Here is a 55,335-nt window from a genome sequence, read left to right as displayed (position 1 = left end):
CAGGTCGGCGTCGAGGTTGGTGGAGAGCTTCTTGAGGTCGGAGTCCAGGGAGTTGATGAACTCGCCGACCCGGGTCTGGAGGGTCGACTGCGTCTCCCGGACGCGGTTGCCGGCCTCCTTGGCACGGGCGGCGGCCCGCTCCTGGACGACCTTGGGGTCGGTGTTGCGCACCGCGTCGATACGGGCCGGGGCCTCGGCGCGCAGCTGCTCCACCAGGGCGGGCACCTTCTTGGCCTGCTGCAGGGCCAGGTCCGCGGTGCCCGCGGCGAAGTAGAGCGGCGTCGGGTCGCTGAGGGTCTTGCGCAGGTCGTCGGTGATGGCCATGGTGGTGGACCTCCCGGTCACTTTCGGCTGAGGGTTGTGGTGTTCCGCGATCGGCCGGCCGCGCGGCCCCTGAGGGCGCGGGTTCAGCCGGCCTCCTTCCGCGGATCGGCGTCACTGCCGCGGGACGTGCGGGTGCCGGTGGCGTCACTGGTGTCCTCGGCGCCGCCGCCCCGGGCACGCGGGGCGCCGGGCACGTCCGGAACGTCCCCGCCGGGCGGGCGGACACCGTCCGCGCCGCGGACCTCGTCGTCCGTCCGCCCGTCCGCCGGGCCGTCCGCCTTGGTGATCCCGAACCCGTTCTCCTTGCGGAAGGACTCGTAGATCTGGAGCAGCACCTGCTTCTGCCGCTCGTTCAGCGAGGGATCGGCGAGGATGACGGCGCGCGTCTCCACCTCGTCCCGTTCGCGCTCGGCGTCGAGGATGCCGGCCCGCACGTACAGCGTCTCGGCGGAGATGCGCAGCGCCTTGGCGACCTGCTGGAGCACCTCCGCGCTCGGCTTGCGCAGCCCGCGCTCGATCTGGCTCAGATACGGATTGGACACCCCGGCGGCGTCGGCGAGCTGCCGCAGCGACAGCTGCGCGTTGCGCCGCTGCTCGCGCAGGTACTCACCGAGATTGCCGACGTTGAGCGATGCCATGCCTCTACCTTGCACCACCCTCGCTAACAATTGCAAGCACCCCGCTTGCAAGAGTGCGCCACGCCACCCGGCGGTCAGGGCACCGAGCGGTCCACGTCCTGCCTCCGCGAGTGCGGACGGCCCCTCTTCGCCCCCGACGGCACGGCCGCACTCACCGCCGACCCGGACGGGACGGCCCGGTATCGGTCGAGCCACCGGACGCAGCCGAGCGGAACGCGTGGTTGACCTTCACCTTGGGGGAGCCCACAGCATCGGTGAGGCCGGGCGACGTGCCCGGAGGAGGAGCGAGGCATGGGGTTGCTGACCATCGGAGCGTTCGCCAAGGCATCCCGGCTGTCGCCGAAGGCGCTGCGGCTCTACGACGAACTCGGCCTGCTGACCCCCGCTCGCGTCGACCCGGTGACCGGCTACCGCCTCTACGCACCGGAGCAACTGGACCAGGCCCGACTGGTCGCCTGGCTCAGACGCCTGGGAATGCCTCTGGCCCGCATCCAGAAGGTCTGCGCGCTGGAGGCGGGTCCCGCGTCCCAGGAGATCCGCTCGTTCTGGGCCCAGGTCGAAGCCGACACCGCCGCCAGGCGGGACCTGGCCGCCTTCCTCATCGACCACCTGTCCCGGAAGGACCCTGCCATGTCCCCGACCGCCAAGCCCCTCGGAATCCGTTGCGCTGCCCTGTCCGACACGGGCCTCGTCCGCGAGAGCAACCAGGACACCGCCTACGCCGGGTCCCGCCTGCTCGCCGTCGCCGACGGCTACGGCCGCCGGGGAGCCCCCGCGAGCGCGGCCGCCGTCGACGCACTCAAGCACCTCGAAGCCGGCAGCATCCCGGCAGGCGATCTCCTCAACGTCCTCGAAGACGCCGTCGAACAGGCCGAACACGCGGTGCACGGCGTCGCCGGAGCCGGCTCTTCACCCGAAGAGGCCGGCACGACACTCACCGCGATGCTCTGGACCGGATCGCAACTGGCCCTCGTCCACGTGGGCGACTCCCGCCTCTACCTCCTGCGCGACGGGGAGCTGTTCCAGATCACCCACGACCACACCATGGTGCAGTCGATGGTCGACGAAGGGCGCCTCAGTCCGGAAGAGGCCGCCTCCCACCCCCAGCGGTCACTGCTGATACGAGCCCTGGGCCAGGGAGCCGGCGCCACCCCCGACATGCGCCTCCACGACGCCCGGCGGGGAGACCGGTACCTGCTCTGCTCCGACGGTCTGTCGACAGTCGTGCCGACCGAGGAGATCCACCGAGTGCTCTCCCGGACGACGGAGCCCGAACAGGCGGTCCGCGAACTCGTCACCCTCGCCAACGACTCCGGCGGCCCCGACAACGTCAGCTGCGTGGTCGCCGAGGTCATGGAGCTCCAGCGGTAGGAGCGAGCGGCATGCACCGACGAGTACCGGCTCGCGGGAGCACGACGCCGGCGGACCGTCACATCCCCGGCCGACCGGCCTTCCGGTCCCGTCATGGTCTCCCTAGGCCAAAGCGCGGGCAAGACAGGGGTTCGCCGTCGGGCGGATGGGCAGGCCCAGGGAGCCCGTGGCCACCGCGAGGGTCATCGCGTACGAGTCGACGACGCGGCGGACGTTGGGGGCGTCCAGGCTCGCCCCGGTCACCAGACGGTCCAGGTCCACGTATGCGGACCGGACGGTCTCCAGCCCCCGGTACACCCGCCAGTCCTCCCGCCAGCCTGCCGTGTACTCGGCGGGCAGGAGACGCTCCCAGCGCCGGAACATCCGCTCGCGGATCTCGGGGCGGGTGGGGGTGAGGTGCATGTGCCGGACGAGGTCGTACAACGGGTCCCCGACCAGGGCCATCTCCCAGTCGATGATGGTCAGGGCCTGGAAGTCCCTGGGGCGCACGAGGTTCCACGGGTTCAGGTCGCCGTGCAGCAGGGCCGGTCGGCGGTCGCTCACCCGGTGGCGGGACAGGATCTGCCGGAGCCGGGGCGCGTCGGGCAGCCCGAGGAGGCGGGCCAGCTGCTGGGACTCCTTCGGCAGGCCGGCCACCAGGATCACGAGTTGATCGCACAGCCAGGCGAAGAAGGCCCCTTCGCCTGCGGCGGGATCGAGTTCCGTGTAGTCCACACCGGTCAGCGCGCACAGCTGATCGACGAGCCCGTCCGCCTCGTGCGGCAGGAGCCCGTGCACGGGATGGCTGGGCGGGCGGTCAGTGTCCTCGGGGCCGACATAGGTGTGGATGGCGAAGGGCTGCCCCCCGTGGCTGTGTCCCAGCGCGAGGGCCCTGGGGGCCGCCACCGCCACCCCGGACTGTTCGATGGCCCGCAGCACGGCGTGCTCGCTGAGGAAGCACGGCTCGCGACGGCAACTGTTGGCCACCTTCCGCCGCACCACGACCGGGTGGCCGAACCCGGGCACGCGGACCACCGAATTGAGGTGGGCCGTGCCCTTGAACACCCTGCTGGCCGACGCCATGCCTTCGGCGAGCAGGGCGTCACCCACGGCGGTCGCGGGAAAATCGTCGCGCGTCGGGAGACGCGCGTCCCAGTCCCACGAGATCCTCTCGGCTGCGCTGCCGGAGCCGCTGCCCCGGAACACCGTGCGGGGGGCGCGCCACCGGTAGAGGATCCGCTCCACCTCCGCCGCGTCCGGGATGTTTCGCAGCCCGAGCGGTTGTGCGGCCGCTTCCAGTGCCCGGTGCACGGAGGCGGTCGCATCGTCCAGGCTCTTCGGGTCGGGCGCGTTCGCCAGGGCCTCGGCGGCACGCATCACGTCCGGGTAGACGGACTGTGCCCGCTCGAAGGCCACGTAGTGGCGCAGATCCTTGTCCAGGCCGTTCACCGCTGCGGGGCGGATCCGCTGCATCGCCTCCGCCCATGCGCCGATCACCTCGTCCCACTGGTGGGCGGGGTACTGCATCCGCACAAGGTGCGTGGCGAGGTCGTGCAGCGGGTCGCCGTAGGTCGCCAGTTCCCAGTCGACGCAGATCAGGGGCGGCACGCCTCCGTACGACATGATCAGGTTGTCGCGGTGCAGGTCCGCGTGGAGCAGGCTGTACGGCCGTCTCGCCATCGCGGGGACGCGCTCGGCCAGCCGGATCATGGCGTCCTCCGGGATGCCCAGCTGCGCGAACAGTCCTCCGAAAGCGGGCCAATTGGGCTGACGGATCTGCCGGTCCGCAAGCCTGGCCAGCGTCTGCAGGAACCCTTGGCTGTCCGAGTGGTTGCCGGGCCAGCCGGCCGGCAGGGGAGGCAGCGCCCCCCTGCGCACCTGGGCCATCCGGGCCAGCAGCCCGGCCAGCGCCCTGATCAGGAGCGTGTCGAGGGGTTTGCCGTTGGCGCAGACGCTGGAGAGCGGTACGCCTTCCACATGGCTGTGGATGGTGAAGTCGTCCCCGTCCAGGAGGCACTGGGGTGCGTGCGGCAGGACGCCATTGGCGGCGTCCAGGATCCGGGCCTCGTCGTCCCACGTCCTGATCACCACGGGCAGCACCTCGGCGCGACGGATCCGCACGGTCACCTTGGTGCCCGCCGGCTTGCCCAGCAGGTTCGCCACACGGTCCGTCAGGGGCAGCACATAGTTCTCGTTGTGGTGCCCGCTGCTCGCCTCACCGCGTTCGACGGCGAGCCGTACGAACGTCCGGACGTCGCGCGCGGCAAGCTCCCCGAGGGAGGGACGGGGGGGAGGAGGTGCGCCCACGGCCGCTCCCTGACTCACGCAAGCACGAACGAAGGTATGGCAAAAGGTACGACATCAGGACATACTGCGCACTGTCGGAGCGCGGCTGGGGTGAGTGGAAGGGTGGTGCACCCTCAGCTGGGCGTCCGGCGGGTCAGGCCAGTGCGGTGGGACGGAGCGGTTGCTCACGCGGTGCCGGAGATGCTACCGGAGACCTCCGGTGCTTTTGAGCCACTCAGGACACACGGCCTCGGCCGCTACTCGGACAGCAGCGTCCGGGGTCACTTCTTCCTGCTCGAAGGCCTCACTGATGAGCGGTCCCAGCGTCACGCCCCGGCGCGATCGGGTGGCCTTGGCCGCCGGGGACTGTATGCGCTGGTTCTTGAGGACACGGGAGCCGCTGCCCCGCCGCGACTGGATCCAGCCCTCGTCACGGCCGTCCGTATCGTCGGCGCAGCCCCGTCAACCTCCTCATCGGGCCGGGAGAGGTGGACGTCGAGGGCTCAGGCGCGGCCCCGTGGCTCCCGCAGGGTGCGCAAGGTGCGCAGGAGGGGTTCCAGGGAGTCCACGATGGTTTCGGCGCCGGATTCGCGGAGGAGTTTGGCCTTGCGGGGGTTGCGGGCGTAGCCGAGGAAGGGGACGCCGGCGCGGAGGGAGGCCTCGTGGTCCGAGGGGGTGTCGCCGATCATCAGGGCGTCGCGCGGGGCCACGCCGGTCGCGGTGAGGGCCCGGTTCAGGCAGTGCGGGTCCGGCTTGAGGTGGTGCAGGTCCTGGGTACGGCCGTAGATGTGGGGGGCGAAGCAGGAGAACACGCCGCGGCTGTCCAGATACCTGCGGACCACCACCGGCGAGTTGTTCGTGGCGATGGCCAGACGGGAGCCGAGCGCCGTCCAGGTGCGGATCAGCGGGTCGGCGTACGGTGTGGGCCAGGCGGAGGCGGCGGCCCGCAACTCCTCCTGGGTGAGGCGCTCCTCCAGTTCGGCCACGAGATCGCTGCCGGGGTGCCGGCGGTCGACGGCGCGCAGGACGACGTGCGGGTCCAGCGACTCCCGTTCGGTCCCGGTCAGCAGCCCGTGCAGTCCACGCCCCTCCAGCCAGTCGACCAGGTCGGTCGCCACCCGGTCCGCCGAGTGCCCGGCGAAGAGGCGGCAGATCGGGCCGTCGAAGTCCCAGAGCACGACACGTGCGCGCGTGATCAGGTCCCGCAGGTTCTCGGTCTCCGCTGTCACCGGTTCGGTCTGTGTCGTATCAGAAGTCACTAGGAGAGTGTCAGGTCCGTGGTGATGGTTTCCCAGAGGGCGTCGAACCACTTCTGGGATTCCTCCACAAACGCCGCGTCCCGCCGGCCGGCATCCCGCTCGAAGGAGAACAGCAGGGACTCCGTGCCCATGACGTCGTACATGTCCAGCGTTCCGCCGTCGGACGGCTCCTCGCGGCGGGTGATCATGTAGTACGCGATGAGCGCCTCCTCGCCGTTGAGCAGGTACAGCTTCACCGGCGGGGTGAAGGGCAGGGCGCGGAACCTCACGCGGACGTCGACCCCGTGGGTGGCGCGCAGGGCGTTGAGGTTGTGCCGCAGGACGTGCCCCTGGGCGTTGCGCTGGGCCAGCCAGCGCTGGTGGACCGGGTCGTCGTCGCTGCCGCGGTCCACGGAGATAGGGAAGGCCAGGTTGATGTCCCGGGACGGCAGCAGGATGCGGACGTCGATCGACTCGGGCCGTATGCGGCCCTCGTGGATCAGGCGGACCGGCTCGCCGAGCGCCAGCATCAGCGTCTCGGCGGTCAGGCATGCCGCGTCGATCCGGACCTGCCGGGCCGCGAAGGCCGCCGCGAGCCGGGGGGCGAGCCCCACCATCGTGGGCTGGGGCTCCGCGCGGGCCGGGGTCGGGGCCGCGACCCTCGGCGGGCTGCCCTTGCTCACGTTGCTGAGCAGGCCGCCCTCCTGGAGTGACCGCAGGGCCTGACGGACGGCGCCGCGCTCCACGCCGAACTCCTGGGCGAGTTCGGCCTGGGTGGGCAACCGGTCGCCCGGCCTGAGCTCGCCCGCGCGAATCCGTTCCCGCAGGTTGTCGGCGATCTCCTGAGGGGAACTCCTTCTGCTTCCGTTCACGGCCACGCTCTCCTGAGTCACGACCAAACGCTACAACTTTGATCCATCTAAGGGGAGTTGTTTGGAACTTGTTTATGAGTAGGTGCCAAGTGGGCACAACTTAAGCAGAGTTGGTTGCCAACTTGATTGAGTTGGCGGAAGTTTTGCCTCCCGATTTCCGCACTCCGCACCCAGCTCCGCGCTCTCCGCTCTCCCGCCCGCACCGCCCAGGCAGCCCGAAGGGGGAATCGCCGTGCCTGCTCTCGCTCTTGTCTCCGCCGTCCTCGTCCTCGGCTTCGAACAACTCGTCCAGTGGAAGTTCGGGGCGATGGGCATCATCGGCCTGCTGCTGCTCACCATCGGCGTCAAGGCCAAGAACCCGACCATCGGCTCCATCGGGGCCGTGGTGCTGGCGATGCTGGTCGCCGGCCCCATCCTGTGAGGCACGCCGCCCGCGAGGTGCGCCGCCTACGAGGTGCGCCTCCTGGGTGGCGCGGCCGCCTCAGCTCGTGAGCAGCAGCTCCGAACTGATCGTCTCCCACAGTGCGTCGAACCACAGGTGCGACTGCTCGACGAACGTCGTGTCGCGCGACCCGGCCCCCTGCTCGAAGGCGAACAGCATCGACTGCGTGCCCTCGGCGTCGTACAGCTCCAGGTGCTCCTGGTCGATCTCCTCCGCGCGCCGCCGCAGCGTGTAGTACGCGAAGAGCGCCTCCGCCCCGTTGAGCAGGTACAGCTTGACGGGCGGGGTGAAGGGCAGGGCGCGGAAGGTGACCCGCACGTCGATGCCGTGGGTGGAGCGCAGGGCCAGCAGGTTGTGCCGGAGCACCTGCCCCTGCGCGTTGCGCTGGGCCAGCCAGCGCCCGCGCAGCCGGCCCGCGGCCGAGGCGGCGTCCACCGGCGCCGGGAAGGCCAGCTCGATGTCACGGCTGGGCAGCAGGACCCGGACGTCGACCTTGGCCGGTTTCAGTCGCCCGGCGTGGATCTGGCGCAACGGTTCGCCGATGGCGAGCGTGAGCGAGATCGCGGTCAGGCACAGGGCGTCTATCTCCACGTGCGGGGCCGCGAAGGCGGCGGCGATGTGGCGCGCGAGGGCGGCCGAGGTGGGCTGGGGCAGGCCGGCCGGGCCGGTCAGGGCCAGGGCCGGGTCGGGCACGACGGTCGCCGGGCTCCCTTTGGAGACGTTCGTCAGCAGGTGCTCGGCCTGCAGGATGCGCAGGGCCTGCCGTACGGCCCCGCGTTCCACGCCGAACTCGTGGGACAGCTCGGCCTGCGTGGGCATGCGCTGCCCCGGCCGCAGCACGCCGGTCCTGATCCGGTGCCGCAGTTCGTCGGCCACCTCACGGTGTGACGGTTGTGGCCGTTGTGGCCTCTTCCGCCCACTGGCGGAGGCGTGTTCCGGGTCCACGGCCAAACAGTACAACTTCCCGCCATCTTCAGGCAGTTCGCGGAAAGGTGGTTATGAGTCGCTTCCAAGCGGAGATAAGAGGAGTGAAGTTGGTAGCCAACTTCTACGACATGGTCAAACTTCCCGAGTGTTGGCCACCAGGGTGACAGTCGGGGAACGTCGGATCGGGCTCCCTTCCGGAGGGGAGCCGGGAGCTCGGCCCACGCGCACCGCCACAAATGAACAGCCGTCGCAGCCACAACCGAACATCGGCACAGCCACAACAGAACATCGTGCACAGCCACAACCGCATACGGGCACAGCCACAACCGAACAGCCAGGCTACGGATGCCTCAGCCCCTGTCGGCGACGGGAAGGAGGGCTCAGAAGACGTCCGGGCACCAAGGGCGCCTGGACGTACGCAGCAGGGCGTCGGCCACTCGGCCGGCGCCCGCTCGGTCTTCCCGGACCCTGCCGAGCGCCGCCAGCCGCACCGCCGACTCGTCGCCGAGCCACAGCGCCGACAGCTCCCCCACGCCCAGCGTCAGGTCCGGGTTCTGCCTCGTCGGCGTGCAGGACGCCCCGCCGGCCGAGGCCTCCAGCCGCAGCCGCCCGCCGGTCAGCCCGTCCGGGTCGACGACCTCGAGCACCAGCGTCCCCTCCCCGTCGTACGTCCGCGCCTCCAGCGCCCGTACGACGTCCAGGATCCGCACCCACAGCCAGTCCGCCTGCGTGGTGATCCTGGCCGCCCGCGGGTCCGGCAGGAAGAGGGGGAGCAGGTCGTCGGGGGACCGCCAGCCGCTCTTGACCGTGGTGATCCAGTCGATCGAGCACAGATAGCGCCACAGGGCGCGCTCCGCGGCCGGGCTCACGGCGATCAGGCCCCTCACCGTGGCGGTGTTCAGGGGCTGCTTGGCGTCGGCCCAGGTGTCGTCGCACACGTAGGTGACCAGTCCCTCGACCGTGCCGTCCGCGGAGCGGTACACGGCGTAGAAGGGCTCGGTCCACGGAAGGCGGTCCTGGCGCAGCGCGCCGGTGCTGAGCTGCCACCAGCGCTCGTCGCGATCGATCACGCCGGGCCGGCTGCCGCGCAGCCGCTCGTGCAGTTCGGGACCCAGCTTGCGCACCTCCTCGCCCGTCACGAGGTCGATGCGGCCGCCGTCCGGCGGGCCGGACAGGCGGGGGTCGAGACCGGCGCGGGGCACGTCGACGGTCCACTCGGTCGCCCAGGTGGCGGGGCCGAAGCCGTAGCGGCCGTAGATCGGGTACTCGGCGGCGATCAGGGTGGCGACGACGTCACCGCGCTCCTTCGCGGCCGCCAGGTCCTGGGCCATCATGCGGGTCAGCAGACCGCGGCGGCGGTGGGTGGCGGTGACGGTGACGTTGGTGATGGCGTCCGCGGGGACCGGGGCGCCGCCGACGGCCGTGAGCTCCTGCGCGAAGGAGCGGAACGTGGCGACGCACCGCCGGTCGTCGAAGGCGCCGAGGGTGCGGGAGGGAACGATGTACGTACTGCGCTCGGCGACCTCGCGGTCGGAGACCTCGGGCGCACGCAGAAAGCCGGTGTGCACCGCCCGGATCCAGTCGGGTATCTCATCCTCGCGGATCGGACGGATGTCGATGTCGGGGCGGCCAGTCATGGGTCGACGGTAGGGGGCGGCGGTGGGAGGTGTCGCGGGATTTTCCCGCGCGCCACGCACCACGCGCCACACACCGGCACACCACGCGCCACACACCGGCACACCACGCGCCACACACCGGCACACCACGCGCCACACACCGGCACACCGCGCGCCACACCCCGGCACACCGCGCGCCACAGACCGACCGGCACCGACCGGGGGCGGGCGGTCCGCGGGACCGCCGCGGCCGCCACGTCCCCGGCGTCGCCCGACCAGGTCGTCACATGAGCAGATCGTCCACCTGGGCCTCCCCCTCCCGGTACCGGCGGGCGATCTCGGCGCTGCAGTCGTCGGCCGTGCGCTGGAGGCGCTGCCGGCGCCGGGACACCTGCTGCTCGTAGCGCACCAGCCGCCCCATCGCCGCGTTCAGCTCCAGGTCGGTGCGGGCGCCGAGGTCCGACAGCTCGACCTCGCCGAGCATCTCCGCGGCCAGCCGCCGGTACTCCTCGCTGTGCGGGGGGCCGAGCGTCACATGCCGCGCGGAGGAACGCTGCCGGGCGGGCGCGTCCCGCAGGATCTCCGCGAGCCGCTCCACGACCGACCCCGGCCCGGACCCGGCCCCGGACGACCGCCCGGGCGCCCCGCTCTCCCCGGTCGTCCCGCCCACCCCCGGGGCCTGCCCGGCCCCGCACGCGCCGGCCGTCCCGGCGGGCGCGGGCTGCGCGGGTCCGCGCCGGACCAGTTCCGCGCGCAGGATGTCGATGCGGCCCTGCAGCAGCCGCCGTACGTAGCTCAGGTCGGCCTCGTCGCGCTGGGCCTGGCGGCGCAGGGTGCGCAACTCCGGCAGACTGGGCACGGTCAGGTCGCGCTCCGGCAGGTCCGTCGGCAGCCAGGGGCTGTCCGTGCGCTGCACGGGCGGCCGGTGGGTCTCCCCACCGGCCGCCCGGACCAGCGAGACCGCCACGGGCGGCTGCCCGGTACTCGATGTGCTCATGCGCCCCTACCGTCCCCTCGACCGGCGCGTACGGGAGCATCGTGCCACCCCGAGTGGCCAGTATGTGACCGAGTGCCCCCGATCGGCCCCAGATGGGGGGTTACGGAGCAGAAAGAAGCACGATATGGCCGGACCGGTCCGGCCGCGGGCCATGACCGACCGCCCGGCATGATGGTCCCCATGCGTGCAGTGGTGCAGAGGGTGGACGGCGCGAGCGTCGTCGTGGACGGCGAGACGGTGGGGGCCATCGAGGGCGAGGGGCTGTGCGTCCTCGTCGGGGTCACCCACGAGGACACGAAGGAGAAGGCGGCGCAGCTCGCCCGCAAGCTCTGGTCGATCCGCATGCTGCACGACGAGAGGTCGTGCAGCGACACGAACGCCCCGCTCCTGGTGATCAGCCAGTTCACCCTCTACGGCGACGCCCGCAAGGGCCGCCGCCCCACCTGGAACGCGGCCGCCCCCGGCGAGGTCGCCGAGCCGCTCGTCGACGAGGTGGTCGCCCAGCTGCGGTCCCTGGGCGCGACGGTGGCGACGGGCCGGTTCGGGGCGCGGATGCGGGTGGCGCTGACGAACGACGGCCCGTTCACCGTCCTGCTGGAGATGTGAGCGGGCCCCGAGGCTTTCGGGGCCCGGGCCGCTACGGCTCGACGACGACTTCCTGCGCCGCCGCGGTGTCCCCCGCCAGCAGCGGCGCGTCCACCGGGACGTTCCGCTTGACCAGGGCGAGCGCGATCGGGCCCAGCTCGTGGTGGCGCACGGAGGTGGTGACGAAGCCGATCTTGCGGCCGTCCGGGCCGTCGGCGGCGAGGCGGACGTCGGTACCGTGCGCCGGCAGGTGCACCTCGCTGCCGTCGAGGTGCAGGAAGACCAGGCGGCGCGGCGGCTTGCCGAGGTTCTGCACCCGGGCCACGGTCTCCTGGCCGCGGTAGCAGCCCTTCTGCAGGTGCACGGCCGTGCCGATCCAGCCCAGCTCGTGCGGGATGGTGCGGTGGTCGGTCTCGAAGCCGAGGCGCGGGCGGTGCTGCTCCACGCGCAGGGCCTCGAAGGCGAGCAGCCCGACGGGCGGGCCGGCCTTCTCCGCGTACGACTCCAGGTCCGCGCGGGGCAGGAAGAGGTCACGCCCGTACGCCGTCTCGCGGACGACGACGCCCTCGGGGACCTCGGCGATCGAGCCGGCGGGCAGGTGCACCACCGCGAAGTCGGCGGTCCGGTCGGCCACCTCGACCCGGTAGAAGAACTTCATCGACTCCAGGTACGCGACCAGCGCGTCCTGGGTGCCGGGCTCCACATGGGCCCAGACCGTCTCGCCGTCGTCCACCAGGTACAGGGCGTGCTCGATGTGGCCGTGCGCGGAAAGGATCAGCGCCTCGGTGGCCTCACCCACGGGCAGGTCGCTGACGTGCTGGGTGAGCAGCAGGTGCAGCCAGCTCAGCCGGTCGGCGCCGCTGACGGTGACGACTCCGCGGTGGGAGAGGTCGACGAATCCGGTGCCGTCGGCAAGGGCTCGCTGTTCGCGGAACAGGTCGCCGTAGTGGGCGGCGACCCCTTCGTCGACGCCCTCGGCGGCGACGGCGCCGGGCAGGGACAGCAGGGGGCTCTTCATGGACACAAGCCTAAGACTTGGCAGTTGAACTCTTGAGCGAGCAGTCCCGGCAGCGACCGAAGATCGCGAAGTGCTTCATGTCGGTCTCGAAGCCGAACTCCCCGCGCAGCTTGGCGGTGAACTCGGCGGCCACGTCCAGGTCGGCCTCGATGACGTTGGTGCAGTCGCGGCAGACCAGGTGGAGGTGGTGGTGCCGGTCCGCCAGGTGGTAGGTCGGCGCGCCGTGCCCGAGGTGGGCGTGGCTGACCAGACCGAGCTCCTCCAGGAGCTCCAGGGTGCGGTACACGGTGGAGATGTTGACCCCCGACGCCGTCTTCCTCACCTCGCCGAGGATGTCGTCGGGGGTCGCGTGCTCCAGGGTGTCCACGGCTTCGAGCACGAGTTGCCGCTGCGGGGTCAGCCGGTAGCCGCGCTGCCGCAGGTCCGTCTTCCAGTCGGTGCTCACCACACTGAAAGTCTAGGACGACCCGGACCGGGGGCTTACTTGAAGAAGGCGATCCCGTCGTCCGGAAGGTCGTCCGGGAGGGCCTTGGCCCAGCGCTCGACCTCCTCGGGGGTGACGACCTTCTTCAGGTGGGCGGACATGTAGGGGCGCAGCTCCACCTCGGGGGTCTGCTTCTCGCCGACCCACATCAGGTCGCTCTTGACGTAGCCGTACAGCCGCTTGCCGCCGCTGTAGGGGCGGGCGGCGGCGGTGCGCGCCATGGTGTCGGTGGCGAGGTCGATCTGCGGCTTCTTGTCGGCCATCTCGCCGTACCAGATCTCGATCACGCCGTCGTCGCGGGTCATCGTGACCTCGACCCTGCGGTCGCTGTCGATCCGCCAGAAGCCGGACTCGGACTCCAGCGGACGGACCTTGTTGCCGTCCTTGTCCAGCACCCAGGTGTGCGAGTGGTACTCGAGGAAGTCCCGCCCGTCGTGGGTGAACGTGACCTCCTGACCGAAGTTGCACTTCTCGGCGCCGGGGAAGTCGTGCACGCCCGCACCGGCCCAGTTGCCGAGCAGGAAGGCGAGGGGGACCAGGTCCTTGTGGAGGTCGGACGGGATCTCGATCATGAGCAGCTCTTCGTCGTGGCCGTCTGGGAGGTCGGGGTCAGCGCTGGCCCTGGTACAGCTTCTTCACGGTCAGCCCGGCGAAGGCGAGGACGCCGACGCAGACCAGGACCAGCAGGATTTCGTAGAAGAGTTCCACGGGGGTGTGCTCCTTGCGGTGAGCGTGGTGCGGTACTTACGGGGCCGGGCCCCAGCTTACGCGGCCGGGGCCCGGGCCTCTCGACGAGGTGCTCCCGCGGGAGCTCAGCCGAGCAGCTCGCTCTGCAGGGTCACCGTCTGCTGGAACGGCACGGCCGGTGCGCCGCCCTTCCGGGACTGGGTGATCACCGCGACGGTGTCGCCGGCGGAGAGGTAGGCCTGGCGCACCTGCTCGGTGCCGTACGGCCTCGGCTCGACGTACACGGTGCGCGCGATGCCGTCGACCGCCGCCGCGTCGGGGAACGCGTCGTCGTGGACGGCTGTCTGCGCACCGACGCAGGTGCCGGCGGCGAGGCCGAGCGCGGCCGCCGCGGCGACCAGAACCGCGGTACCGCGGCTCCGGCCGCGCGGGACCCGGGCGCCCCCCGCTGCCCCCGCGGCTTCTCCGTCTCCCTCCCCTGCTGCTGCTTCCGCTTTTTCTGCCTCTTCGGGCACTTCCACAACGTCCCCAGCAATATGAAGCGCACATGCCATACGTGCGCTCCACGGGAGACCCCTGGCCGAAGCCCGTGGTTGTAGAGGCGGTGATTACGATTCAGCCATGGCGAAGAAGCTCGTGATCAAGGTGACGGCCGGGGCGGACGCCCCCGAGCGCTGCTCGCAGGCGTTCACGGTGGCGGCGGTGGCGGTGGCCAGCGGGGTCGACGTCTCGCTGTGGCTGACCGGCGAATCGTCGTGGTTCGCGCTGCCGGGCCGGGCCGCGGAGTTCGAGCTGCCGCACGCGGCCCCGCTGCCCGACCTGATCGAGTCGATCCTGGCGGCCGGGCGCATCACCCTGTGCACGCAGTGCGCGGCCCGCCGCGAGATCACGGAGAAGGACGTCCTGGAGGGCGTGCGGATCGCCGGCGCGCAGGTCTTCGTGCAGGAGGCTCTGGGGGACGGGACGCAGGCGCTCGTCTACTGAGAGACCGGCGGGCGCCCCGGAGTACCCGGCGCGGCTAGTGGCGCTTCTTGCCGTCGAGCTCGTCCCACCACTCGTCCGACTGGGGGTCGCCCGACGGGTCGTCCCACCAGCGGTCCTCGGGGCCGCGCCGGTTGGCGATCACCGCGGCCACGGGCGGGATCACCATGGCCACCACGCACATGGCGACCGCGGCCGGGACCGACCACAGGCGCACCACGCCCCACGCCAGGACGAACAGCGTGATGCAGATGCCCATCATGGCGAAGTACACGTGACGCCGTCGTGCGTACATGGGTCCAGCGTAGGTCGCCCCGGCGGGGCGGGGCACGCCGGAGGGCCGCACCCCAGGCGTCCAACCCGGGGGGTGCGGCCCTCCGTCGTACCGGTCGTCCGGAGTCCGGATCAGACCGCGATCGCGACCTCCGCGAGGCCGCCCTTCTGGGCGACGACCGTGCGGTCGGCGCTGCCGCCGGGGACGAGGGCCCGCAGGGTCCAGGTGCCCTCGGCCGCGTAGAACCGGAACTGGCCGGTGGCGGAGGTGGGCACCTCCGCGGTGAACTCGCCGGTCGAGTCCAGCAGCCGGACGTAGCCCGTCACCGGCTCTCCGTCGCGGGTCACGTGGCCCTGGATCGTCGTCTCACCGGGCTTGATCGTCGAGGCGTCGGGGCCACCGGCCTTCGCTCCACACATGTGCTTCTCCAGAGGTCAGATAGGTCGAGAGGTCTTACTTGCCGGCGCCGAGCTCGATCGGCACGCCCACCAGGGAGCCGTACTCGGTCCAGGAGCCGTCGTAGTTCTTGACGTTCGGGACCTCGAGCAGCTCGTGCAGCACGAACCAGGTCAGCGCGGAGCGCTCACCGATGCGGCAGTAGGCGATGGTGTCCTTGGCCAGGTCCACGTCCTCGCCGGCGTAGAGCTCCTTGAGCTCCTCGTCCGACTTGAAGGTGCCGTCGTCGTTGGCGTTCTTCGACCACGGGATGTTCCGGGCGGTCGGGACGTGGCCCGGGCGCTGCGACTGCTCCTGCGGCAGGTGCGCCGGGGCGAGCAGCTTGCCGGAGAACTCGTCGGGGGAGCGGACGTCGACCAGGTTCTGGTTGCCGATGGCCGCCACGACGTCGTCGCGGTAGGCGCGGATGGACGCGTCCTGCGGCTTGGCCTTGTACGAGGTCCTGGCGCGCTCGGGCACGTCGGTGCCGTCGACCAGCTCGCGGGCGTCCAGTTCCCACTTCTTGCGGCCGCCGTCGAGGAGCTTGACGTTCTCGTGGCCGTAGAGCTTGAAGTACCAGTAGGCGTACGAGGCGAACCAGTTGTTGTTGCCGCCGTAGAGGATCACCGTGTGGTCGTTGGCGATGCCCTTCTCCGACAGGAGCTTCTCGAAGCCCTCCTGGTCGACGAAGTCACGGCGGACGGGGTCCTGGAGGTCGTCGGTCCAGTCGATCCGGATGGCGTTCTTGATGTGGTTCTTGTCGTACGCGGACGTGTCCTCGTCCACCTCGACGATGGCGATGCTCGGGTCGTCCAGGTGGTCCTGGACCCAGTCGGCGTCGACCAGGACGTCGCTGCGGCTCATGCTCAATCTCCTCCGGGGCAGTTACGGCGGGGCGTGCGAGTGCGAAGGGCGCGGGTACGCGGCTGGGCGCCTGTGTACGCGGCGCGCGGAGGGCCCCGGTTCGGACGGCGGGGCCGGGGATACGGGAGGCGGAGCTCCCGCTCAGAAGGGGCGACAGAGCATGGCGGCGACGCGGCACAGGTCTACTGCCCGCCGCTTCGTGAGATCCGCCTGTCCCCGCGACCGGAGGACGCTTGTCTGACACTGCATGGGCTCGATCGTAGGGAGGTACGGGCGGACATGTCACCGGCGTGTCGCATGGTGAGATGCGATCGTCCGTGATGTGAAACGCGAGCGGCGCCCGAGCCGTCGCCGCGCGGCCGCCGGGCCTCCGGGCCGTCCGCGCATCTACGGTGCGGACGGGCCCGTCTCACCTGCCGGACGTCCGTCCCGGCACCGTCCACCGCAAAGGGTCCTACCCGGCGAGCTTGACGTGCGCGCCCTTCACCGTGATCTCGACGCCGTCCCGCGCAGCCCGCACCGAGTCCAGCCGGATGCCGCCGGGCAGCTGGTCGATCGCCTGCTGGAAGTCGGTGATCGCGCGGATCCGGCCCTCGGCGAGCCGCACGCCGCCGAACGCGGGCAGGGCGTCGGCCTTCACCCCCACCTCGTTGCCGCGGACCGTGACGGAGCTGAGCACCGAGACCGGCTTGGGCAGCCGGGTGCCGAGCACGGTGGCCTCCACCGCGACCTTGATCTTGCCGTTGCCGCCGTCGGACAGGCCGACCACGCGGGCGGTGATGCCGGGGGCGACCCGGGTGGGCTGGAACTTGGCGGTCCTCAGCAGTTCGTCGTAGCCGATGGTCGCGGTGCCGGTGGCAGTGGCGGCCGTGGCGGAGCTGTAGTCGCCGGAGAAGGTGACGCCCCTCATGTCGGCCTCGAGGTCGTCGATACGGATCGTCTGCCCGCCCTTGCCGGTGGCGGCCTCGTAGTCCTTGATACCGACCTGGACGTCGTCCAGCTCGCCGTTCGCCACCTGGGTGAGGAAGGGGAAGCCCTTGATGGACACGTCCGGGGTGCGGTCCAGGTTCTCGGTGGCCTTCAGCTTGTCGGCCGCCTTCCCCTCGGCGAAGTGCACCGCGAGCCGGTCGGCCGCCACGAACAGCCCGCCCAGGATGACGACGACGACCAGAAGTATTCGCAGCGCGCGCATGTTCCCCCAACCCGGACGGTCCTCGACGACCGGATGGCCGTCACGCGCGAGCGTAAACCCCGGGACGGGACCGGCCGGGAATCTGTCGATCATTTGTGACAGGCGGCCGGCCCGCACCACCGGCCGGAACGGCCGCCCCCGGCCGCTACCCGAGCGCCCGCCCCAGCACCCACACCGCCGGGGCCGCGGCCGCCAGGGGCAGGGCCACGCCGGCCGTGAAGTGCACGAAGCGCGAGGGGTAGTCGTAGCTCGCGGCCCGGTGGCCGGCCAGCGCGCACACCGCGGCGCCCGCGCCGAGCAGCGCGCCCCTGGCGCCCAGGCCGGTCATCCCCCCGACCGCGATGCCCGCTCCCGCCGCCGCCAGCAGCGAGACGACCACGGAGACCGGCGTCGGCAGCGGCAGCGCGCGGGCCAGGACGGCGACGGCGACCGCCGCCCCGCCGACCGCGACCGCGTCGGCCCCGGCGGCGAGGTAGCCCGTCGCGATGATCGCCAGCGCCGCCGCGGCGACGGTCGCCATCAGGCCGTGCATCCGCTCGTCCGGGTCGGCGTGGGAGCGCAGTTGCAGGGCGAGGGCGAGCAGGACCCACACGCCGAGCGTGCCCAGGATCGCGGCGGGGGCGTGCGCCCGGCCCGCAACCAGCAGCGCCGCGTCCGCGGCGAGCGCGCCCGCGAAGCCCAGGGCGATGCCCTGCCGCGCGGGCCACATGCCGTTCAGCCGGAACCAGCCCGCGGCCGTCACGGCCTGGAGCGCGACCAGCGGGACGAGCAGGGCGTAGGAGCCGAGCCCCGCCGCCCCGGCCAGCAGCAGGCCGAGGAGCGCGGTGAGCGCGGCCGGCTGCATCCCGGGTTCGATGATCGGCGAGCGGCCCTCGGCGCGGGCCCGCTGCGCGTCGGTGACGCGGGTGTTGCCGGCGAGGGTGGCGGGGCCGTACGTGGGCTGCGCCTCCGGGGACTCCCCTGGCGCCGCGCCGCGCGCGGCGGCGGACCGGGCCGGGGCGGTGGGCGCCGCCGTGGGGCCCGCGCCGCCCGGGGCGCCGTGGGCCGCCGCCGGCTCCTGGTGCCGCACCGGCGGCAGGTGGGCCGTCTCCGCCGCGGGGGCCGGCTGCTGTGTGGCGTGCGTCTGGGTGTCCCAGGTCTGCCCCTGCCACTGCTGCGTGTGCTGCTGGGCGGCCCTCGGGTCGTCGTACCCCTGCTGCTGCCCGGGCCACGCCTGCGGCTGCGGCTGCGGCTGCTGACCGCCGTACGACTGCTGGTACTGCTCCTGCGGACCGCCGTCCGGCTGCTGGTACTGCCCCTGCGGCTGCGCCCCGCCGTACGCCTGCTGGTGCTGCTGGTGCTGCTGGTGCTGCTGGGCGTACGGGTCGTATCCCTCGTACCCCTCGTGGGAAGCCCCGGGGGACCCCTCATACGGCCGATCGGTCATCGCTCACCCTCCTGCGAACGGGGGGAGCACCTCGACCGTGCCGCCCTCGATCAGCCGAACCGTCTCATGCCCGCGGGTCCCCACCGGGTCTCCGTCGACGAGGAACGAGCACCGCCGCAGGACGCGGTCGAGCTCGCCTGGGTGGCGTTCGCGCACCGCGTCGAGCGCCTCGGCGAGCGTCTCCGCCTCGTACGGCTCCTCGGCGACCCCGGCCGCGGCCTTCGCCGCCGCCCAGTAGCGCACCGTGACCTTTGCCATCCCGTCCCTCGTGTCATTCGGCAATGAACAGGCTCAGGCTAGCCCGCCTGTGCGACCGCCCAGTCCCCGATGCGGTGCAGCAGCTCGTCGCCGGCCGCGTTCTCGGCGTGGCCCATGCCGGGCTCCAGCCAGAGCTCGCCGTGGTCACCGGCGGCCGCGGCCAGCGTCCGGGGGTGGTCCAGGGGGAAGTAGCCGTCCCGGTCGCCGTGCACGATCAGCAGGGGCGTCGGGGCGATCCGGGCGACCGCCTCGACGGGGGACAGCGGGACCGGGTCCCAGTCCCGATGGTGGATCCGGGTGCGCAGCCCCGTAGCGGCCCAGCAGCCGGCCCTCGGGGCGCGTCACCAGCCAGTGCAGCCGGCGCATGGGCGCCGTGCCCCGGTAGTACCAGCGGGCCGGAGCGCTCACCGAGACCACCGCATCCGTCCGCGCCTCCGTGCGCCCCTCGGGTCCGGCACCGCCGCGAGGACCCCACAGGGCCGCGTGCCGCAGCACCACCGAGCCGCCCATCGAGAAGCCGACGGTCGCCACCCGCGTGTGCCCGAGCCGCCGCGCCCACGCCACCGCCGCCGCCAGGTCGAGCACCTCCCGGTCACCGACCGTGGACCGCCCGCCGGAGCGACCGTGGCCGCGGAAGGAGAAGGTGACCACGGCCCCGCGCCGGGCGAGGGCCCGCGCCGCCCGCCGCACGTGCGGCCGGTCCAGGTCGCCGGTGAAACCGTGCGCGATCACGAACACCGGAGCGCCGGAGGACCGCACGGACGGAGCGGACGACGGCACGGACGGAGCGGACGACGGCGAGCCGTATACGACGGGATCCGGCCCGTATACGACAGGCCCCGGCTCGTACACGGCGTCGATCGGCACTCCGTCCGCCGTGTGCAGAAGCGTCCTCACACGCGCACGTGGAGGCGTCTCAGACTCCGGGACGATCGACGAACGCGCCACATGACCTGCCGAACCCGAGCTCATGTCGGCTATTCTGCTGGGAAGAGGACTCGGGCAGTGAAGCCCCCGGGTCCTTTTGTGCTTTCGGGGAGGCGTTGTATACGACGCGGGAAACCGCAGGTGTACGGGCCGCCGGGCGCACAGTGGCCCCCTCCTGGGGCCGCGGCGGGTCCCAGGGGCGCGGGATTCGCACCACCGTACGAAGCAGTGCCGCGATGTCCTCGCCGGGACCGAGGAGGAACCAGACGACATGGGCGAGCCAACCGTGCACGGACGTATGACGACCCAGGCAGGTGGGGTGCGATGAGTTCTCTGCTGCTCCTGACCAATGCCCTCCAGCCGTCGACGGAGGTGCTTCCCGCCCTCGGCCTGCTGCTGCACAACGTGCGTGTGGCCCCGGCGGAGGGGCCCGCACTGGTCGACACCCCGGGCGCCGACGTCATCCTGGTCGACGGGCGGCGCGACCTGCCGCAGGTGCGCAGCCTGTGCCAGCTGCTGCGTTCGACGGGCCCCGGCTGTCCGCTCGTCCTCGTGGTGACGGAGGGCGGCCTCGCGGCCGTCACCGCCGACTGGGGCATCGACGACGTGCTGCTCGACACCGCCGGCCCGGCCGAGGTCGAGGCCCGGCTGCGGCTCGCCATGGGCCGCCAGCAGATCGTCAACGACGATTCCCCGATGGAGATCCGCAACGGCGACCTGTCGGTGGACGAGGCGACCTACAGCGCCAAGCTCAAGGGCCGGGTGCTGGATCTCACCTTCAAGGAGTTCGAGCTCCTGAAGTACCTCGCGCAGCACCCGGGCCGGGTCTTCACCCGCGCCCAGCTGCTGCAGGAGGTCTGGGGCTACGACTACTTCGGCGGCACCCGGACCGTAGACGTCCACGTGCGGCGGCTGCGCGCCAAGCTCGGCCCCGAGCACGAGTCGCTGATCGGAACCGTCCGGAACGTCGGTTATCGATTCGTTACTCCTGAAAAGGTGGACCGTGCCGCCGACGAGGCGAAGGCCAAGGCGGCCCGTCCAAAGGCGGACGATGCGACCGCCCCGGTCACTGCGGAGGCACGGGCCGAGGCATAGGGCCTGTCCGGCGGATCAAGTCGCAGGGAGGCAACGGCGCGTCATCAGCGCAGGTGAGCGGGGTCTGGGGCGTCCAGCTGCGAGGCGGAGGAGGGAGTCGACGCGATGGGGGTCCCCCCTGCTCGAGCGAAGCCGAGAGCTTGGGGAAGTCGGCGACCGACGACAACGCCGCTGGGGGTACCCCCTGCTCGAAGAGCTTGGGGGAGGGCGTGCCGGACCCCGCGTCTGCGGCATGATCCGCCGGACAGGTCCTAGCGGGCGCGCGGGCAGGGCATTGCGCCCGCACATCCAAGGGGCGATACGCCCTGCCCAGAGCGGGTCCATCCGCGTAGACTCCGCGCGTGGCCAAGGTGACTCGGGACGACGTGGCGCGGCTGGCGGGGACTTCGACCGCCGTGGTCAGCTATGTCATCAACAACGGACCCCGGCCGGTCGCCCCGGCCACGCGGGAGCGTGTGCTCGCCGCGATCAAGGAACTGGGATACCGGCCCGACCGGGTCGCCCAGGCCATGGCCTCGCGGCGCACGGACCTGATAGGCCTGATCGTCCCGGATGCCCGCCAGCCCTTCTTCGGGGAGATGGCGCACGCCGTCGAGTGGGCCGCCGCCGAGCGCGGAAAGATGGTCCTCGTCGGCAACTCCGACTACGTCGCCGAGCGCGAGGTCCACTATCTGCGGGCCTTCCTCGGGATGCGGGTCTCCGGCCTCATCCTGGTCAGCCACGCGCTCAACGACCTCGCCGCCGCCGAGATCGACGCCTGGGACGCCCGGGTGGTGCTGCTGCACGAACGTCCCGAGGCCATGGACGACGTCGCCGTCGTCACCGACGACCTGGGGGGCGCGCAGCTCGCCGTGCGGCACCTGCTGGAGCACGGCTACGAGTACGTCGCCTGTATGGGCGGCACGGCGGAGACGCCCTCCGTCGGCGACCCCGTCTCCGACCACGTCGAGGGCTGGCGGCGCGCGATGACCGAGGCGGGCATCCCGACCGAGGGGCGGCTCTTCGAGGCGCCGTACAACCGCTACGACGCCTACCGGGTCGCCCTGGAGTTCCTCTCCGGGCCGGACCGCCCGCCCGCCGTCTTCTGCTCCACCGACGACCAGGCGATCGGCCTGCTGCGGGCCGCGCGCGAGCTGCGCATCGACGTACCGGGCGAGCTGGCCGTGGCCGGCTTCGACGACATCAAGGAGGCGGCGCTCGCGGACCCGCCGCTGACGACGGTCGCCTCGGACCGGTCGGCGATGGCGCGGGCCGCGGTGGACCTCGTCCTGGACGACGGCCTCCGGGTCGCCGGGTCCCGCCGGGAGCGGCTGAAGGTGTTCCCGTCGCGGCTGGTCGTCCGCAGCTCCTGCGGCTGCGCGTAGCCGAGCCCGGGGCCCCCGGCCTGGTCCCTGAGAGCGCTCCGGCCTGATCCCTGAGGGCGCCCCGGCCTGATCCCCGAGGGCGCCCCGGACGCGCCTTTATATCGGGCATACGAGGTTCTGTCGGGCTTCTCAGCGGGGACTCAGGAGCCTCTCATGATCGCGGGTCATTTTTATAGTCATGACCGAGAGCATCCGCCGCGGCGGCGCACACGAGCCCTCCCAGGGTGACGCGCGCCAGCCGTCCGCGTATCCCCAGCAGCACGCCTCCTCTCCCGTGCACCCGGAGTGGCCGCCCCGGCCGGCGTACGCGCCGACCCCGGCCGCTTTCGCCGAGGGTGACGGCGGACACGGGGCGCAGGGGACGTACGGCGGTCCGCTCGTGGACGGTCAGGGGGGCGGCACGGCTCTCCCGCCCCCCATTCCGTCAGGTCCCGCGCCCGCGCCCCGCGAGCGCGCCAAGGGGCCGACGGCGCTGCTCGCCGCCGTGGCGATCGCCGCCGCGGCGGTGGGCGGCGGCACCGCCTACGCCTTCCAGGAACTGACCGGCCAGGACGCGGTCGCAGCCGCGAGCAGCACCGGCACCAACGCCGTGCCCGCCGGCCGGCGGGGCAGCATCGCTGCGATCGCCGAGGCGGTGACCCCGAGCGTGGTCGAGATCAACGCGACCCTCGGCAACGGCTCGTCCACCGGGTCCGGTGTGATCATCACCAGTGGCGGCGAGATCGTCACCAACAACCATGTGGTGGCGGGCGCCTCGTCGGTCAAGGTGCGCACCAGCGACGGAAAGCAGTACGGCGCGCGGGTCGTCGGCACCGACAGCTCCAAGGACCTCGCCCTTGTCGAACTGGAGGGCGCCTCCGGTCTGAAGGCGGCCTCCCTGGGTGACTCCGCCGGTGTCTCGGTCGGCGACCAGGTCGTCGCCATCGGCTCCCCCGAGGGCCTGACCGGCACCGTCACCAGCGGGATCGTCTCCGCCCTCGACCGTGACGTGACCGTCTCGACCGGCGAGGGCCAGGGACAGCAGGACGGTGGCGGCGGACAGTGGCCGTTCGAGTTCGGCGGCCGGGAGTTCAACGGCGACACCGGGTCCTCCACCACGACCTACAAGGCGATCCAGACCGACGCCTCCCTCAACCCGGGCAACTCCGGCGGCGCGCTGATCGACGCGAACGGCGACGTCATCGGGATCAACTCCGCCATGTACTCCGCCGCCTCGAGCACGGACTCGTCCGGCGCCGGCAGCGTGGGCCTCGGTTTCGCCATCCCGGCCGGCACCGTCAAGGCCGACCTGGCCGAGCTGCGGTCCGGCTCCCGGACCTGAGGCACCACGGGCCCGGAGCACCACGGCACCTGAAGCACCTGAAGCACCTGAGCGAGAAGGAGAACGTCATGATCGAGCAGGTTGTGCACGAGACCACCGAGACCGTCGACGCCGCCACCCCCGTTGGCGTCGACCTGGGCCTGGCCGTCGCGAAGGAGCTGCACAGCCCGGTGAACCGGGTCCCCGAGGTCGCCGTACCGCAACTGATGGGCCTGCGTCTCCCGGCCGCCCGCCCCCACCGCCACAAGGTGCCGCTGCGCCGGCTGACGGCGGTGCACTGCTGACCGCCCCGCCCACCGGCCCCACGGCCCCGAGACGTGCGAGGCTGAGAACGTCCCGCCCACGCCCCCACCGCACCCGAGGAAACGCGAGCGATGAGCCCCGCCGATGGCGACCGTGACCCCCAGCGCATCCTGATCGTCGACGACGAGCCCGCCGTACGCGAAGCGCTCGAGCGCAGCCTCGCCTTCGAGGGGTACGGCACCGAGGTGGCCGTGGACGGCGCGGACGCGCTGGAGAAGGCGGCCGCGTACCGGCCGGACCTGGTGGTCCTCGACATCCAGATGCCCCGCATGGACGGCCTGACCGCCGCCCGCCGCATCCGCGGCACCGGGGACATGACCCCCATCCTGATGCTGACGGCCCGCGACACGGTCGGCGACCGGGTCACCGGGCTCGACGCCGGCGCCGACGACTACCTGGTCAAACCGTTCGAGCTGGACGAGCTGTTCGCCCGGATCCGCGCGCTGCTGCGGCGCAGCTCCTACGCGGCGGCCGTGGCGGGCGCGGCCGACGACACGGACGTGCTGTCCTTCGCCGACCTGCGCATGGACCTCGCCACCCGCGAGGTCACCCGCGACGGGCGGCCGGTGGAACTGACCCGCACGGAGTTCACCCTGCTGGAGATGTTCCTGGCGCACCCGCGCCAGGTGCTCACCCGGGAGCAGATCCTGAAGGCGGTCTGGGGCTTCGACTTCGAGCCCTCGTCGAACTCGCTCGACGTGTACGTGATGTACCTGCGCCGCAAGACCGAGTCCGGCGGCGAGCCACGCCTCGTGCACACCGTGCGGGGCGTGGGGTACGTCCTGCGGCAGGGCGGCGCGGAGTGAGGCTCGCGGTACGGCGGCTGCGCTCGCTGCCCATCCGGTCCCGGCTGGCGCTGCTGGTCGCGGCGGCCGTGGCGTTCGCGGTGGCCGCGGTCTCGGTCACCTGCTGGTTCATCGTCCGGAGCCGGCTGTACGACGAGGTCGAGAACCGGCTGGCGAGCGCCAACACCCGGCAGCTCCTGGACGACACCCCCTATGTGACGGCGCTGCTGACCAGCTGCCCCCCGACGGCGGCGGGCGACTCCGGCGGCAGGCCGTCGTACTTCTACATGCAGCTGGTGAGGGCGGACGGCAAGGCCTGCGTCCTGCCCCAGTCCGAGGGCGTCCTCAAAATCACGCGCACGGACCGGCAGGCGGCCGCCAACCCCGACCTCACCGTGCGCACCTTCCACAACAGCACCGACAGCGAGGGCAACGACGTGCGGGTGGCGGTCCTCGCCATCCCCCTGGAGGGCGGCCCCGACCTGCGGCCGTATCCCAATGCCGTGTTCACCATCGGGCTGTCCCTCAAGGACACCGAGAAGACCCTCGACGACCTCGCCCTGCTGCTCCTCGTCGTCTCCGGCGTCGGCGTCCTCGGCGCCGGGGCCGCCGGTCTCGCGGTGGCGCGCGCCGGTCTGCGGCCGGTCGACAAGTTGACCGAGGCGGTGGAGCACGTCGCCCGGACCGAGGACCTGACCATCCGGATCCCCGTGGAGGACGACAGCGAGGACGAGATCGCCCGGCTGTCCCGCTCCTTCAACTCGATGACGTCGGCGCTGGCCAGCTCCCGCGAGCTGCAGCAGCAGCTCATCGCGGACGCGGGCCACGAGCTGCGCACCCCGCTCACCTCGCTCCGCACCAACATCGAACTCCTCACCCGCAGTGAGGAGACCGGCCGCCCGATCCCGGAGGCCGACCGCAAGGCGCTGCTCGCGTCGGTGAAGGCGCAGATGACGGAGCTCGCCTCGCTGATCGGCGACCTTCAGGAGCTGTCGCGTGCGGAGGGGCAGCGGGGCGAGCGGGTCCAGCTGATCGCCTTCCAGGACACCGTGGAGGACGCGCTGCGCCGGGCCCGGCTGCGCGGGCCGGAGCTGACGATCACGGCGGACCTGAGCCCCTGGTTCGTCCGGGCGGAGCCGTCCGCGATGGAACGGGCGGTGGTCAACATCCTCGACAACGCGGTGAAGTTCAGCCCGGAGGGCGGCGCGGTCGAGGTGGTCCTGGACGAGGGCGTGCTCACCGTCCGCGACCACGGGCCGGGCATCCCCGCCGACGAACTCCCCCATGTCTTCGACCGCTTCTGGCGCTCACCGAGCGCGCGGGCGCTGCCGGGCTCGGGCCTGGGCCTGTCCATCGTCGCCCGCACCGTCCAGCAGGCCGGCGGCGAGGTCGCCCTGGCACCGGCGCCGGGCGGCGGCACGGTGGCGACGGTACGCCTGCCGGGCGCCCCGACCCCGCCCCCGGAGGGGCCGTACGGCACGGCCGCCTGAGGTCAGGGGGCACTTGGGCGCCTGGGGTCGGGGGGCAATGCGCGCCTGGGGCCGGTGCTCGACGTGCGGAAATGCGCGGCCGGTGCCCGGGGGTGTGCGCGACGTCGTCGGCAAGGGGTGCGGAGCGCGCCGCGGACGGCCGGACGGCGACCTCGCGCAAGGCCCGGCGCGGAGCGCGGTGCGACGCGGGACGGGCCCTGCGACCGGTGGCCTCAGGCAACCGACGAGCCGCTTCTCCTCAGGCGGGGCGGCGCACCCTTACTCTCATACGCATGACCAGCGACGACACCGCACCGATCGCCCGCTCACTGGACACCTGCTCCGTGCTCTCCCCGGACCAGGCCGACGCCGTGCTCGGCCTGCTGGCGGCGGCCGCCCGCAACGACGGCCAGCAGGCGGTGTCCGAGCAGGGCCGGCTCCAGCTGCGCGGCGGCGCCCGCGAGGGCGTGTCCCACATGCTGCTCACCGTCGACGGCGAGCTCGTGGGGTACGCGCAGCTGGAGGACACCGATCCCGTGGAGGCGCCCGCCGCCGAGCTGGTCGTCCACCCGGCGCACCGCGGGCACGGCCACGGGCGGGTGCTCGGCTCCGCCCTGCTCGCCGCCTCGGGCAAGCGGCTGCGGGTGTGGGCGCACGGCGGGCACTCCGCCGCCCGGCACCTCGCGCAGGTCCTCGGGCTCACCCTCTTCCGTGAGCTGCGCCAGATGCGTCGGTCGCTCACCGACTTCGATCTGTCCGAGCCGCCGCTTCCCGAGGGCGTGACGGTACGGACCTTCGTCCCCGGCGAGGACGACGCCGCGTGGCTCGCCGTCAACGCCGAGGCCTTCGCCCACCACCCCGAGCAGGGCTCGCTCACCCAGCGGGACCTCGACGCCCGCGAGGCGGAGGCCTGGTTCGATCCGCACGGGTTCTTCCTGGCCGAGCGGGACGGACGGGTGGTCGGCTTCCACTGGACGAAGGTGCACGCCGAGGAGCGCCTCGGCGAGGTGTACGTGCTCGGCGTGCGCCCCGGCGCCCAGGGCGGCGGCCTCGGCCGGGCCCTGACCGTGATCGGGCTGCGGCACCTGGCCGCGCAGGGCCTGCCGACGGCGATGCTGTACGTCGACGCCGACAACAAGGCGGCGGTCTCCGTGTACGAGCGGCTGGGGTTCAGCACCTACGAGACCGACCTGATGTACCGGACGGAGACCTGACCGGAGCCCTGCCCGGAGACCCCGGCCCGGACCTCTGGCCGGGGAGCTGCCCGGAGACCTGGCGGGGGACCTGGCCGGTGGTCCGGCCGGCCCGGCAGCCCCCCGCGCGGTCTCCGGGGCGTCCCCGCCGCCCCGCCCCACCGCCGTACGACCTGAACGCCCTTTCCCCGCACCGCCCTTCGAAAGGGGCGGCCGGGGCCGGACGCGGCCGTGCGGGGCGGCGGGGACGCCCCGGGGCCGCTCCCCGCTATCCCGCACGTCATGTCTCCGTAACCATCGATTCAGACGGGCTTGCGACGCTCGGGCAATGAAGCCCGCCGCGCCAGAGCCTTCGCCGCCCCCCGAGGGCGCCACGGGGGACGGGAACGCTCCCGCCCCCTCGCGGCCCCGGCAGGCCGGGGGGACCCCCGTCGCCGCGCTCCCGCCCGCGGCCTCCGACGCGCCTGTCTTCCGCCCGGCGCGGAAGAATGGGTTCATGAGCCAGCCAGACACCCAGGCACAGGTCCAGCACCCGCAGCCCTCCGTGGGCTCCATAGCCGCCCACCGCCCGCACACCGTGGCGGCGGCGGTCTCCGACCTGGAACCCGACATCGATGCCGACCTCGACGGCTACGAGGAGTCGCAGGTAGACGGGGTACAGCTGCCACAGGGTCGTTTCCTCGACCGGGAGCGCAGCTGGCTCGCCTTCAACGAGCGCGTCCTCGAACTCGCCGAGGACCCGAACACGCCCCTCCTGGAGCGGGCCAACTTCCTCGCGATCTTCGCCAGCAACCTGGACGAGTTCTTCATGGTCCGGGTGGCGGGCCTGAAGCGCCGGATCGCCACCGGGGTCGCCACCCGCTCCGCCTCCGGCCTCCAGCCCCGCGAGGTGCTGGAGATGATCTGGGCCCGCTCCCGCGAGCTCATGGCCCGGCACGCCGCCTGCTACCACGAGGACGTCGCCCCCGCCCTCGCGGAGGAGGGCATCCACCTGGTCCGCTGGAGCGAGCTGACCGAGAAGGAGCAGGCCCGCCTCTTCACGCTCTTCCGGCACCAGATCTTCCCGGTGCTCACCCCGCTGGCGGTCGACCCGGCGCACCCCTTCCCGTACATCTCCGGCCTGTCCCTGAACCTGGCCGTGGTCGTACGGAACCCGGTCACCGGCCACCGCCACTTCGCCCGCGTCAAGGTGCCGCCGCTGCTGTCCCGCTTCCTGGAGAGCTCCCCGGGCCGCTACGTCCCCGTCGAGGACGTCATCGCCGCCCACCTGGAGGAGCTGTTCCCGGGCATGGAGGTGCTCGAGCACCACGCCTTCCGGCTCACCCGCAACGAGGACCTGGAGGTCGAGGAGGACGACGCGGAGAACCTGCTCCAGGCGCTGGAGAAGGAGCTCATGCGGCGCCGCTTCGGGCCGCCGGTGCGCCTGGAGGTCGAGGAGTCCATCGACCGCGAGGTCCTGGACCTGCTGGTGCGCGAGCTGAAGATCAGCGAGGCCGAGGTGTACCCGCTGCCGGGCCCCCTGGACCTCACCGGCCTCTTCCGCATCCACAGCCTCGACCGGCCCGAGCTGAAGTACCCGAAGTTCGTCGCCGGCACCCATCGCGACCTCGCCGAGGTCGAGTCGGCCTCCGCGCCGGACATCTTCGCCGCGCTGCGCAACCGGGACGTGCTGCTGCACCACCCGTACGACTCGTTCTCGACCTCCGTCCAGGCGTTCCTGGAGCAGGCCGCCGGCGACCCGGACGTGCTGGCGATCAAGCAGACCCTGTACCGGACCTCGGGCGACTCCCCCATAGTCGACGCGCTCATCGACGCGGCCGAGTCCGGCAAGCAGGTCCTCGTCCTGGTCGAGATCAAGGCCCGCTTCGACGAGCACGCCAACATCAAGTGGGCGCGCAAGCTGGAGGAGGCCGGCTGCCACGTCGTGTACGGCCTGGTCGGCCTGAAGACGCACTGCAAGCTGTCCCTGGTGGTCCGCCAGGAGGGCGACACCCTCCGCCGCTACAGCCATGTCGGCACCGGCAACTACCACCCGAAGACGGCCCGCCTCTACGAGGACCTCGGCCTGCTGACCGCCGACCCGCAGGTGGGCGCCGACCTGTCCGACCTGTTCAACCGGCTCTCGGGCTACTCGCGCCGCGAGACCTACCGCCGGCTGCTGGTCGCCCCCAAGTCCCTGCGGGACGGCCTGGTCGCACGGATCAACAAGGAGGTCCAGCACCACCGTGCCGGGCGTCCCGCCTTCATCCGCATCAAGGTCAACTCGATGGTCGACGAGGCCGTCATCGACGCGCTGTACGGCGCGTCCCAGGCAGGGGTGCCCGTCGACGTCTGGGTGCGCGGCATCTGCGCCGTGCGCCCCGGGGTCACCGGGCTGTCCGAGAACATCCGCGTCCGGTCCATCCTCGGCCGCTTCCTGGAGCACTCCCGGGTGTTCGCCTTCGGCAACGGCGGCGAGCCCGAGGTGTGGATCGGCAGCGCCGACATGATGCACCGTAACCTCGACCGCCGGATAGAGGCCCTGGTCCGCGTCGTCGACCCGGCACACCGGGCGTCGCTCAACCGGCTTCTCGAGACCGGCATGTCCGACACCACCGCCTCCTGGCACCTCGGCCCGGACGGCGACTGGATCCGGCACGCGACCGACGCCGAGGGACAACCCCTGCGGAATATCCAGGAGATGCTCATAGACGCCCGGAGGCGCCGGCGTGGCAATGCAACACCCTGACCCGACGGACCCCACCGCCGGGCCGGTCCCCACCGACGCTCTCGCGGCCTATCTGCGGGCGCAGGCCACAGAGTTCCTCCGCGCGCTGCGCCTGCACCGCCAGGCGGGCCCCGGCGGCGGATCCCCGTCCCGCGCGGAGGCGCGGGCGGCGGACAGCGGCCCGGCGGCCAACGGCCCGGCAGGCAACGGCTCCGTGGAGGCCGTCGACGCGGCGCGCGCCCTGCGCCGCTCGGCCCGCCGCATCAGCGGCAGCCTGCACACCTTCCGCCCCCTGCTGGAGGAGGGCTGGGCGGAGGAGCTGCGGCCCGAACTGGCCTGGCTGTCGGGCACCTTGGCCCGTGAGCACGCCTACCAGGCCCGTCTGGAGCGGCTGTTGCTGGCCCTGCACCGGCTGTCGGGGTCGGCGGCCCTGCCCGCCCAGCCGGTGGGCGCGCTCGGCGCGGCCGTGGCCCGGTCCGGCGCGGCGGACCGGACGGGCGCCGGTGCCGTCCCCGGCTCGACGACCCCGGCGGAGGCGCCCGGCGGCCACCGCGCCGCGGCCCCGGCGCCGGACCGCGGCAGCCTGACCGTCGGCGCGGCGAAGGCGGGCGCCCTGCTCGACCGCCAGCTGACCCTGGCCCGGACCCGGGCGCACTCCACCGCCCTCCAGGCCCTCGGCTCCTCCCGCTTCCACGCGGTCGCCGACAAGGTGGCCGTACTGGCCAGCGACGTCCCGCTGGTCCCCGGCGCGGCCACCGCCGACCTGCGCCCGCTCGCCGCCGCCGCGCGGGAGCGGCTGGCGGACGCGGTCGCGGCGCTGCCGCTGCTCACCGCGGGCAGCCCGTACAACGCGGAGGCGCTGATCCACGGCCTGTCCCCGGACCCGTCCCCGCACCCGCAGGACGCGCCCTGGCACCAGGTCCGCCTGCTGCTGCGCCTGCACCGGTACGCCCGCGAGGTGCTGCACGGCGACAGCGCGCCCGTCGACGTACGGCTGCCGGCGGCCGGCCAGGCGCTCAACCGGCACCGTGACGCCTCGGAGGCGGCGGCCGCCGCGGCCGCGGCCGCCCGCACCCCGCGGATCGCGCCGGCCACCGCGTACGCGCTCGGCGTGCTCCACGCCGACCAGCGGCACGAGGTGGAGGCGGCGCGGTTCGCCTTCCAGCAGTCCTGGCAGAAGCAGACGGTCAGCGCTCCCTGAGGAGGCGGTGAGCTACCGGTGAGTCCCGCGAAGGACACCGTCGTCCGGGCGTCCGGGTGCGTCCTGTGGCGCCGTTCCCCGGTGGACGGCACGCTCGAGGTGTGTCTGGTGCACCGGCCCAAGTACGACGACTGGTCGTGGCCCAAGGGCAAGCTCAAACGGGGCGAGGACCCGCTCGCGGGTGCCCTGCGCGAGGTCGAGGAGGAGACCGGCCACACCGCCGTGCCCGGCGCCGAGCTGCGCGCCGTGCGGTACATGGCGGGCGGGCGTCCCAAGCGGGTCCGTTACTGGGCGGCCGAGGCCACCGGCGGCCGCTTCACCCCCAGCAGCGAGGTGGACCGCGTGCTGTGGCTGTCCCCCGCCGCCGCCCGCAGCCGCCTGACCCAGTACCGCGACCGCGACCTCGTGGACGACCTGCTGGCCACCCTCCGCCACGCCTGACCGGCCGCTCTGCGGGAGTCTGAACGGATCAGGGCTCCGACCGCCGCCCAAGGGGCCGGACCGGATCCGGCGTCACGCAAGAGGCCGGACGGGATCAGGGTTCCGCCCCCAGGGGCCCGGACGGATCCGGCTCCCTCCGCCGCCCAAGGGGCCGGGACCGGATCAGGGCTCCGTCGCGTGTCCCCGGGCGTCCGTGCGGGCCAGGCTGCGGGCCCGGCGGGCCGGACCGCGCCAGCCGCAGACGCAGTGGGCCACGCAGAAGCGGCCCTGTTCGACGGTCGTCGTGCTGTGAACCTGATCCTCACGGTCAGGGCCGAGCCCCTCCTGCTGCGCCACGCCCCCACCGTACCCACACCGGGTGAACGGCTCACATCCCCGTGCGACGGATGGCACCGCCGCGTGACGGGGCTCCCTACCGGTCGTTAACCGGAACGACAGGGGGTCCCGTGACGGACGTACCGGCTGGGGGTAGGCAGGCGATGGCGGAGCGACAGCGGCGGCAGGCGAGCGGGGCGGTGCTCGCGGCGGGACTGATGGTCTGTACGTGCGCCACGGGCTGCGCCGGCGGCGGCGCGGCCGCTCAGGACGGGCGCGCCGCGGCCGACCCGGTGCGGACCCTGCGCCAGGCCCCCGAGGCCCTGCTGACGGCGGGCAGCTCCCAGGCCCGTACGTCGATGGAGATGGCCACCGGCGGGACCAGGGTGACCATCCGCGGCGAGGGCGCCTACGACTTCCGCGGGCAGCTGGGACGGCTGACGGTGATGCTGCCGCAGGACCCGGCCGGCACCGTCCCGCACCGGCCGATCACCGAACTCCTCGCGCCGGGCGCGCTGTTCATGAAGAACCGCGGCGCCGGTGTGCCGGCCGACAAGTGGGTGCGGGTGGAGACCGCCACGCTGTCCGACGGCAATCTCGTCACCGGTGGCGCCACCGACCCGTTCGCCGCCGCCGAGGTGCTGCGCGGGACGCGCACGGCGACGTACGTGGGGAGGACCGAGCTGGCGGGCGTCGAGGTGCGGCACTACCGGGGCACCGCCGATCTCGCCCTGGCCGCGAAGAGCGCCGGGGCGGCCGGCGGGGCGGCCCTGCGGGCGGCGGCGAAAGGGTTCGCCACGGCCGCCGTCCCGTTCGACGTCTACCTCGACGACCAGGGGCGCATCCGCAAGGTCCGGCACCGGTTCAGCTTCGTCAACGGGCAGCACGAGGGCACGGTCGCCGTCTTCTCCACGACCCTGCTGTACGCCTTCGGGACCCCCGTGACCGTACGGCTGCCGAAGGCGGAAGACATCTACGCCGGGCGGATCGCCGAGAAATGACCGGCGAACTAGCCCGTCCGTGCCATGCGCGCCGTGCAGGCCGCTCCCTACCCTAGGAAGTCGGTGACGGCAGAGACGAGGTGACGCACGTGGCTCCGGTCGGCGGTACGGCAGTTCAGGACCACGTGGCCCTCGCCGAGATCGAACTGTGCGGGGAGCTGATCATCGCCGCCTCGGCGGCCGAGGATCGGCTCAGCCTGGAGAGCATCGACGAGGTGCTCAGGGTGGCCGAGGAGCGCGCCGACGCCCCGCGCGGCTGACCCGGCGCGGCCGCCCCGCGCGCCCGGCCCGGCACGCACGCCGTCCCGAGCGACGAGAACCGGCCACCCGCGCACGGGGCGGACGCGCCCCGTACGGCGCTCAGGTGCGCAGCAGCCGCCCGATCGCCTTCGTCGCCTCCTCGACCTTCGCGTCGATCTCGGTACCGCCCTTGAGGGCCGCGTCCGCGACGCAGTGGCGCAGGTGCTCCTCCAGCAGTTGCAGGGCGAAGGACTGCAGGGCCTTGGTGGAGGCGGACACCTGGGTGAGTATGTCGATGCAGTAGACGTCCTCGTCGACCATCCGCTGCAGGCCGCGGATCTGGCCCTCGATCCGGCGCAGCCGCTTGAGGTGCTCGTCCTTCTGCTGGTGGTAGCCGTGCACACCGCGGTCGTGGTCCGTCACCACGTCGCCCGCGCCATCGGAGGGCACCGCCGCCCCGGCCTCGGTGGTCGTCATAGCGGCCTCCCTCTCAGATCGATCCCGGAACGCGATCCCCGACATATACCCCCACAGGGTATATCCTAGCGAACTTTGCTGGGTATACGCCCTGTGGCCGAAGCCGAGCGCGGAGGCCGGACCGGCCCCCGGTACCGCCCCCGTGCGGAGCACCGTGCCCGATGGGCGACACTGGGGGACGGCCCCTTAGCCGTGGCCGGATGATGCGCTTAGCATCACCCTGACCGAAACCGAAGCATCCTGAGGACCCCACGTGCGCTTTCGTCTGACCCCCAGGGAGACGAGCTTCTACGACATGTTCGCCGCCTCCGCGGACAACATCGTCACGGGCTCGAAGCTCCTGATGGAACTGCTCGGGGCGGACTCTTCCGCCCGGGCCGAGATCGCAGAGCGTATGCGGGCAGCGGAACACGCCGGTGACGACGCCACGCATGCGATCTTCCACCAGCTGAACTCCTCCTTCATCACGCCCTTCGACCGCGAGGACATCTACTCCCTCGCGTCGTCCCTCGACGACATCATGGACTTCATGGAGGAGGCCGTCGACCTGGTCGTCCTCTACAACGTCGAGGAACTGCCCAAGGGCGTCGAGCAGCAGATCGAGGTCCTGGCGCGGGCGGCGGAGCTGACCGCCGAGGCGATGCCGCACCTGCGGACCATGGACAACCTCACCGAGTACTGGATCGAGGTGAACCGTCTGGAGAACCAGGCGGACCAGATCCACCGCAAGCTGCTGGCGCACCTGTTCAACGGCAAGTACGACGCGATCGAGGTGCTCAAGCTCAAGCAGATCGTGGACGTACTGGAGGAGGCGGCGGACGCCTTCGAGCACGTCGCCAACACGGTGGAGACCATCGCGGTCAAGGAGTCCTGAGGCGTCCATGGACACCTTCGCTCTCATTCTGACCATCCTGGTCGCGCTCTTCTTCGCCTATACCAACGGCTTCCACGACTCGGCGAACGCCATCGCCACCTCGGTGTCGACGCGTGCGCTCACGCCGCGCGCGGCGCTGGCGATGGCGGCGGTGATGAACCTCGCCGGCGCCTTCCTCGGCAGCGGGGTCGCCAAGACCGTCAGCGAAGGCCTGATCGCGACGCCCACCGGCGGCAAGGGCATGGGCATCCTCTTCGCGGCCCTGCTCGGCGCCATCGTCTGGAACCTGGTCACCTGGTACTTCGGCCTGCCCTCGTCCTCCTCGCACGCGCTGTTCGGCGGCATGGTGGGCGCGGCGCTCGCGGGCGGTACGCAGGTCCACTGGTCCGGGGTGCTGGACAAGATCGTCACCCCCATGTTCCTGTCTCCGGTCGTCGGCCTGATCGTCGGCTACCTGGTGATGACCGCGATCATGTGGATCTTCCGCCGGGCCAACCCGCACAAGGCCAAGCGCGGCTTCCGCATAGCGCAGACGGTGTCGGCGGCCGGCATGGCGCTCGGCCACGGCCTGCAGGACGCCCAGAAGACCATGGGCGTCGTGGTGATGGCCCTGGTCATCGCCGACGTCGAGGACTACGGCGACCCGATCCCGGTGTGGGTGAAGCTGGTCTCCGCGCTGATGCTGTCGCTCGGCACCTACGCGGGCGGCTGGCGCATCATGCGGACCCTCGGCCGCAAGATCATCGAGCTGGACCCCCCGCAGGGCTTCGCGGCGGAGACGACGGGCGCGTCGATCATGTTCACCACGGCGTTCCTGTTCAAGGCGCCGATCTCGACCACGCACGTGATCACCTCGGCGATCATGGGCGTCGGGGCGACGAAGCGGGTGAACGCGGTGCGCTGGGGCGTCGCCAAGAACATCGTCCTGGGCTGGTTCATCACCATGCCGGCGGCGGCGATCGTGGCCGCCTGCACCTTCTGGCTGATCGACCTGGCGATCCTGTAGGACGGCACCGGTCGGCCGATCCCGCGGGGATCGGCCGGCCGGACCGCCGGGCAAGACAGCGGGCCCGCCCCCGGGAGCCGGGGGCGGGCCCTTCTGCGTCCTCGCGGTGGCACCGCCATGCAGCACCGCGAGGGTTCCGGGCGGGCCGCCGATCAGCCGAAGCGGCCCGAGATGTAGTCCTCCGTGGCCTGCACGGACGGATTGGAGAAGATGCGCTCGGTGTCGTCGATCTCGATCAGCCGGCCCGGCTGGCCGACCGCGGCCAGGTTGAAGAAGGCCGTACGGTCCGAGACGCGCGCCGCCTGCTGCATGTTGTGCGTCACGATGACGATCGTGAACCGTTCCTTCAGCTCACCGATCAGGTCCTCGATGGCGAGCGTCGAGATCGGGTCCAGGGCCGAGCAGGGCTCGTCCATGAGCAGCACCTTGGGCTCGACCGCGATCGCCCGGGCGATGCACAGCCGCTGCTGCTGACCGCCGGAGAGGCCCGAGCCGGGCTTGTTGAGGCGGTCCTTCACCTCGTTCCAGAGGTTCGCGCCCTTGAGCGACTTCTCCACGATGTCGCTGAGCTCGCTCTTCCTGTGGTTGCCGTTCAGCCGCAGGCCCGCCGCCACGTTGTCGAAGATCGACATGGTGGGGAAGGGGTTCGGGCGCTGGAAGACCATGCCGACCTCGCGGCGGACGGAGACCGGGTCGACCCCGGTGCCGTACAGGTCCTCGTCGTCGAGGAGCACCTTGCCCTCGACCCGGCCGCCGGGGGTGACCTCGTGCATCCGGTTGAGCGTGCGCAGGAACGTCGACTTGCCGCATCCGGACGGTCCGATGAACGCCGTCACCGAGCGCGGCTCGACGGTCATCGAGATGTCCTCGATCGCCTTGTGGGAGCCGTAGTACGCGGTGAGTCCGCTGACGTCGATTCGCTTGGCCATGACTACTTCTTCACTTCCAGTCGTCGGTCGCTGAGTGGCCGCGTCAGCGACCGGTCTTCGGGGCCTTCCAGCGGGCGATGCCGCGGGCCACCAGGTTGAGGATCATCACGAAGGCGATGAGGGTGAGGGCCGCCGCCCAGGCACGGTCGTAGGCCGCGCCGGAGCCCGAGCTGTTCGCGTACTGCTGGTAGATGTACAGCGGCAGCGAGGCCTGCGGGTCCTTGAAGGGGTTGGTGTTGATGAACTGCGTTCCCCAGACCAGCAGCAGGACGGGTGCGGTCTCACCGGTGATGCGCGCGATCGCGAGCATCACGCCCGTGACGATGCCGCCGATGGAGGTCGGCAGCACCACCTTGAAGATGGTGCGCCACTTGGGGACGCCCAGCGCGAGGGAGGCCTCGCGCAGCTCGTTCGGTACGAGCTTGAGCATCTCCTCGGTGGAGCGGACCACCACGGGCATCATCAGGATCGACAGGGCGAGCGAACCGGCGAAGCCGGAGTAGCCCATCTTGAGGATCAGGATCCAGAAGCTGAGGACGAACAGGCCGGCGACGATCGACGGGATGCCGGTCATGACGTCGACGAAGAAGGTGATGGCCCGCGCGAGCCTGCCGCGGCCGTACTCGACCAGGTAGATCGCGGTGAGTACACCGATCGGCACGGCGATCAGGGTGGCCAGGGCGACCTGCTCCAGGGTGCCGAGCAGGGCGTGGTAGATGCCGCCGCCCGGCTGGGTGTCGGCGACGCCGGCCATCGAGTGGCTCAGGAAGTACCCGTCGAGGACCTTCACGCCGCGCTTGGCGGTCTCCCAGATCAGGGAGGCCAGCGGGACGACGGCAACGAGGAAGCAGACCCAGACGAGGCTGGTCGCGATGCGGTCCCGGGCCTGCCTGCGGCCCTCGACGCGGGCCGCGACGACGTAGGTGGCGAGGACCGCGAGCACGGCCGCGATCAGGCCCCACTGCGCCTTGCTCTGCAGGCCGGTGCCCAGGCCGATGCCCACGGCGACGGCGACGGAGCCCGCGAGGACGGCCACCGGGAACCACTTGGGCAGGCTCGCGCCGCGCAGGGAACCGGTGGGCTTGTCGGTGACGGCTGGCGTGGTCATGCGTTGGCCCCCGAGTACTCCTTGCGGCGGTTGATGATCATGCGGGCCGCGCCGTTGACGAGCAGGGTGATGACGAACAGGACGAGGCCGGAGGCGATCAGCGCGTCCTGGCCGAACTCGGTGGCCTCGTTGAACTTGCTCGCGATGTTCTGGGCGAACGTGCCGCCGCCCGGGTCGAGCAGGCTGGCCTTGATGTCGAAGGTCGGGGAGAGGACGGTCGCGACGGCCATCGTCTCGCCGAGGGCGCGGCCGAGGCCGAGCATCGAGGCGGAGATCACGCCGGAGCGGCCGAAGGGCAGCACCGACATGCGGATCACCTCCCAGCGCGTGGCGCCGAGGGCCAGGGCGGCCTCCTCGTGCATCCGCGGGACCTGGCGGAAGACCTCACGGCTCACGTTGGTGATGATCGGCAGGATCATGATCGCCAGCAGGATGCCGACGGTGAGCAGCGAGCGGGCGGCACCGCCCTGCCAGGACAGGACGCCGGTCCAGCCGAAGTAGTCGTCGAGCCAGGCGTACAGGCCGCTCAGGTGCGGCACCAGGACGAGGGCGCCCCACAGGCCGTAGACGATGGACGGCACGGCGGCCAGCAGGTCGATCACGTAGGCGATCGGGCCGCTGAGCCGGCGCGGGGCGTAGTGCGTGAGGAAGAGCGCGATGCCGACGGCGATCGGGACCGCGATGGCCATGGCGACGATCGAGGAGACGACCGTGCCGAAGGCCAGCACCGCGATGCCGAACTCGGGCGGCAGCACGTTGGTGTTCCACTCGAAGGTGGTGAGGAAGTTCCCGTGGTCCTTGCTGATGGCGAGGGAGGCACGGTAGGTGAGGAAGACCGCGATCGCGGCCATGATCACCAGCAGCACGATGCCCGAGCCGCGGGAGAGACCGAGGAAGATCCGGTCGCCGGGTCGGCTGGCGCCGCGGGCGGCGCGCTTCTGGGCGCCCGGGGTCGGCCGGGGCGTCGGGGGAGCTGCGTCGGTTTGCTGTGTGGATATGTCCATCGGGTTCTCCGGTCTGCGGAGCCGTTCTCAGCGTTCGGCCCCTGGCGGCGGTGCACCGGACGGTGCGGCCCGGCCCCGACTCAGGGTCGGGGGGCCGGGCCGCACTCCTGGATCAGCTCAGGCCCTCGATGGTGGTGCGGACCTTGGAGATGATCTCGGCGGGGATCGGGGCGTAGGAGGCGTTGGTCAGCAGCTTCTGACCCTCCTCGGACGCGGTGTAGGCGAGGAAGGACTTGACGGCCGGCAGGGTCGCGGCCTTGTTGCCCTTGTCGCAGGCGATCTCGTAGGTGACCAGGGTCAGCGGGTAGGCGCCGTCCTCCTTGGGCTCGTAGTTGAGCTTCAGGGCGAGGTCCTTGCCGGTGCCGGTGACCTGGGCGGAGGCGATCGCCTTGGTGGCGTTCTCCACGGTGGCCTTGGCCGGGGAGGCGGCGCCGGTCTTCAGGTCGACGGTCTTGACGCCGTCGGCGGCGTAGGAGAGCTCGAAGTAGGAGATCGCGCCCGCGGTCTGCTTCACCTGCTGCGCCAGGCCGGAGGAACCCTGCGCGGACTGGCCGCCCTTGGCCTGCCAGGCCTTGCCGCCCGAGTACGGCCAGTCGCTCTTGGCGGTGGCGATCAGGTACTTGGTGAAGTTGTCCGTGGTGCCGGACTCGTCCGAGCGGTGGAACGCCTGGATCTTCAGGTTGGGAAGCTTGGCGCTCGGGTTCAGCTTCTTGATCGCCGCGTCGTTCCAGTTGGTGATCTTGCCGTTGAAGATCTTGGCGAGGGTGGACGGGTCCAGGACCAGGTTGTCCACGCCCGGCACGTTGAAGCCGATCGCGATCGGGCCGCCGACCATGGGCAGGTCGATGGCCTGGCCGCCGGAGCACACCTTCTTCGACTGGGCGATCTCCTCCGGCTTCAGCGGGGAGTCCGAACCGGCGAACGCGGTCTGGCCCTGCAGGAAGGCGGTGACGCCGGCACCCGAACCGGTCGGGTTGTAGTTGAGCTGCACACCCTTGCAGGCCTGGCCGTACTGCGTGTTCCAGGCGTCGATGGCGTTCTTCTGCGCCGAGGAACCGGAGGCCTGGAGCTGACCCTGGGCGTCGCCGCACTTGATGTTGCCCGGAGCCGCCGCGGCGGAGGAGCTGTTGCCGCTGCCACCGCCGCTGTTGTTGTCGGAGCCGCACGCCGTGAGGGCCAGGGCGCCGGAGACGGCGAGGACGCCGAGAGCGAGGGCCCGCCGGTTCTTGCGCTGAAGCATCACTTGAGGGATTTCCTTCCTGAAGCCGCCGTCCTGATCGGCGGCGTGCGAAGTGTGAGTGACGCCGATGCGCAGACATGCGCATCAGCACCGCGTACGGCCGAAATTAGGCAGAAGAGGTGAAGCCGCCGATGGCCGGAAGTGAACGCGGGGTGAACCCCTGCCGTCGGTGTGGTGAGGTCACGGAATGCTTACGGGGAGGGCACGTCCCGGTCCCGACGCCTCCTGTTCCCACCCGTCTCCGGCGGCCGTGGAACCCCCGGGTACCCGTTTCCGTCTCGATCCACGGAAGTCGACGGGGGAGGCACGGGGACATGGAACGGCGTGTGTTCATCGGGGGCGGGGCCGCGGCGGCCGCGGCGATCGCCACGGCCGCGTGCGGCGGCGGCGCGCAGGGCGCTCCGGCCGGGACGGGCCGGAGCACCATCACGGGGAGGTCCGCCTCCTCGCGCACACCGCTGAGGACGGCCGGCGCGGCCGCGGCCGCCGACTGGGCCGCCCTCGGCCGCGAGCTGGACGGCACCCTGCTCCGGCCCGGCGACGCCTCCTGGACGACGGCCCGCACGCTCTACAACACCCGCTTCGACACCCTCCGCCCCGCGGCGGTCGCGTACGTGGCGCACGCCGGCGACATCCGCACGGCCCTGTCGTACGCCCGCGCCCACCACGTCCCCGTGTCCATCCGCAACGGCGGCCACTCCTACGCGGGCTGGTCGTCCGGCGACGGCCGGCTGATCCTCGACGTCTCCCGGCTGAACCGGATCCGCGCGAGCGGCGGCTCGGCGGTGGTCGGCGCCGGCGCCAAGCTGATCGACGTCTACCGGGCGCTCGCCGTGAAGGGCGTGACCATACCCGCCGGCTCCTGCCCCACCGTGGGCGTATCGGGCCTCGTGCTCGGCGGCGGCCACGGCGTGGTGTCCCGGGCCTACGGCCTGACCTGCGACAGCCTCACCCGGGCGACCCTGGTCACGGCGGACGGCAGGCAGCTGACCGCGAGCGCGACCGAGAACAAGGACCTCTTCTGGGCGCTGCGCGGCGCGGGCAACGGCAACTTCGGCGTGGTGACGGAACTGGAGTTCCGCACCCACCCCGCGCCGCAGGCAGTGTCGGCGTACCTGACCTGGCCGTGGGCACGGGCGGCCGCGGTGGTGCGGGCGTGGCAGGAATGGGGTCCCGGCCAGCCGGACGAGATCTGGTCCTCGCTGCACCTGGCGAACACGCCGGGCGGCACTCCGACGGTGTCCGTGGCCGCGTTCTCGCTGGGCACCTACGGCGAACTGCAGAACGCGGTGGACCGGCTGGCCGCCGCGATCGGCGCCCGCGCGAGCCGCGTCTCGCTCAGGCGTCACTCGTACGAGGAGGCCATGGAGGCCTACGCCGGCTGCTCGTCCTTCCCGACGGAGGCCCAGTGCCACCTGCCGGGCTCCACCCCGGGCCGCTCCCCGCGGGGCGCGCTCGGCCGGGAGACGTACGCGGCCCGCTCGGACTTCTTCGACCGCTCCCTGTCGGCGGCCGGCATCGGCACGCTGCTGGCGCAGCTGCGGTCGGTGCGGGGCGGGGCGGGCAGCGTCGCGCTCACCGCGCTCGGCGGGGCGGTCAACCGCGTCTCCCCCACGGCGACGGCCTTCGTGCACCGCCGCTCCCGGATGCTGGCCCAGTACATCGCCTCCTGGCGGCCGGGCACGAGCGGCGGCCCGGCCCAGTCCTGGCTGACCTCGGCCCACGACGCCATGCGGCCGTACGCGTCCGGCGCGGCCTACCAGAACTACACCGACCCCACGCTCCGCGACTGGCGCAAGGCGTACTACGGGGACGCGGCGGCCCGCCTGGCGAAGGTGAAGCGGCAGTACGACCCGGAACGCTTCTTCTCGTTCCCGCAGGCGCTGTAGGGGACGGGCTCCCGTACGGGGCTCCGTGGAAGTGGCCGCCGGTGGAAGTGGCCGCCGGTGGGAGCGGCCGCCGTGCGGGCACAGCCGCCGTGCGGGCGCAGCGGCCGGTGGGAGCGGCCGCCGTGGAGGCGGCCGCAGCGGAGGCTAGGCGGCCAGGTCCCGCTCTCCGGTGGCGCCGGTGCGCTCGTCGGCCCGGGTCTCCTGGACCAAGGCGTCCCTGCCGCCGTCGGACCGCCGCCGCGCGCGCACCAGCCGGCCGCCCCACGCCGACCCCTCGACCGCCTTGAGCACCGGCGTCAGCAGGGCCATGGCGAGCGGCGACAGCAGCAGCGCGACCGCCGTGCCGAGGGCGAAGCCGCCGACGACGTCCGTCGGGTAGTGCACCCCCATGTAGACCCGGCAGAACCCTTCGAGCAGCGCGAGCCCGATCCCGGCCAGCCCGAAGCGCCGGTTGGCCACGAACAGCGCGACGCCCATCGCCATGGTGATCGTGGCGTGGTCGCTCACGAACGAGTAGTCGGTCTTGCCGGAGACCAGCACGTCCAGGCCTCGATGGGCGAGGAAGGGCCGGGGGCGCTCCACGAAGCCCCGGATCGGCACGTTCACCAGGACCGCGAGGCCGGCCGCGAGCGGCGCCCACACCAGTGCGGCGATCTGCGTCGCCGCGTCCTCGCCGCCCCGGCGGCGCACGGACCACCAGCACCACAGCACCAGCAGCACCATGGCGAACAGCAGCCCGAACTCGCCGACATACTCCACGACCCGGTCGAACCAGTGCGGTGCGTCCTTGGCCAGGCCATTGATGTCGTAGAGCAGGTTGACGTCGGGGTTCGACCCGGATTCGGCGAGTCCAGCCATGGTGCTGCGGCCCCTTCGTCGCGTTCTGACGGGCGCACCCTGTGTGCGCCCCTCCTGCCCACCCCCGTGGTCGTAGATCCGCTTCCGCTGCCCGCGCGTGGGACACGCGCTCCGTACGACGTCCGCTCGGCTACGTCAACAGGAACGCACGACCCCGATTGATACGTTCCGCACTCCACCGAATGATCACGCAGACGTTATCGAAGAGAGACTCGTCATCGCAGCTCAGGGGGTGGGTTCACGCTCGGTTTCACACCTTGGTGGGGAGCGCTTTCGCGCCATCCTCGGTTACCCGGGTGGCCCCGAAGTAGTCCGGCGTGTCGATGGGGTCGAACCGGATCACGGCCCCCGGCCGCGGCGCGTCGATCATGTAGCCGCCGCCGACGTAGATGCCCACGTGCCGGATGGCCCGCGAATTGGTCAGGTCGTCCGAGAAGAACACCAGGTCGCCGGGGAGGAGTTCGTCCCGCTCCGGATGCGGCCCGGCGTTGTACTGGTCGTTGGCGACCCGTGGCAGCGTGATCCCCACATTCTCGTACGCGGCCTTGGTCAGCCCCGAGCAGTCGAACCGCCCGCCCTGGTCGGCGGTGCCGTTGCCGCCCCACAGATAGGGCGTGCCGAGCTTGCCCTGCGCGTAGGAGATGGCCCCGGCGGCCTGCTCGGACGGATCCACCCGGGCGACGGGCGCCGCGAAGCTCTTCTCCAGCGTCGTGATGGTCTTCACGTAGTTCTGGGTCTCCGAGTACGGCGGCACTCCCCCGTACCTGATGACCGCGTCCGCACCCGCGTTGTACGCGGCGAGCATGTTGTGCGTCGCGTTCCCCGGCACGGTCCGCACGTACCTGGCGAGTTCGCAGTCGTAGGAGGCGGCCGACGGGATCGCGTCGGCCGGGTTCCAGACGTTGCGCTCGCCGTCGCCGTCGCCGTCGATGCCGTGGGTGGCCCAGGTGCCGGGGATGAACTGCGCTATGCCCTGTGCCGCGGCCGCGCTCCGGGCGTTCGGGTTGAACCCGCTCTCCTGGTACAACTGGGCGGCCAGCAGGGCCGGGTTGATGGCGGGGCAGAGGTTGCCCCATTTCTGCACCAGGGGCTGGTAGGCGGCGGGCACGGATCCCTTGGCGAGCCCGACGGTGCCGCCGGCCACGCCGTTGACGATGTTCCCTGCGACGACGTACACCCCGACGACGAGCAGCGTCACGAAGGCGAACGTGGAGCCGACGGCGGCGATCGTCACGATCCATGCCTTACGCACCGTCAACCGCCCTCCGTGGCCCGGGAGTCCGCCCACGTCAGTCTAGAGGCGGCCCCCGCACTTCGGGGATGATCACACACACGGGGAAAACGGCACGTGGCGGCGCCGCAGCCGGCGTTTCGGCCGGCCCCGGGCAACCCGGGGGCGGTGCAAGACGCTTACACGCCAAACGCGGCCGGGCCGGGGGGCCGGATCCGCGGGGCCGCGCCGACCGGGAAGGTCACGATCGGCCGGCGCCCCCCGTCACGGGTCGCCCGCCGCGTCCGCGTAGAGGTGCGCGGCCTCCGCGCCGAAGGCGACGCTGTAGGAGGTGTCCGCGGTCGTGCCGCCGTCCTCGTGTCCCCCGAGCACGCCGACGACCTCGCGGTCACCGTTGATCCACGGGCTGCCGCTGGTGCCGCCGGTGAACCCGGGGCAGTCGATGCGCTGCTGGGTGCTGCTGTGGGCGCGTGGCTTGTTGGTGCAGCTGATCGGCGCCTCGCGGGAGTTGGGGTAGCCGGTGAGCGTCACCGCGGTGGCGCCGGTCGCCATGCCGGTGACGAAGCGGTTGCCGCCGACCGTGTCCTCGACGCCCCTGCCGCCCTGCTCGTCGAGGACGGCGAAGGCGACGTCGCTGTCCTCGTCCTGGTCCCTGGTCCATCCGCCGGGCAGGAAGCGCCTCTTGACCCGCCAGACGCCGAAGGGCGCCCTGCCGTCCCGGTAGCCGGGCGCGAACACCAGGTCCTTGTCGCCGCCCAGGCAGTGGGCGGCGGTGACGATCAGGTTGCGGTGCGGACTGTGCACGACGGACGCGGTGCAGTAGTGGTGTCCGGCGAGGTCGCCGGCCTTGCCCGCGGAGAACAGCGCCCCGACCCGCGCGCTCTGCGTGGTCGTCTCGGCCACGGCGGTCACCCCGAGCGGGCCGGGCCCGTCGTCGGCGGCGGCGACGGACGCCGAGGTGGCGGCCAGCAGCACCAGGGCGCCGAACAGCGCGTACTGCCGGGGGCCGGTACGGGAGCGGGCGTGATGGGCGGGGCTCTTGGTACCTGAGGTGCGCTTCATCAGGCCCCACTCTGTCCCACGAAGGTGAGAAACCCGTCCCGACTTCACCGAGATTTTTCCCAGAACGCCCGATCACAGCAGCCTGAACCCACCGGTCCCGCCGGAACTGGAACCCACCGCTCTTCTCGGGGCAGAACCAGCCGGGCCCGCAGGAGCCCGCCCGAGCCGGGCCCCGCCCGGTCGGCGTGAGCCGGACCGGTCGAAACCGTCGTGGCCGGATCCGTCGTGGCCGCGACCGTCGCGGCCCGACCGACCCGCTGAGCCCCGAATTCCCCGTCCGCGCCTCCGTCACACCCCGGCCGTCAGGGGGAAGCCCACCCCCGTCAGCTCCTCCGAGACCGTCCACAGCCGGCGGGCCGTGTCGGGGTCGCTCGCGGCGGGCGTGCGGCCCACCAGCGTGGGGGCACCCCGCATCTCCGCCGGGCCGCTGGGGCCCACATAGCTCGCCCCGGGCAGGTCCTGGGTCGCGGCGTAGAGCGTCGGCAGGGCGCCCGCCCGGTCGTCCTGGGCCAGGAACCGGTTGCCGAACTGCATGACCGCGCGCACGACCGGGTTGGCGGTGTGGCTCTGCAGATTGGTGGCCGCCCAGCCGGGGTGGGCCGCCACGGCGCGGACGGTCGAGCCGGACTCGGTCAGCCGGCGCTGGAGTTCCAGGGTGAAGAGCAGGTTGGCCAGCTTCGACTGGGCGTAGGCGCGTTGCGGGGTGTAGCCGGCGTCCTGGTTCAGGTCGCCGAAGTCGATCCGGACCCGACCCCAGCGGTGGGCGCTCGAGGACACCGTGACCACGCGGCCGGTGACGCGCGGCAGAAGCAGGTTCGTCAGCGCGAAGTGGCCCAGGTGGTTGGTGCCGAACTGCGTCTCGAAGCCGTCCTTCGTCCGCTGCTTGGGGAGCATCATGACGCCGGCGTTGTTGATCAACAGGTCCAGCGGGGCCGTCCAGGAGGCGGCGAAGTCCCGCACCGAGGCCAGGTCGGCCAGGTCCAGGCGCCGGACCTCGGTGCTGCCGGGCATCCGGCTCGCGGCCGCCCGGCCCCGCTCCGGATCCCTTACGGCGAGGACCACGTGTGCGCCCGCCCGCGCCAGCGCGTCGGCGGCCGCGAAGCCGATGCCGCTGTTGGCGCCGGTGATCACGGCGGTACGGCCGGCGAGGCCGGGAAGGTCGGTCGTGTTCCAGGTGTGCTCGCGCGGGCGGCGCGCGCCGCCCGCGGCGGAGGTGGTGTCAGCCATACCCGCAATGTAGGCGTCGCCAACAATGCTGTCAACGACAACAATGATGACGGCGACAACTATGCTGGCATCGACTACATCGGGTTACCATGACACCCATGCCATCCCAGCGCCCCTACCACCACGGAGACCTGCGCGCCGCCCTGCTGACGGGCGCCGAGCGCACGCTGCGTGACCGGGGAGCCGCCGCCCTCTCCCTGCGCGAACTGGCCCGTGAGACCGGCGTCAGCCACGCCGCCCCGGGCCGGCACTTCAAGGACAAGCAGGCGCTGCTCGACGCCCTGGCGCTGGCCGGTTTCGAACGGCTGGCGCAGACCCTGGAGAGCGCCGACGAGCCCGCGCGGCCACTGGAGCGGCGGCTCGCCGCGCTGGCGCGCGCCTACCTCGGGTTCGCCGTCGACAACGCGGCACTGCTGGAGCTGATGTTCGCCCGCAAGCACGACCCCGACGTCTCCGAGCAACTCGCCGCCGCCGTCGACCGGTCCGTGGGGTCCTTCACCCGGCTCATCGCGGACGCGCAGCGGCGGGGCGAGATCGTGGCGGGCGACCCCGAACGCATCACCCTCGCGGCGGCCGCCGGCATCCACGGCCTCGCCGCCTTCGTGGCCAACGGGAGCCTGCCGCCCGACGAGGCCCTCGCCGGCCTCGACGAGCACGTCCACCTCCTGCTGCACGGACTCCGGCCCCGCTGACGCCTCCTCAGCCGCTCGGCCGGGCCGCTCCCCCGACTCCGAAGCGTGAGAACATCGAGTCGACCCCTCACTCGACCGGCCGTCAGAAACCGCACCCAGCCGGAAAAGGGTCAACGACGGAACCACACGACAGGTTCCGGTCCTACTTCATTGCCCGGCGTGACCTGCCGTGATACACAGAGTGACCACACCCGCCTTCGTTCACCTCCCTACGTCCGTCCGACCGCTCGGCACGCGGCGGTGGCAAGGTATTCGTACGAAACCCGCCAACCAATGACGCCAAGTCGACATGCCTGGGCGTGATTGTCGGCGAGAATGAGGCCTGACCTCTGCACGCTCGCAGGGGGACGCGGAACTACCCAACAGGGGCGGTGACTTACATGCTCTTTGCGGCCGACAAGGGAGACATCAACACCATCATCGGCGGGATCGCTCCGGACTGGGGGCCCTTCGGCAGCCTGGGCAACGAGGCGAAGGTGATGATCGAGGTGGTGATGGCGGTGGCCATCCTGCTCTGCCTCGGCATCGCCGTCTGGGGCGCCGCCAAGCAGCGCATCGGCGCCACGGCCCTGCGCGACACGTTCAGCGCCGAACAGGGCAAGGGCCTCATCATCGCGGGGCTGACAGGGGTGTTCATCATCGGCTCGCTCGGCACGCTCTTCACCATCGTGTACGGCATGGCCGTGTAACCGGCGCATGACCCGCGCGTGCGTGCGCATGCCACCCCACCGGCGTCGTCGGCCGGTGCCCCCGGGCGCGCCCGGTGCCCCCGCTGCCCCCACCCACCCACCGTGCCCACCGGCCGAGGTTGCGTTTCCCTGATGTCGAGTCATTACACCGCGCCCGCGCGGGAACCAGCACGGCTACCGTCGTACTTCTACGCGTTCCGGTACGAGGTCGAGGGGGCGTACGGGGCATGAGTCTCGGAGACGAGCACGGATTCGGCGATTCCGCGCGCGCCGACGACGGGTACGGGGGCAGCGGGCAGACCCGCACACGGCTCCCCGAGCGGGCCGGCGACCCGTACGGAGGCGCGCGGCGCGGGGGCCGCTCGTCATCGCGCAGCCTGGTCACGGTGGTCGGCGTGGTCGTGCTCCTCATCGCCGCGATCGCCTTCGCGAACCGTGGAGGCGACGGTTCCGCCGCCCAGGACGCCACTCGCGACCAACCGAGAACAGCCCCGACGGCGGCCTCGGGGGACCGTCCGGTGCGAACGAAGACGGGGGCCATCCCGACCGGCTACGCGCACGACGCGCAGGGAGCTCAGAGCGCGGCGGCGAACTACTCGGTGGCGCTGGGCTCCGCCGAGATGTTCAGCACGGACCCACGGCACGCGATCGTCGACACGGTGTACGCCCCCGACGTCGCGGCCCGCCGCCGCAGCGAGTTGGACAACGCTTACTCGAGCGAGAAGTTCCTCAGCAACATCGGCCTGGACAAGGACGGCACCGCGCCGTCCGGCCAGACGTTCGTCTCCCGGATCATCCCGGTCGGAACCAAGATCATCTCACTGAGCGGGAACACCGCGAGCGTCGAGGTCTGGTACACGTCGCTCTTCGGTCTCTCCGGAGAAGCGTCGACCAACCCCGTGTCGGAAAGCTGGTACACCACCACCTACCAGCTGGCGTGGGTCGGCAACGACTGGAAGATCACCGACTTCCAGCAAAAGGACGGCCCCGTTCCGGTCGGCCGCGACCAAAAGGCCTCCACCGCCGACGACATGACGAAGGCCGTCGAGGAGTACGGAGGGTTCACGTATGCGCGCTAACCACCGCTTCCTCAAGGTCACGGCCGCCCTGGCCGCCGTCCAGGCCAACGCGGTCGTCCTGGCCACCCAGGCCTTCGCCGCGCCCAGTCCGACCCCCTCTCCCACGGGGAGCAAGGACCCCTGCGGCCTGATCCGCGGACCCGCCAAGGACTACTGCGAGAAGGGCAGCGGGTCGGGCTCCAAGGGCTTGACCACCGACCCCTCCGCCCCCACCTCCGCCCTCGACCCCCTCTCCTCCCTCGCCAAGGGCTGTGCCGACGCCGCCTCCTGGACCATCGGCAAGCTCAGCAAGGCCGTGAAGGAGACCGCGAACGTCGACTTCACCAACCCCAAGTTCCTTCAGCAGTACGCCGTGGTGTTCGCCGCGTCGACGATCCTGACCCTCCTGCTGTGGCTGCTGGCCGTGGCCAAGCGGGCCGTCCGCGGAGTCCCCCTCTCCACCGCGATCTCCGAGGCCGTCGGCTTCCTCTGGCTGACCGTGCTCGCCTCCGCCTTCACCCCGCTGATCCTCTACACCGTCGTCTCGGCCGCCGACGGCGTGTCGGACGTCCTCGCCAGGGCCACCGGCGACCAGGCCGACACCTTCTTCGGCACCTTCTCCGCCGCCCTCGACAAGGGCGACAGCATCGGCGGCGGCCCGATCATGCTGATCGTCGTCTCCCTCGTCTCCATCCTCGCCGCCGGCGTCCTCTGGCTGGAACTCGTCCTGCGCGCCGCCCTGCTCTACGTCGGCGCCCTCCTCGGCACCGTCGTCTACTCCGGCCTGGTCGACAAGAACCTCTGGGGCCACGTCCGCCGCTGGGCCGGCATCATGATCGCCGTCATCCTGGTGAAGCCGGTCATCGTGATCGTCCTCGGCCTGGCCGGCGCCCTGTCCTCCGGCGACGACGGCCCCGGAGCCTTCTCCGCGGTCGTCTCCGGCCTCGCCATCATCCTGCTCGCCATCTTCGCCAGCGCGATGATCTACCGCTTCGTCCCCGGCTTCGGCGACGAGATCGCGGCCGGCCGCAACAACCGCATCATGCAGGGCGCCGAGGGCAAGGCCGCCGCGGTCATCAGCTCCCCGGCCACCCTGGTCGCCCAGGGCATCAAGACCCACAGCACCCGGGCCGACAGCAACGGCGGCGCGGGCGGCGGCCAGTCGTCCACCCCCCGCCAGACCAACCCCGCCTCCGGCGGCGTCGCCGCGCACAGCTCGCGCGTCCCGGACGGTGGCGGCGGATCCGTCCCCTCCGCCGCCCCAGCTCCCCGCGCCCCCAGCCCGGTGAACACCCCGCACGCCAGCAGTACCCGCAACAGCAGCAGCAAGAGCCCGGGAGGTGAAGGGCGTTGACGGCCGAGTCCCACGTGTCCCATACGGTCACGCCCCGCCGTACATATCTCATCGGCCGCGCCCGGCCGAACGCCATCGTCGGCCGCAACCGCGAGTCCGGCGAGATCGCCCTGATCATCGCCGGGGCGTTCCTCGGCATGATGTGCGGACTCCTCGTCCCCGTGCTGTCCGCGCGCATCGTGCTGCTGACCGGCTTCCCACTGCTGGCACTGGCCGCGGTCTACGTGCCCTACCGGCACCGCACGTTCTACAAGTGGTTCGAGATCAACCGCACCTACAAGCGCACCGTCAAGCGGGGCGCCGCCTACCGGTCCGGCGCCGTCGAGGCCGGCACGCGCCTGGACGGGCGGGAGATCGAGATCGGCCCGCCGCCCGGCATCGGACGCATCAGCTGGCTCGCCGCCCCCTTCGGCCCCGACGAGATCGCCGTCCTGCTGCACGCCGACCGCAAGACGGTCACGGCCTGCATCGAGATCGAGGGACCCGGCGTCGGACTGCGTGACTCCGAGGACCAGGAGGCCCTCGTCGACCGCTTCGGCACCCTGCTCAAGCACGTGGCCAACGGCGACGGCTTCGTCACCCGCCTGCAGATGCTCGCACGCACCCTGCCCGCGGACCCCGACGCCCACGCCAAGGACGTCGCGGTCCGCGGCGACGAGCGGGCACCGCGCTGGCTCACGCGCTCCTACGACCAGTTGCAGTCGATGGTGTCCACCAGCAGCGAGCAGCACCGCGCCTACCTCGTCGCCTGCATGCACTACACGCGCGACCTCGCCGCCGAGGCCCAGGCCATGGCACGCGCCGTCCGGCCCCAGGGCGGCCGCAAACTCGACCGGGACGCCGGCCTCGCGGTCGTCATGGCCCGCGAGCTCACCGACATCTGCTCCCGGCTCCAGGAGGCCGACATCCGCGTACGGCAGCCGCTCGGTCAGGGGCGGCTGGCCTCGCTGATCCACTCCATGTACGACCCGGACCACCCGATCGACCACATCCAGGCGATGACCCAGCGCAACGCCTGGCCGGCCGAACTGGACGCCATGGAGCCGACCTACCTCCAGGCCAAGACCCGCGAGTCGTCCACCCGCGAGCCCTGGTGCCACGCCACCGCCTGGATCAAGGAGTGGCCGCTGACCCCGGTGGGCGTCAACTTCCTCGCCCCGCTGCTCGTCCACACCCCGGACGTCATCCGCACCGTCGCCGTGACGATGGACCTCGAACCCACCGAGGTCGCCATCGAGCGGATGCTGACGGAGAAGACCAACGACGTCGCCGACGCCAGCCGCGCCGCCAAGATGAACCGCACCGTGGACCCGCGCGACGTGGCCGCCCACCAGCGCCTCGACCAGCGCGGCGACGACCTCGCCAGCGGCGCGGCCGGCGTCAATCTCGTCGGCTACATCACCGTCTCCGCGCGCTCCCCCGAGTCCCTCGCCCGCGACAAGCGGACCATCCGGGCCTCGGCCGGGAAGTCGTACCTGAAGCTGGAGTGGTGCGACCGCGAGCACCACCGCGCCTTCGTGAACACGCTTCCGTTCGCCACCGGAATCCGACGGTAGGGGCTGATGCTCTGATGCGGGACCCGCTGACCGCCCTCACGGACGCCTTCACGTCCTTCCTGTTCGGGAAGGTCGAGACGACCCGGCTGCCGGTGCGCACGTCGACGGGACAGGCCCAGGCGGTCTACCTGCCGACCGCCGCGCCCGGCCTCGGCGACTCCGGCGTCATCATCGGCCGCGAGGTCTACTCCGGAAAGGGATACATCTACGACCCCTTCCAGCTCTACGGCCAGCAGCTCCCCGCACCGCACTGGCTGGTCCTCGGCGAGTCCGGCAACGGCAAGTCGGCGCTGGAGAAGACGTACGTCCTGCGCCAGCTGCGCTTCCGCGACCGCCAGGTCGTCGTCCTCGACGCGCAGGGCGAGGACGGCGTCGGCGAGTGGAACCTCATCGCCGAGGAGCTGGGGATAACGCCGATCCGGCTGGACCCGACGGCCGCCCTGAACCACGGCATCCGGCTCAACCCGCTGGACCCGTCGATCACCACCACCGGGCAGCTCGCCCTGCTGCGGACCATCATCGAGGTCGCGATGGGCCACGGCCTCGACGAGCGCTCCGGCTTCGCGCTCAAGGTCGCGCACGCCCACGTCAACGAGACGATCGTCGAACGCCAGCCGGTGCTCACCGACATCGTCGAACGACTGCGCCACCCCGAACCGGAGTCGGCGGAGGCGATGAACGTCGCCATAGACGACGTACGGGCCTGGGGTCTGGACGTGGCGCTCGTCCTGGACCGGCTCGTCGACGGTGACCTCCGGGGCATGTTCGACGGCCCCACGACGGTCGGCATCGACCTCGACGCCCCGCTGATCGTCTTCGACCTCTCCCACATCGACCGCAACTCCATCGCCATGCCGATCCTGATGGCGATCGTCGGCGTGTGGCTGGAGCACACCTGGATCCGTCCCGACCGGAAGAAGCGCATCTTCCTGGTCGAGGAGGCCTGGCACATCATCAACAGCCCCTTCGTGGCCCAGCTGTTCCAGCGGCTGCTGAAGTTCGGCCGCCGGCTCGGCCTGTCCTTCGTCGCGGTCGTCCACCACCTGTCCGACGTGGTGGACGGAGCGGCGGCCAAGGAGGCGGCCGCGATCCTCAAGATGGCCTCGACCCGGACGATCTACGCCCAGAAGGCCGACGAGGCCAGAGCGACCGGACGGGTCCTCGGCCTGCCCCGCTGGGCGGTGGAGATCATCCCCACCCTGACCCCCGGCATCGCGGTGTGGGACGTGAACGGCAACGTCCAGGTGGTCAAACACCTGGTCACCGAGACCGAACGCCCGCTGGTCTTCACCGACCGCGCCATGACCGAGTCGTCCAGCGACCTGGCCGACGACGCCCTGCGCGCCGCCGAACGGGAGGCGGAGGAACGGGCGGCCGCCTTCATGGAACAGCACATCACCGACCTGGACGGCTCCTCCGAGTCGACGGTCGCCTAGGAGGAGGCGCGTGCGACCGGACGACCGCGAGCGGGGACAGGGCCGCCCAGACGGCCAGGGAGGCATCCCCGACGGACTGCTGCTCGGCCTCCTCGCCTTCCTCCTCGGCATGACGGTGCTGGTGTGGACGGCCACCGGCCTCGCGGGCCTGTTCGCACAAGGCGCCTGGCCGGCCGGCGTCACCTTCGCCCGTACGCCCCTGGCCATGCGCCACCTCATCGGCGCGCCGCACGACATGCCCGGCGCCTGGCCGGACTCCCCGCCCGGCGGGCTGTCGGGATACGGCCTGTTCTGGGGGCTGTTCATCGGCCAGTTGATGGTGCTGCTGGTGCTGACCGTGTTCGTGATGGGCACGGTGGCCCGCTGGAGAGCGGGCCGGACGCGCAGACGCGCGGACCGAGCGGCGGCACGGCACCAGCCGGCGCCCGCGGAGACCGCCTCGGCTCCGGCTCCGGCCCACCACGAGGTCCCGACCCAGAGAGCGACCTCAGCGCCCGGCCAACCGCCTCTCCAGCCCCACCGGACGCTCCCCCAGCCGGAGATCGAGGGCACCGGGGCACAGCAGCCCACGGACGTGCCGAAGCCCGCGCCGGCGGCACAGGTGACGACACCGGCCCTGGACCCCGCGCCCGCCCCGGCACCGGGTCCCGAGCCCTCCGCCGCCCCGGTCGCCGCCGAACGAGTGGGCAGCCGGGAGCGCGTCGTCGTGGCCCCGAGAGAGAGCCGTCAGGCCGCAGCGGCCCAGGCGATCCGCGACGCCGAGGGCCCCACTCTGGTGGTCACCTCGAACCCCGTCCTGTGGCAGGACACCAAGGACTCCCGCGCCAAACTGGGCCCGGTCCTCCTCTACGACCCCGCCCACCTCTGCGACACCCCGGCCCGCCTGCACTGGTCCCCCACCTCGGGATGCGAGGACCAGACGACGGCGGCCGCCCGGGCCGCCGCGCTGCTGGCGCCGGTCCGTCCCACGGCCAAGATCGACCAGATCCTGGCGGACACGGCGGAACTCCTGCTGCGCAGCTACCTGCACGCCGCCGCGGTCGACGGCCGCACCGTCCGCCACGTCCACCGCTGGTCCCAGGGCATCCAGGTGCAGGAGGCGGTCCGCGCCCTCCGTACGAATCCCAAGGCGGCGCCCGGATCGGCGGGCGAACTCGAGTCCGCCCTCACCTCGCACCCCCAGCGCCGCGACATCGCACAGGAGTTGACGAGCCGTGCGCTGTCCGGGCTCCTCACGGTCAACATCCGGGAAGCCTGCACTCCAAACCGAACTGATGCGATCGCCTTGGATTCCTTCGTGAGCGAAGGGGGCACGCTTTATGCGGTGGGGGAATCCATCGAGGATCCCCGGACCCACCCGGGTGCGATGCCCTTCCTGACGGCACTCGCCTCAAGCGTGGTCGAGCGCGGCCGGCGCATGGCCGAACGGTCATCCTCCGGTCGGCTCGACCCACCACTCTCCCTGGTCCTGGACGACGTGGCGGCCGTGGCTCCCCTCCCCCGGCTGCCCGAGCTGCTGGCCTCGGGAGCGGACCGGGGCCTGCCGACCCTGGCTCTGCTCCGCTCCCGCGAACAGGCCCGCAGCCGCTGGCCGCACGACGAACTCCCCGTCTGAAGAGGGAAACCCACCACCGCGGCGGACAGCTTCAGGCAACCCCTCAGGGACGCTCGAGCACGTACTCCAGCTCCGACTCCGCCGAGCCGCCCGCCAGCGGCACGGTCACACCGCTCGGCAGGAAGCCCACCCTGCGGTAGAAGCGCTGCGCCCGCCCGTTGTCCTCGTGCACGATCAGCCGGACGCGCTCCACCCCGATGCCCCAGGCCCACTCCAGGGCCTCCACGAACAGCACCTCGGTCAGGCCGCACCCCCGGTGTTCCGGTTGCACGAACACGCCGACGACATGGCCCTGTCGCCGCTCGACCGGGAACCCGGCCCAGTCCGTCGTGCCGGCCTCCTCCACCAGGACGGTGACCGTCCCGACCCATGTGCCGTCCGGCGCCTCGGCGACGAACTGCCGGGCACCGGTCGCGCCCTCAGCGGCGCCGGTCGCCCGGTCCTGCCAGAAGGAGTCCGGCTCGGCCACGGCCTGCTCGTGGGTCTGTAGGAACGCCAGGTGCGCCACCGGGTCCTGGAGCGCGAGGAGCCGCAACGCCTTCACCGCGGGCCACTCTTCGGCCCGTATGGCTCGGACCAGGTACTTCTCGTCGCTGTCGAGGCTGCTCATGGGCGCAACCGTAGTGCAGCAAAAAGAAAAAGGCCCACACCATTTGTGGTGTGGGCCTTCTATTAAAATTTGTTCGGCGGCGTCCTACTCTCCCACAGGGTCCCCCCTGCAGTACCATCGGCGCTGTGAGGCTTAGCTTCCGGGTTCGAAATGTAACCGGGCGT

56 protein-coding genes, 1 rRNA gene and 1 pseudogene (1 of these 58 only partly in view) are annotated in these 55,335 nt (G+C 71.9%); 26 read left to right on the top strand and 32 right to left on the bottom strand.

The genetic code is table 11. The features are described 5' to 3' along the window. Nucleotides 1-324, bottom strand: the start of a protein-coding gene (locus tag ACIQ9G_RS23555) for a hypothetical protein (protein WP_403612793.1). Its footprint begins 351 nt before the window's first position; only the first 324 of its 675 coding nucleotides appear in the window; the start codon lies at nt 322-324; the stop codon falls past the left edge of the window. An 83-nt stretch (nt 325-407) separates the two neighbouring features. Beyond that, a complete protein-coding gene (locus ACIQ9G_RS23550; protein WP_403612791.1) occupies nt 408-962 on the bottom strand; it encodes a helix-turn-helix domain-containing protein in 555 nt (184 codons plus the stop codon). Between the two features lie 291 nt (nt 963-1,253). Between ACIQ9G_RS23550 and ACIQ9G_RS23545 the strand changes: the two genes are divergently transcribed. Further along, nucleotides 1,254-2,333 carry a MerR family transcriptional regulator gene (locus ACIQ9G_RS23545; protein WP_403612788.1) on the top strand — a complete coding sequence of 360 codons (1,080 nt, stop codon included), beginning with the start codon at nt 1,254-1,256 and terminating at the stop codon, nt 2,331-2,333. 102 nt (nt 2,334-2,435) lie between these two features. Here ACIQ9G_RS23545 and ACIQ9G_RS23540 read toward each other — a convergent pair whose 3' ends face one another. The 3 genes from ACIQ9G_RS23540 to ACIQ9G_RS23530 all read right to left on the bottom strand — a co-directional run bounded on the left by ACIQ9G_RS23540 (nt 2,436) and on the right by ACIQ9G_RS23530 (nt 6,735). Beyond that, the gene (locus tag ACIQ9G_RS23540) at nt 2,436-4,619 is read right to left on the bottom strand and encodes a phosphotransferase (RefSeq protein WP_403612787.1); all 2,184 of its coding nucleotides are present in this window, start codon (nt 4,617-4,619) and stop codon (nt 2,436-2,438) included. A gap of 482 nt (nt 4,620-5,101) precedes the next feature. After that, nucleotides 5,102-5,857 carry an HAD family hydrolase gene (locus tag ACIQ9G_RS23535; protein WP_403612785.1) on the bottom strand — a complete coding sequence of 252 codons (756 nt, stop codon included), beginning with the start codon at nt 5,855-5,857 and terminating at the stop codon, nt 5,102-5,104. Continuing rightward, nucleotides 5,857-6,735, bottom strand: a complete 879-nt coding sequence (locus ACIQ9G_RS23530) for a FadR/GntR family transcriptional regulator (RefSeq protein ID WP_403612783.1) — start codon at nt 6,733-6,735, stop codon at nt 5,857-5,859. The genes ACIQ9G_RS23535 and ACIQ9G_RS23530 overlap by 1 nt, the downstream gene beginning before the upstream one ends. Before the next feature lie 205 nt (nt 6,736-6,940). On the opposite strand from ACIQ9G_RS23530, the gene ACIQ9G_RS23525 reads away from it, so the two are divergent. Next, nucleotides 6,941-7,129 carry a hypothetical protein gene (locus tag ACIQ9G_RS23525; protein ID WP_403612780.1) on the top strand — a complete coding sequence of 63 codons (189 nt, stop codon included), beginning with the start codon at nt 6,941-6,943 and terminating at the stop codon, nt 7,127-7,129. A 60-nt stretch (nt 7,130-7,189) separates the two neighbouring features. On the opposite strand, the gene ACIQ9G_RS23520 is transcribed toward ACIQ9G_RS23525, so the two are convergent. The 3 genes from ACIQ9G_RS23520 to ACIQ9G_RS23510 form a co-directional block, all read right to left on the bottom strand. Beyond that, nucleotides 7,190-8,101, bottom strand: a complete 912-nt coding sequence (locus ACIQ9G_RS23520; RefSeq protein ID WP_403612778.1) for a winged helix-turn-helix domain-containing protein — start codon at nt 8,099-8,101, stop codon at nt 7,190-7,192. Nucleotides 8,102-8,457: 356 nt separating this feature from the next. Then, nucleotides 8,458-9,714, bottom strand: a complete 1,257-nt coding sequence (locus tag ACIQ9G_RS23515; protein WP_403612775.1) for a GNAT family N-acetyltransferase — start codon at nt 9,712-9,714, stop codon at nt 8,458-8,460. Between the two features lie 262 nt (nt 9,715-9,976). Next, entirely contained in the window at nt 9,977-10,690 is a 714-nt protein-coding gene (locus tag ACIQ9G_RS23510; RefSeq protein ID WP_403612773.1) for an aerial mycelium formation protein, read from the bottom strand. Between the two features lie 180 nt (nt 10,691-10,870). On the opposite strand from ACIQ9G_RS23510, the gene dtd reads away from it, so the two are divergent. Beyond that, a complete protein-coding gene (gene dtd / locus ACIQ9G_RS23505) occupies nt 10,871-11,296 on the top strand; it encodes a D-aminoacyl-tRNA deacylase (RefSeq protein WP_403612771.1) in 426 nt (141 codons plus the stop codon). 31 nt (nt 11,297-11,327) lie between these two features. Here the strand turns inward: dtd and ACIQ9G_RS23500 are convergent, their stop codons facing one another. The 4 genes from ACIQ9G_RS23500 to ACIQ9G_RS23485 all read right to left on the bottom strand — a co-directional run bounded on the left by ACIQ9G_RS23500 (nt 11,328) and on the right by ACIQ9G_RS23485 (nt 13,979). Further along, the gene (locus ACIQ9G_RS23500) at nt 11,328-12,293 is read right to left on the bottom strand and encodes a YgfZ/GcvT domain-containing protein (RefSeq protein ID WP_403612768.1); all 966 of its coding nucleotides are present in this window, start codon (nt 12,291-12,293) and stop codon (nt 11,328-11,330) included. Between the two features lie 10 nt (nt 12,294-12,303). Further along, nucleotides 12,304-12,741, bottom strand: coding sequence for a Fur family transcriptional regulator (locus tag ACIQ9G_RS23495; RefSeq protein ID WP_392194259.1), 438 nt, complete (start codon nt 12,739-12,741; stop codon nt 12,304-12,306). 32 nt (nt 12,742-12,773) lie between these two features. After that, nucleotides 12,774-13,349, bottom strand: coding sequence for an FABP family protein (locus ACIQ9G_RS23490; protein WP_403612766.1), 576 nt, complete (start codon nt 13,347-13,349; stop codon nt 12,774-12,776). A gap of 240 nt (nt 13,350-13,589) precedes the next feature. After that, entirely contained in the window at nt 13,590-13,979 is a 390-nt protein-coding gene (locus ACIQ9G_RS23485; RefSeq protein WP_403612763.1) for a hypothetical protein, read from the bottom strand. 106 nt (nt 13,980-14,085) lie between these two features. Here ACIQ9G_RS23485 and ACIQ9G_RS23480 point away from each other — a divergent pair, with 106 nt between their 5' ends. Further along, complete coding sequence (locus ACIQ9G_RS23480; protein ID WP_403612761.1) at nt 14,086-14,448, top strand: DsrE family protein; 363 nt, start codon at nt 14,086-14,088, stop codon at nt 14,446-14,448. A 34-nt stretch (nt 14,449-14,482) separates the two neighbouring features. Here the strand turns inward: ACIQ9G_RS23480 and ACIQ9G_RS23475 are convergent, their stop codons facing one another. From ACIQ9G_RS23475 to ACIQ9G_RS23440, 8 genes and pseudogenes are all read right to left on the bottom strand, one after another. After that, complete coding sequence (locus ACIQ9G_RS23475) at nt 14,483-14,740, bottom strand: DUF3099 domain-containing protein (protein WP_356186425.1); 258 nt, start codon at nt 14,738-14,740, stop codon at nt 14,483-14,485. Nucleotides 14,741-14,850: 110 nt separating this feature from the next. After that, nucleotides 14,851-15,138 (bottom strand): DUF1416 domain-containing protein, encoded by a 288-nt coding sequence (locus ACIQ9G_RS23470; protein ID WP_403612758.1) that lies wholly within the window; start codon nt 15,136-15,138, stop codon nt 14,851-14,853. Between the two features lie 34 nt (nt 15,139-15,172). Next, on the bottom strand, nt 15,173-16,018 hold the full coding sequence (locus tag ACIQ9G_RS23465; protein WP_403612755.1) for a sulfurtransferase: 846 nt from the start codon (nt 16,016-16,018) through the stop codon (nt 15,173-15,175). Nucleotides 16,019-16,159: 141 nt separating this feature from the next. Continuing rightward, a complete protein-coding gene (locus tag ACIQ9G_RS23460) occupies nt 16,160-16,267 on the bottom strand; it encodes an Ms5788A family Cys-rich leader peptide (RefSeq protein WP_351714517.1) in 108 nt (35 codons plus the stop codon). Between the two features lie 205 nt (nt 16,268-16,472). Next, nucleotides 16,473-17,210 (bottom strand): DUF2993 domain-containing protein, encoded by a 738-nt coding sequence (locus ACIQ9G_RS23455; RefSeq protein ID WP_403612752.1) that lies wholly within the window; start codon nt 17,208-17,210, stop codon nt 16,473-16,475. Nucleotides 17,211-17,355: 145 nt separating this feature from the next. Further along, nucleotides 17,356-18,636 carry a hypothetical protein gene (locus ACIQ9G_RS23450; protein ID WP_403612749.1) on the bottom strand — a complete coding sequence of 427 codons (1,281 nt, stop codon included), beginning with the start codon at nt 18,634-18,636 and terminating at the stop codon, nt 17,356-17,358. Nucleotides 18,637-18,639: 3 nt separating this feature from the next. After that, nucleotides 18,640-18,894, bottom strand: coding sequence for a MoaD/ThiS family protein (locus tag ACIQ9G_RS23445; RefSeq protein WP_403612747.1), 255 nt, complete (start codon nt 18,892-18,894; stop codon nt 18,640-18,642). A gap of 38 nt (nt 18,895-18,932) precedes the next feature. Further along, nucleotides 18,933-19,866 (bottom strand): annotated as a pseudogene (locus tag ACIQ9G_RS23440) (alpha/beta hydrolase). Between the two features lie 279 nt (nt 19,867-20,145). Here ACIQ9G_RS23440 and ACIQ9G_RS23435 point away from each other — a divergent pair. From ACIQ9G_RS23435 to ACIQ9G_RS23390, 10 genes are all read left to right on the top strand, one after another. Next, the gene (locus tag ACIQ9G_RS23435) at nt 20,146-20,916 is read left to right on the top strand and encodes a winged-helix domain-containing protein (RefSeq protein ID WP_403612744.1); all 771 of its coding nucleotides are present in this window, start codon (nt 20,146-20,148) and stop codon (nt 20,914-20,916) included. 341 nt (nt 20,917-21,257) lie between these two features. After that, complete coding sequence (locus ACIQ9G_RS23430) at nt 21,258-22,280, top strand: LacI family DNA-binding transcriptional regulator (RefSeq protein WP_392194268.1); 1,023 nt, start codon at nt 21,258-21,260, stop codon at nt 22,278-22,280. A gap of 178 nt (nt 22,281-22,458) precedes the next feature. Beyond that, nucleotides 22,459-23,601 (top strand): S1C family serine protease, encoded by a 1,143-nt coding sequence (locus tag ACIQ9G_RS23425; RefSeq protein WP_403612742.1) that lies wholly within the window; start codon nt 22,459-22,461, stop codon nt 23,599-23,601. A gap of 68 nt (nt 23,602-23,669) precedes the next feature. Continuing rightward, on the top strand, nt 23,670-23,885 hold the full coding sequence (locus ACIQ9G_RS23420; RefSeq protein ID WP_403612740.1) for a hypothetical protein: 216 nt from the start codon (nt 23,670-23,672) through the stop codon (nt 23,883-23,885). Between the two features lie 90 nt (nt 23,886-23,975). Then, the gene (locus ACIQ9G_RS23415; RefSeq protein WP_392194271.1) at nt 23,976-24,710 is read left to right on the top strand and encodes a response regulator transcription factor; all 735 of its coding nucleotides are present in this window, start codon (nt 23,976-23,978) and stop codon (nt 24,708-24,710) included. Then, entirely contained in the window at nt 24,707-26,179 is a 1,473-nt protein-coding gene (locus ACIQ9G_RS23410; protein WP_403612738.1) for a sensor histidine kinase, read from the top strand. The genes ACIQ9G_RS23415 and ACIQ9G_RS23410 overlap by 4 nt, the downstream gene beginning before the upstream one ends. 272 nt (nt 26,180-26,451) lie before the next feature. Then, nucleotides 26,452-27,372 (top strand): mycothiol synthase, encoded by a 921-nt coding sequence (gene mshD, locus ACIQ9G_RS23405; RefSeq protein WP_403612736.1) that lies wholly within the window; start codon nt 26,452-26,454, stop codon nt 27,370-27,372. A gap of 475 nt (nt 27,373-27,847) precedes the next feature. Further along, a complete protein-coding gene (locus ACIQ9G_RS23400) occupies nt 27,848-30,079 on the top strand; it encodes an RNA degradosome polyphosphate kinase (RefSeq protein ID WP_403612733.1) in 2,232 nt (743 codons plus the stop codon). Continuing rightward, nucleotides 30,060-31,259, top strand: a complete 1,200-nt coding sequence (locus ACIQ9G_RS23395; RefSeq protein WP_403612731.1) for a CHAD domain-containing protein — start codon at nt 30,060-30,062, stop codon at nt 31,257-31,259. Before ACIQ9G_RS23400 ends, ACIQ9G_RS23395 begins: the two co-directional genes overlap by 20 nt. Nucleotides 31,260-31,277: 18 nt before the next feature. Continuing rightward, a complete protein-coding gene (locus ACIQ9G_RS23390; protein ID WP_403612729.1) occupies nt 31,278-31,700 on the top strand; it encodes an NUDIX hydrolase in 423 nt (140 codons plus the stop codon). Nucleotides 31,701-31,862: 162 nt separating this feature from the next. Here ACIQ9G_RS23390 and ACIQ9G_RS23385 read toward each other — a convergent pair whose 3' ends face one another. Beyond that, nucleotides 31,863-32,036, bottom strand: coding sequence for a hypothetical protein (locus ACIQ9G_RS23385; RefSeq protein WP_403612727.1), 174 nt, complete (start codon nt 32,034-32,036; stop codon nt 31,863-31,865). A 143-nt stretch (nt 32,037-32,179) separates the two neighbouring features. On the opposite strand from ACIQ9G_RS23385, the gene ACIQ9G_RS23380 reads away from it, so the two are divergent. Both ACIQ9G_RS23380 and ACIQ9G_RS23375 read left to right on the top strand, forming a co-directional pair. Further along, nucleotides 32,180-33,016: a hypothetical protein gene (locus ACIQ9G_RS23380; RefSeq protein WP_403612724.1), complete on the top strand. Its 837-nt coding sequence runs from the start codon at nt 32,180-32,182 to the stop codon at nt 33,014-33,016. Nucleotides 33,017-33,096: 80 nt separating this feature from the next. After that, on the top strand, nt 33,097-33,276 hold the full coding sequence (locus ACIQ9G_RS23375) for a hypothetical protein (RefSeq protein WP_403612721.1): 180 nt from the start codon (nt 33,097-33,099) through the stop codon (nt 33,274-33,276). A gap of 100 nt (nt 33,277-33,376) precedes the next feature. On the opposite strand, the gene ACIQ9G_RS23370 is transcribed toward ACIQ9G_RS23375, so the two are convergent. After that, nucleotides 33,377-33,733: a metal-sensitive transcriptional regulator gene (locus ACIQ9G_RS23370; RefSeq protein ID WP_403612719.1), complete on the bottom strand. Its 357-nt coding sequence runs from the start codon at nt 33,731-33,733 to the stop codon at nt 33,377-33,379. Nucleotides 33,734-33,986: 253 nt separating this feature from the next. On the opposite strand from ACIQ9G_RS23370, the gene ACIQ9G_RS23365 reads away from it, so the two are divergent. Further along, nucleotides 33,987-34,607: a DUF47 domain-containing protein gene (locus ACIQ9G_RS23365; protein WP_028797706.1), complete on the top strand. Its 621-nt coding sequence runs from the start codon at nt 33,987-33,989 to the stop codon at nt 34,605-34,607. A gap of 7 nt (nt 34,608-34,614) precedes the next feature. After that, nucleotides 34,615-35,613, top strand: coding sequence for an anion permease (locus ACIQ9G_RS23360; RefSeq protein ID WP_403612716.1), 999 nt, complete (start codon nt 34,615-34,617; stop codon nt 35,611-35,613). A gap of 152 nt (nt 35,614-35,765) precedes the next feature. Here the strand turns inward: ACIQ9G_RS23360 and pstB are convergent, their stop codons facing one another. From pstB to pstS, 4 genes are all read right to left on the bottom strand, one after another. Beyond that, a complete protein-coding gene (gene pstB / locus ACIQ9G_RS23355; protein ID WP_403612714.1) occupies nt 35,766-36,542 on the bottom strand; it encodes a phosphate ABC transporter ATP-binding protein PstB in 777 nt (258 codons plus the stop codon). 43 nt (nt 36,543-36,585) lie between these two features. Next, entirely contained in the window at nt 36,586-37,650 is a 1,065-nt protein-coding gene (gene pstA, locus ACIQ9G_RS23350) for a phosphate ABC transporter permease PstA (protein ID WP_403612711.1), read from the bottom strand. Beyond that, entirely contained in the window at nt 37,647-38,654 is a 1,008-nt protein-coding gene (gene pstC / locus ACIQ9G_RS23345; RefSeq protein WP_403612709.1) for a phosphate ABC transporter permease subunit PstC, read from the bottom strand. Before pstC ends, pstA begins: the two co-directional genes overlap by 4 nt. A gap of 112 nt (nt 38,655-38,766) precedes the next feature. Further along, a complete protein-coding gene (gene pstS, locus ACIQ9G_RS23340) occupies nt 38,767-39,897 on the bottom strand; it encodes a phosphate ABC transporter substrate-binding protein PstS (protein WP_403612706.1) in 1,131 nt (376 codons plus the stop codon). 311 nt (nt 39,898-40,208) lie between these two features. Here pstS and ACIQ9G_RS23335 point away from each other — a divergent pair, with 311 nt between their 5' ends. Beyond that, nucleotides 40,209-41,783, top strand: a complete 1,575-nt coding sequence (locus ACIQ9G_RS23335) for an FAD-binding oxidoreductase (RefSeq protein WP_403612704.1) — start codon at nt 40,209-40,211, stop codon at nt 41,781-41,783. A gap of 144 nt (nt 41,784-41,927) precedes the next feature. On the opposite strand, the gene ACIQ9G_RS23330 is transcribed toward ACIQ9G_RS23335, so the two are convergent. From ACIQ9G_RS23330 to ACIQ9G_RS23315, 4 genes are all read right to left on the bottom strand, one after another. After that, entirely contained in the window at nt 41,928-42,641 is a 714-nt protein-coding gene (locus tag ACIQ9G_RS23330) for a phosphatase PAP2 family protein (protein ID WP_403612701.1), read from the bottom strand. A 250-nt stretch (nt 42,642-42,891) separates the two neighbouring features. Further along, nucleotides 42,892-43,893 (bottom strand): NlpC/P60 family protein, encoded by a 1,002-nt coding sequence (locus ACIQ9G_RS23325; protein WP_403613770.1) that lies wholly within the window; start codon nt 43,891-43,893, stop codon nt 42,892-42,894. A gap of 243 nt (nt 43,894-44,136) precedes the next feature. Beyond that, the gene (locus tag ACIQ9G_RS23320; RefSeq protein ID WP_403612699.1) at nt 44,137-44,934 is read right to left on the bottom strand and encodes a trypsin-like serine peptidase; all 798 of its coding nucleotides are present in this window, start codon (nt 44,932-44,934) and stop codon (nt 44,137-44,139) included. Nucleotides 44,935-45,222: 288 nt separating this feature from the next. Next, complete coding sequence (locus tag ACIQ9G_RS23315; RefSeq protein WP_403612696.1) at nt 45,223-46,161, bottom strand: oxidoreductase; 939 nt, start codon at nt 46,159-46,161, stop codon at nt 45,223-45,225. Nucleotides 46,162-46,250: 89 nt separating this feature from the next. On the opposite strand from ACIQ9G_RS23315, the gene ACIQ9G_RS23310 reads away from it, so the two are divergent. The 7 genes from ACIQ9G_RS23310 (at nt 46,251) to ACIQ9G_RS23280 (ending at nt 54,561) form a co-directional block, all read left to right on the top strand. Continuing rightward, a complete protein-coding gene (locus tag ACIQ9G_RS23310) occupies nt 46,251-46,853 on the top strand; it encodes a TetR/AcrR family transcriptional regulator (protein WP_403612694.1) in 603 nt (200 codons plus the stop codon). 380 nt (nt 46,854-47,233) lie between these two features. After that, nucleotides 47,234-47,542 carry a hypothetical protein gene (locus ACIQ9G_RS23305; protein ID WP_014673544.1) on the top strand — a complete coding sequence of 103 codons (309 nt, stop codon included), beginning with the start codon at nt 47,234-47,236 and terminating at the stop codon, nt 47,540-47,542. Between the two features lie 227 nt (nt 47,543-47,769). Next, nucleotides 47,770-48,621 carry a hypothetical protein gene (locus ACIQ9G_RS23300; protein ID WP_403612692.1) on the top strand — a complete coding sequence of 284 codons (852 nt, stop codon included), beginning with the start codon at nt 47,770-47,772 and terminating at the stop codon, nt 48,619-48,621. Next, nucleotides 48,611-49,954: a hypothetical protein gene (locus ACIQ9G_RS23295; RefSeq protein WP_403612690.1), complete on the top strand. Its 1,344-nt coding sequence runs from the start codon at nt 48,611-48,613 to the stop codon at nt 49,952-49,954. Before ACIQ9G_RS23300 ends, ACIQ9G_RS23295 begins: the two co-directional genes overlap by 11 nt. Beyond that, nucleotides 49,951-51,510, top strand: a complete 1,560-nt coding sequence (locus tag ACIQ9G_RS23290) for an SCO6880 family protein (RefSeq protein WP_403612687.1) — start codon at nt 49,951-49,953, stop codon at nt 51,508-51,510. The genes ACIQ9G_RS23295 and ACIQ9G_RS23290 overlap by 4 nt, the downstream gene beginning before the upstream one ends. A 14-nt stretch (nt 51,511-51,524) precedes the next feature. After that, complete coding sequence (locus ACIQ9G_RS23285; protein ID WP_403612684.1) at nt 51,525-52,946, top strand: ATP-binding protein; 1,422 nt, start codon at nt 51,525-51,527, stop codon at nt 52,944-52,946. Between the two features lie 10 nt (nt 52,947-52,956). Continuing rightward, complete coding sequence (locus ACIQ9G_RS23280; protein ID WP_403612681.1) at nt 52,957-54,561, top strand: type IV secretory system conjugative DNA transfer family protein; 1,605 nt, start codon at nt 52,957-52,959, stop codon at nt 54,559-54,561. 43 nt (nt 54,562-54,604) lie between these two features. Here ACIQ9G_RS23280 and ACIQ9G_RS23275 read toward each other — a convergent pair whose 3' ends face one another. Together ACIQ9G_RS23275 and rrf are read right to left on the bottom strand one after the other, a co-directional pair. Further along, nucleotides 54,605-55,171, bottom strand: a complete 567-nt coding sequence (locus tag ACIQ9G_RS23275; RefSeq protein ID WP_403612678.1) for a GNAT family N-acetyltransferase — start codon at nt 55,169-55,171, stop codon at nt 54,605-54,607. A gap of 71 nt (nt 55,172-55,242) precedes the next feature. After that, nucleotides 55,243-55,335: ribosomal RNA gene (gene rrf, locus ACIQ9G_RS23270) — 5S ribosomal RNA — on the bottom strand; the annotation flags it as partial.

The sequence above is a fragment of the Streptomyces sp. NPDC096152 genome (assembly GCF_044763235.1).
Lineage (GTDB): Bacteria > Actinomycetota > Actinomycetes > Streptomycetales > Streptomycetaceae > Streptomyces.
Note: the sequence above shows the minus strand (reverse complement) of the source record. Positions and strands in the feature narration are given on the sequence as shown.

What these genes read in the sequence shown, in the direction of transcription:
- ACIQ9G_RS23550 (WP_403612791.1), bottom strand. Translation starts at nt 962, where the DNA reads ATGGCATCGCTCAACGTCGGCAATCTCGGTGAGTACCTGCGCGAGCAG.
- ACIQ9G_RS23545 (WP_403612788.1), top strand. Translation starts at nt 1,254, where the DNA reads ATGGGGTTGCTGACCATCGGAGCGTTCGCCAAGGCATCCCGGCTGTCG.
- ACIQ9G_RS23515 (WP_403612775.1), bottom strand. Translation starts at nt 9,714, where the DNA reads ATGACTGGCCGCCCCGACATCGACATCCGTCCGATCCGCGAGGATGAG.
- ACIQ9G_RS23510 (WP_403612773.1), bottom strand. Translation starts at nt 10,690, where the DNA reads ATGAGCACATCGAGTACCGGGCAGCCGCCCGTGGCGGTCTCGCTGGTC.
- dtd (WP_403612771.1), top strand. Translation starts at nt 10,871, where the DNA reads ATGCGTGCAGTGGTGCAGAGGGTGGACGGCGCGAGCGTCGTCGTGGAC.
- ACIQ9G_RS23500 (WP_403612768.1), bottom strand. Translation starts at nt 12,293, where the DNA reads ATGAAGAGCCCCCTGCTGTCCCTGCCCGGCGCCGTCGCCGCCGAGGGC.
- ACIQ9G_RS23490 (WP_403612766.1), bottom strand. Translation starts at nt 13,349, where the DNA reads ATGATCGAGATCCCGTCCGACCTCCACAAGGACCTGGTCCCCCTCGCC.
- ACIQ9G_RS23480 (WP_403612761.1), top strand. Translation starts at nt 14,086, where the DNA reads ATGGCGAAGAAGCTCGTGATCAAGGTGACGGCCGGGGCGGACGCCCCC.
- ACIQ9G_RS23475 (WP_356186425.1), bottom strand. Translation starts at nt 14,740, where the DNA reads ATGTACGCACGACGGCGTCACGTGTACTTCGCCATGATGGGCATCTGC.
- ACIQ9G_RS23470 (WP_403612758.1), bottom strand. Translation starts at nt 15,138, where the DNA reads ATGTGTGGAGCGAAGGCCGGTGGCCCCGACGCCTCGACGATCAAGCCC.
- ACIQ9G_RS23465 (WP_403612755.1), bottom strand. Translation starts at nt 16,018, where the DNA reads ATGAGCCGCAGCGACGTCCTGGTCGACGCCGACTGGGTCCAGGACCAC.
- ACIQ9G_RS23460 (WP_351714517.1), bottom strand. Translation starts at nt 16,267, where the DNA reads ATGCAGTGTCAGACAAGCGTCCTCCGGTCGCGGGGACAGGCGGATCTC.
- ACIQ9G_RS23455 (WP_403612752.1), bottom strand. Translation starts at nt 17,210, where the DNA reads ATGCGCGCGCTGCGAATACTTCTGGTCGTCGTCGTCATCCTGGGCGGG.
- ACIQ9G_RS23450 (WP_403612749.1), bottom strand. Translation starts at nt 18,636, where the DNA reads ATGACCGATCGGCCGTATGAGGGGTCCCCCGGGGCTTCCCACGAGGGG.
- ACIQ9G_RS23445 (WP_403612747.1), bottom strand. Translation starts at nt 18,894, where the DNA reads ATGGCAAAGGTCACGGTGCGCTACTGGGCGGCGGCGAAGGCCGCGGCC.
- ACIQ9G_RS23435 (WP_403612744.1), top strand. Translation starts at nt 20,146, where the DNA reads ATGAGTTCTCTGCTGCTCCTGACCAATGCCCTCCAGCCGTCGACGGAG.
- ACIQ9G_RS23425 (WP_403612742.1), top strand. Translation starts at nt 22,459, where the DNA reads ATGACCGAGAGCATCCGCCGCGGCGGCGCACACGAGCCCTCCCAGGGT.
- ACIQ9G_RS23420 (WP_403612740.1), top strand. Translation starts at nt 23,670, where the DNA reads ATGATCGAGCAGGTTGTGCACGAGACCACCGAGACCGTCGACGCCGCC.
- ACIQ9G_RS23415 (WP_392194271.1), top strand. Translation starts at nt 23,976, where the DNA reads ATGAGCCCCGCCGATGGCGACCGTGACCCCCAGCGCATCCTGATCGTC.
- mshD (WP_403612736.1), top strand. Translation starts at nt 26,452, where the DNA reads ATGACCAGCGACGACACCGCACCGATCGCCCGCTCACTGGACACCTGC.
- ACIQ9G_RS23400 (WP_403612733.1), top strand. Translation starts at nt 27,848, where the DNA reads ATGAGCCAGCCAGACACCCAGGCACAGGTCCAGCACCCGCAGCCCTCC.
- ACIQ9G_RS23380 (WP_403612724.1), top strand. Translation starts at nt 32,180, where the DNA reads ATGGCGGAGCGACAGCGGCGGCAGGCGAGCGGGGCGGTGCTCGCGGCG.
- ACIQ9G_RS23370 (WP_403612719.1), bottom strand. Translation starts at nt 33,733, where the DNA reads ATGACGACCACCGAGGCCGGGGCGGCGGTGCCCTCCGATGGCGCGGGC.
- ACIQ9G_RS23360 (WP_403612716.1), top strand. Translation starts at nt 34,615, where the DNA reads ATGGACACCTTCGCTCTCATTCTGACCATCCTGGTCGCGCTCTTCTTC.
- pstB (WP_403612714.1), bottom strand. Translation starts at nt 36,542, where the DNA reads ATGGCCAAGCGAATCGACGTCAGCGGACTCACCGCGTACTACGGCTCC.
- pstA (WP_403612711.1), bottom strand. Translation starts at nt 37,650, where the DNA reads ATGACCACGCCAGCCGTCACCGACAAGCCCACCGGTTCCCTGCGCGGC.
- pstC (WP_403612709.1), bottom strand. Translation starts at nt 38,654, where the DNA reads ATGGACATATCCACACAGCAAACCGACGCAGCTCCCCCGACGCCCCGG.
- ACIQ9G_RS23335 (WP_403612704.1), top strand. Translation starts at nt 40,209, where the DNA reads ATGGAACGGCGTGTGTTCATCGGGGGCGGGGCCGCGGCGGCCGCGGCG.
- ACIQ9G_RS23330 (WP_403612701.1), bottom strand. Translation starts at nt 42,641, where the DNA reads ATGGCTGGACTCGCCGAATCCGGGTCGAACCCCGACGTCAACCTGCTC.
- ACIQ9G_RS23320 (WP_403612699.1), bottom strand. Translation starts at nt 44,934, where the DNA reads ATGAAGCGCACCTCAGGTACCAAGAGCCCCGCCCATCACGCCCGCTCC.
- ACIQ9G_RS23315 (WP_403612696.1), bottom strand. Translation starts at nt 46,161, where the DNA reads ATGGCTGACACCACCTCCGCCGCGGGCGGCGCGCGCCGCCCGCGCGAG.
- ACIQ9G_RS23310 (WP_403612694.1), top strand. Translation starts at nt 46,251, where the DNA reads ATGACACCCATGCCATCCCAGCGCCCCTACCACCACGGAGACCTGCGC.
- ACIQ9G_RS23305 (WP_014673544.1), top strand. Translation starts at nt 47,234, where the DNA reads ATGCTCTTTGCGGCCGACAAGGGAGACATCAACACCATCATCGGCGGG.
- ACIQ9G_RS23300 (WP_403612692.1), top strand. Translation starts at nt 47,770, where the DNA reads ATGAGTCTCGGAGACGAGCACGGATTCGGCGATTCCGCGCGCGCCGAC.
- ACIQ9G_RS23295 (WP_403612690.1), top strand. Translation starts at nt 48,611, where the DNA reads ATGCGCGCTAACCACCGCTTCCTCAAGGTCACGGCCGCCCTGGCCGCC.
- ACIQ9G_RS23285 (WP_403612684.1), top strand. Translation starts at nt 51,525, where the DNA reads ATGCGGGACCCGCTGACCGCCCTCACGGACGCCTTCACGTCCTTCCTG.
- ACIQ9G_RS23275 (WP_403612678.1), bottom strand. Translation starts at nt 55,171, where the DNA reads ATGAGCAGCCTCGACAGCGACGAGAAGTACCTGGTCCGAGCCATACGG.